Origin of the sequence: Moorena sp. SIO3A2 (assembly GCF_010672265.1) — a bacterium.
In the GTDB taxonomy this organism is placed as follows: Bacteria; Cyanobacteriota; Cyanobacteriia; order Cyanobacteriales; family Coleofasciculaceae; genus Moorena; species Moorena producens.
In genome coordinates this window covers 124,903-180,584 of record NZ_JAAHHC010000004.1, presented here as the reverse complement: position 1 = coordinate 180,584, position 55,682 = coordinate 124,903, and the positions used below count along the sequence as shown (strand labels likewise).

The window sequence follows — 55,682 nt, the reverse complement described above, 5'->3', positions numbered from 1 at the left end:
AACCTTCAACCTTCAACCTTCAACCTTCAACCTTCAACCTTCAACCTTCAACCTTCAACCTTCAACCTTCAACCTTCAACCTTCAACCTTCAACCTTCAACCTTCAACCTTCAACCTTCAACCTTCATAAAGCATTAGGATTGCTCCATTGAATTGCACCACTGCCACCACCGATTGAGTGGATAGTAGACGACTGGTGCCCAAAGACTACTGAGAATTGCAGAACAGATGGCAATACGCTGATGGTCTGTCCAGATTTGTGCTAATTGGCGAGAGCCTTGAAAACTATGCTGAATAGCGGTCACTGTTTCCCCAACAATCGCCATGCCAAACACAATTAAAGCTACTGAAATAAAATCTTCCTGAATATACCGCTGCTTTTGAATTAGAGCAGTCAAGATCCCAACGATGGCAAGGCTATAGACATGGGTAGGCTCAGGGAATGTCATACCATCTTGTACTAATCCCAATACCAACCCTGCGAATGCTCCTTGAAACGCTGTGCGTTTAATGCTCCAGGCAACAACCCAAATCAACAGCCAGTTGGGAGCGATTCCCAGTAATTCCATTCCCGGTAAACGTGTCAGTAATAAGATTGAGCAGAGGATAACTGAACTAACTGTCACTGCCCAATTGATTGTTCGACGAACCCAAATAGAAAACTCAGACGTGTTGGTCATTGGTGATTAGTCATTGTTGATTAGTCATGGGTCATGGGTCATGGGTCATTTGGATCAATAATCACCCACTCCAGATAACTCATCGGGGCTGTCAACTCAATAATCGCCTCTGGGGCTGGACTTTTGTCAAGAATAACAGACTCTACACGTCCTAGGGGTAAACCAGCTGGGAAAAGCTGGCTGACAGTGGAGGTAGCCACAGCATCACCAGGACGGACGTTTGGCACTTTATCAAAAAACTGCATTATTGCCCGATTAGTTCCTTGTCCACGCAAAAAACCCATGCTACGGCTACGGCTGATCACGGCACCTACCTTACTAGTGGGGTCACTGATCAGCAAGGCACGACTGGTGTGGGGTGTCACGGTAACGACTCTACCCACTACACCGCCAGGTGCCATAACAACGAAGCCCTTTTTGATCCCAGCTTCACTCCCTCTTCCCAGAATGATTTCTTGCCACCAGCTGTCAGCGCTACGTCCCACAACAGGCGCAACAATTCTTAGTTTCTTCGGGGTTTTTTTATAACCTAACAGCTCTTTTAGCTTCTGGTTTTGGGTTTTGAGTTCCTCTACCTGCTGTTGTAGTTCCAGTGTCCGCGCATTAGAGAGGCTTTCTTCTTTAGCAGGTAGCGATTGAAAAGGGCGGGTTATCAATTGATAGATTTCAAAAATTGTTGCACCCTGAGTTCTTCTAAGTAACCAAGCAGCAATTAGGGTAAGACTCCCCAGCATAATTGCTACTCCATGTCTCCCCCACCAGCGACGCAGCATGTACATAGCCTATCCATAAAATAGTCAGATTTTGGCTAATCAGTGAGTTTTTACACTAGCCACACTCAATCTACACTCTTAAGATATTGAATAAAAATACTCTTTAAGGTTGATGTTTAATAGCTGACAATTACATATTACGGGAACGTCCACTAAACACCCGCTCTAACTGTTTGTAGTTCTCTAAGACTCGACCAGTTCCCAAAACAACACAGCTGAGGGGATCAGCGGCCACATGGGTTACAATGCCGCTTTCATGACTAATCAGTGTATCTAATCCTTTCAATAAAGCACCACCACCCGCCAGCATAATACCTCTATCAATAATATCAGCTGCCAGCTCGGGGGGAGTCCGTTCTAGAGTGCGCTTAACAGCATCAACAATAACAGAAAGGGGTTCTGCCATACTTTCACGAATCTCTGGTCGTTTGATCGTAACAGTTCGTGGCAAGCCAGACAGCAAGTGTAATCCTCGCACTTCCATGGCAGCTTCATTATCGTCAGGTGTTGGATAGGCTGAGCCAATGCGGATTTTGATGTCTTCTGCTGTCCGTTCCCCAATTACTAGGTTATGGACTTTTTTCATATACTGAGTAATTGCTTCACTCAGTTCATCTCCCGCAACACGCACTGATTCGCTTAGAACTGTTCCCTGCAAACTTAGAACTGCTACCTCAGTGGTGCCTCCACCGATATCAATAATCATGTTACCTGTTGGTTCTGCTACAGGTAATCCAGCACCAATGGCTGCTGCTACTGGTTCATCAATTAACCTAACTTCTCTAGCACCAGCCTGTAATGCGGCTTCCATGACGGCTCGTCGTTCCACACCTGTGACACCGCTAGGGATACCAATCACAATCCGAGGTGAAACTAGGGCTTTGCCTTCGTTTACCCGCTGGATGAAGTGCTTCAGCATCAGTTCAGCGGTATCGAAATCAGCAATCACACCATCCCGTAAAGGACGTACGGCAACTACATTACCTGGGGTTCTGCCCAACATCTTTTTTGCCTCTTCGCCTACGGCTAGGGGAACCTTTTCGTCTTGATCAATGGCAACCACAGAAGGCTCTTGAAGAACAATGCCTTTACCAGATACATAGACTAAGGTGTTAGCTGTACCCAGGTCTATACCCATGTCCCGTGACAGGGAAAAGTGATTCAAAATACTCACTAGTTTCTACGCCTCACAAAATGCTGTGTACAACCGAAATTGCACCGGAACTGTAACTGAGGTGGATTCTATTATGTTTTTTCCAGTTAGTCTAGTACGCTAGTACACTAGGTCATTATGATTCTCCGGATACTATTTGGAAGAAATTTCTGCGAATACACCCAGCTGCAAATACATAACGGTTTCATCGGCTCAAGTTAAGCTCCAGTTAACTAGAATATTGTTGATGACTGACTTGCTTCGGTGACTTAAAATAAGTCTTAAAATAAGTTAGTAATTGTTATACACCAGCTGAATCTGTTATTGTAGAGCCATAATCAGTACAAAAGTACCAATATAACTATGAGTCTCAATGTTGTCCATTTAGTCGGTCGTGCAGGTACAGACCCAGATGTTAAGTATTTTGAGTCTGGGGGTGTATTGTGTAAACTGGCCTTGGCAGTGAGACGACGGACACGCAATAGTGATCAGCCTGACTGGTTCAACTTAGAGATTTGGGGGAAGACGGCGGAAGTAGCTGCTAATTATGTGCGTAAAGGTAGCTTAATTGGTGTAAAAGGGTCTTTGAAAATTGACACTTGGAGCGATCGCACCACCGGAGCTGATCGCTCACAACCTGTGATCCGAGTAGAGCGCCTTGATTTACTTGGCTCTAAGCGTGATACTGATCCGAGCGCTGTAAGTAGCTATGATAACACCGAATTTTGAATAGTTTTGATTTATACTCAAACCTCATAACTAGTCTAGCTATTAGCTTTCGAGGAAACTAATAGCTAGACTAGTATAGGTCTGGATTTCTACCCTAAGTTCCCTGAGTAAAAACTAAAATACTTAGGGCTAAGAAACTTAGCTCTAAAACATTTAGGTCTACTGCTTACCTAATGCTATGAACTAGATCTATTGCTTTTCAGCCAATTCCTGTGTTTAGGTGATTACTTACCAGTTGCCGAGCACTAGTTGCCGAACACTAGTCAAACATCCTTCAGACGATGATTGTCTGATCCTACAGGTTCACCAAGAAGCCGTCTTACCTCAGTTTATGACCTGGCTAACCAGGTGGGCACTGTCGAATATCGCTTGAAGTTTCTGGGTATTTTCCCAGTCTACTGCCGCAAATCCGATTAGTTCCCTTATATATATGAGCATAGATCAAAAAACACTATTGGCAGTCACCAACTTCCCAGTAAAACCTGCTGACTCTATTGTAGTAGCTGCTCAAAATATCTGCAACATCTAGGTGTTTGACCACATAAATGCCTAGCAGGAGAAAATAGTGTAATAAGACTTTACTGATTTTGTTGACATTGGAACTATTGCGTGACTACAATCATTTCCTTAAATACTAACCATTTCCAAACCTTAGACTTGTCTCCAGCTCAGACAGTGGTTGAAGGGTGGCTGCAAGACGGTGCGATCGCAAACCATGAGCAGCAGCTAGGCTTTAACATTGATTTTGATTGCGATCCTGAGGATCCTCGAGAATTCTCAGAGATCCCAGAGGTGCGGTTATGGTTTGTGCGCTTGGATGCTACCTATCCCTGGTTACCTTTTCTACTAGATTGGAAATCTGGGGAATTCGTCCGCTATACTGCTATGCTAGTGCCCCACCAATTTAATCGTACAGAAGGCATCCAGTACAACTCTGAAGCCTTAGAAATTTTCGTGATGCAGAAGATCTTTGTACTTAGTCAATGGTTAAAGCAGTGGGGTATACAAAGCCAATCCCGCCTCAAGTCGATGGCTCAGTTACTTGGCTATGAACTAGATGATACTTTGTTTGATCTGATCGAAATCTCAGGGGGTGATATCAAGTCCGGTTGAATACCCATCATAAAGAAGATTGATGGGGAGATGGGGAGATGGAGCCGGGGCTGATAAGTACAAGAAACGCTATAGTTGGAGAAGAGATACGATGAATGGGCAGTTTATGCCTGTGCAAAGTATAAGTCCACATCGGGTTGATTATCATCTCAATCAACCCCTATAGCTTCAGCTTTCCATCCTCCCTCAACAGAGTTTGGGGATAACAGAAAAGCGCCTTTATTACTTTCTCAACAAATACTGGGAGCCTATTAGCTACCCCAAATTTGCTCTAATACAGTTTCCGGTTTGATATCGGCAATCCGACCGGTAGCTGATTGAATACCGTATACCCCCTCCTTGGCAGGTAGTAGTTTTTTGGCCTGTGTCGGACCAAACAAGGCAATGGTAGGAGTACCAACAGCTACAGCTAGATGCATCGGTGCACTATCGGTACACAGCATCAAATTAGCACCAGCAATCATGGCTGCCAATTTTCCAATATCTTCTGGAGCAGTAACAATGATGTCACGATGGTACTCGATCATAGCCTGGCACCATTCTGCATCCTCTGGCCCTTTTAGCAAGACAATGGGCAGATCTGGTTGTTTTTGGCGAATGTCCTCAACAATCTTCTGCCATTGCTCAACTGGGTAGATTTTATCAATTCCTTGGGACAGAGCGAGTTGACTAGAACCGCCATGAATAAGAATGTAGCCAATTTCTGGAATCTCTAGCTGTTGCTGTTGAGCTTCTGCCCATTCAATATCTGATTTGGGAACTCTAACCGCGAGTTCTTGACAAGGAACGTTAATACCGAAACCTAGTAGTAAGTCGTGGTACATATGGGCAGCATACTGCTCAGTTTTTAGGGGCACAGGGTTGGTAAAAAACAAATCCCTTGAACCAGCTTGGTAACCAATTCGACGCACAATACCAGTCATCCAGAGCAACAGCCCAACTGACCACCGACGTCCCAGGGTCATCGCAGCATCGTACTCGCGATCGCGGATCACTCCCAACAAGTTACCAAAATCTGCGAGACCATTGCGGTCTTTAAAATCAAAGGTTAGAACTTCATCGACTGACTGACAAACCCGATAAGCCCCCTTGGCTCGCGGTTCCACAATAACGTCAATCTCAGCTTTGGGATAATACTGTTTTAGTTGTGAGAGGGTGGGAAAGAACAGGATTTGGTCGCCAATTCCACCAGGAACAAGGGCTAGTATTCTCATCTCAAATTACTTGAGCTTACGGATCAGTTTAATTTTAACTTGACGCTTGAACGACTAATTCTGAATTATATCCAGGGCATATTATCCTAAGCTCAGCCATGAAGCAGCAGCTAAGAGGTAGAATATCGTGCATTTATTAATTCCAGCAGCCGGAATGGGACGACGGATGGGGAGCGATCGCAATAAGCTTCTTTTAATACTTCTAGGTAAACCAATACTGGCTTGGACACTGCTAGCAGCAGAGAAAGCCAGTAGTATTAGCTGGATTGGGATCATGGGACAACCCTATGACTGGCCAGAGTTTAAAGCAATTCTAGCTGAACTTGCCCTATCTAAACCTGTGGAGTTGATTGAGGGGGGTGAAACGCGGCAAGAATCTGTCTATAATGGCTTGCAGGCTTTACCAGCAGAAGCCAAAAGGGTGTTGATTCACGATGGTGCTAGATGCTTAGCTAGCCCTGAGTTACTGGCACGGTGTGCCCAAGTCTTAATGGGTTGTCCCGGTCTAATTGCCGCTGTGCCAGTCAAGGATACGATTAAAGTGGTGGATGAAGCCAATCTTGTTCAAGATACACCGGATCGGAAGGGATTGTGGGCAGCACAGACACCCCAGGGATTTGAGGTGAAGTTGTTGAAACAGTGCCATGACCAAGGACGTGAGGCTGGCTGGGAAGTTACGGATGATGCCGCTTTGTTTGAACGGTGCAGCTTGCCAGTAAAGATTGTGGAAGGGGAGGAGACGAATTTGAAGGTAACTACCCCAGTTGATTTAGCGATCGCAGAATTTATCTTGCGCCAACGTTTTGAACTCAGTGGAACCGAATCTAGTTAATTAATTAACCATGATTAATCATAGTTTATGTTGCCCAAGGGAATGGAAAATTTCCACATACCAATAATGAAATTACTATGGAGATCCAACAACGCCACCCTTGGCCAGTCAATAGTGAAGAAGCCAAAGCAATTCAACAACAACTACAACCTGAGGTAATTTGTGAAGATCAGTTGGGGGAAGTCCAGTATGTTGCGGGTGTGGATGTAGGTTTTGAGGAAGATGGTGCTATATCACGGTCAGCAGTAGCAGTTTTAAGCTTTCCTGACTTGCAGCTGAGGGAAAATGCGATCGCACGCAGACCCACTACCTTTCCCTATGTACCAGGCTTCCTATCATTTCGAGAAGTCCCTGTAGTACTGGATGCTTTGGAAAAAATTAGCATTATCCCTGACTTAATTTTGTGTGATGGTCAGGGCATTGCCCATCCTCGTCGCTTTGGTCTTGCCTGCCATCTGGGGGTACTGACAGATATTCCTACCATTGGTGTGGCTAAGTCGCGATTCATTGGTGATCATGAACAGTTGCCCGAAAACAAAGGTAATTGGCAACCGCTGAGGGATGATGGAGAAATCATTGGAGCCGTTGTGCGTACTCGGACTGGAGTTAAGCCAGTCTATGTTTCCATTGGTCATCGCATCAGCTTACCCACAGCAATTGATTATGTGTTGCGCTGCACATCTAGGTATCGATTACCAGAAACAACTCGCTGGGCTGATCAACTAGCATCAAAGTGAAGTTAGAATTTAGAATTTAGAATTTAGAATTTAGAAGTTAGAATTTAGAATTTAGAATTTAGAATTTAGAATTTAGAATTTAGAATTTAGAATTTAGAATTTAGAATTTCCCATCCTACATTCTGCCTTCTGCCTTCTGCCTTCTGCCTTCTGCCTTCTGCCTTCTGCCTTCTGCCTTCTGCCTTCTGCCTTCTTCATTCTGCCTTCTGCCTTCTGCCTTCTTCATTCTGCCTTCTTCATTCTACATTCTACATTCTACATTCTTCATTCTACATTCTACATTCTTCATTCTTCATTCTTCATTCTTCATTCTTCATTCTTCATTCTTCATTCTGCCTTCTACATTCTTCATTCTTCATTCTTCATTCTTCATTCTTCATTCTTCATTCTACATTCTACATTCTACATTCTACATTCTTAATTCTTAATTCTTAATTCTTCATTCTTAATTCTTCATTCTTTTGGTAATATCTCTTCTTCTAATCGATTAACCCGTTCCTTGAGTTCTATTACTAAGGTAGCAAGACGCTTAAACATTGGGTGATCAGCGTCTACGCTGCTATAGCTATCAGTTGGTGATGGTCCCTGGTGTTGAGTGGGTCGATTACTATCAGGAACTGACTGGCTGACCTGACGTAACTTAGTCTCTAACTGATTGAGTTTAAATCTCAAGTTAATTATCTCAGATTCAAGAGAAGAAATCCGCGATTCTACAACAGTCATAGAAGCTGTGGCTGGTGGAATAAACTGTGAGATAAAAATTCCTAAGATTAAGCCAAAAGCGAGTATTACGATTGTTCGTTTCAAAGTAGTACAACCCCATTAGTTATCTTACTACCCATTATGAGATACTCTTAAACCGTCATTAATCGGGATCATCCAGTATGAAACGGTCAAGGTGCAATTTATTGTTGTCCGAGTGAGGAGTGGTCATGCAGTAATTGGAGTTGAACTTTCCACCCATCTGTCTGGACGTTCCTGGCATCTCGACCAGGAGTTGCTTGAAAGCCTGAGCAAAGCTCATGTTTACAATCAATCCAACCAAGCTCAACTGCATCAAGCAGACTCAGTCCCATCCCTTTCAAGAAACGCGCGGTACGACGCAACAATACTGCCATTACCTCGGTCTTATTCATGTACCGAGTTAGTTCCTTGTCCGTACCCCGAGCAAGGATGTTTTTGGCAGCATTGTGGTCAGCCTGTAACACGACCCCATTAAATCTGGTAAAGTTGTCCCCGCTCCTTTTCCCCAACAGGGTTCCAGTCACGGAGTCAACTTGCGACGTGTAACTAGGCTGGACTTCTGTCACAATCGACCCAGTCCAATCAGCCCATTTTTGTAATGAGTCCCGCATTTGACCCTTCATCCAGCTATTAAGCTTGCGAGACATGGCTTTGGACTGACGTTTTCCTTTAATCGGTTGTGTTAAATCTTCTGCAAAAATTTTAAGTGACTTCCCATTAAAAAGAGACTTAGATGCGGCTCCTATGATAGCCGTTAATTCTGACTGATTTTGTCTGTAACGCTTGTTCTCTGTTTTTCTGCTTAAGTTATTTTTAAGAATACGATCCGACTTAGCTGGGTCTATTTTTTCTAGTTTTCTATGAAGTGCCCAAAGCTTTCCTCTTTTGCGGTTTTTGGCACATATACGAACGGACTTTTTGGTGGTAACTTTGCCTAACCCTTTCCCATGCGCTTGACCCTCTGAATCATAGAAAGCCTCCGTGTATCCCTTGTCTACTCCTACAGGGCGACGTTCACCGGGAATTTCTACATTTCCATGGTCTACAAGAAAATGAATCTCAAACCTTTGCAGAACTTGGTTATGTATCAACCGAATTTGTCCTTTTATTTTTCGGTTAGATCTGACGATTATCCTGTTTCTCTTTCCTCTCCTTAATCCAGCTAATTCTAGTTGGTATGTATTGCGAGAGAGTCGTTTGCATTTATAACCCACTTGTTGATAAACTATCTGGTTCTTAACCCAGGAATGTCCCCGCTGGAATTCTTTCCTAACTAGTCTATGCAGCAGTGGGTTTTCCAAAAAAGCTAAGGTTTTAAGCTGTTTGCAAAGTTTTTTCCTGGTCTTTTGGTTTTCTTTCCCCGGAAACCTTCTATAAATTTTCTTTATTACCGCATCGATACAGGCTGCCTGCTGGGCTGTAATGGCTTTTGCTACATCATTGATAGTCCAGTCCATTATTTTGGCAGGCAACCCCAGAGTATCTGGAGTCCTGAAGCTTTTTACTTCCGGGATAGCCTTTTTCCAGTCCAGTCCCCAATGCTTGATGCTCCCCAGCTTGTTGTAAGACTCAGCTCTAACGATGCCTAGTTTTTTCATTGTAGACAGCAACTCAGTCTCAATCGACTCAGTCATCCCCACTACGGGGACAATTTGAGTCGATAGCTTTTTGGTTACGCCTACTTTTTTTGACATCGTCAACTGGTGTGTCTTCTTTCTTGATTTAGATAGATTTCTAGCGCTAGCAAAACGTCAATGTCGGTTTGGTACGGTTAAAAACCGTTTTATACCTATTTATTGGGGTTTAGTTGCGTGACTCGTTCCTTTGGACTTTCATTGTAACCATTCAACTATCAGCAGTAAGCTGAAGGGCTACAGGCATAGTATGAATGGCTGATAGCTGATAGCGCTAGACTGAATAGTTACATTGATAGTGACATTAAGATAGCCAAGATGTATCAAAAAGAGCGAGTCACTCATGGGGTGCATCTCATATTTGTAAAAGGGGAATGGGGAATGGGGAATGGGGAATGGGGAATGGGGAATGGGGAATGGGGAATGGGTAATAGGTAATGGGTAATAGGTAATAGGGGAAGCATGTCACTTAAGCCTAATATTTTTACCATTACTATAGCCCCCTGATGGGTAATTGCTTGCTGATCTGGTAAATAGTTCATCTGTTCTGCAACTAAGACCGGATTTTTGTTGTTTTGTCAAGTAGTTCATTTGTTAGGCTTCTTTGACCTGCTCCCTTTATAGTCGGGTGCATCTCATATTTGTAAAAAAGGAAGTGTGGGGCCCGGGCCCGGGGAGTGTGGGAATTTTCTCCCGAATTTTTGCCTAATTGCAAAACTGAGATGCACCCCACTCATGAAACCGCTCTTTTTGATAAGGGGATAAATAGTTAAGGACAAAGTAGAATTATAAATTTGTCTTAGGGATATTTTAACCCAAAGACATAGCTCCTTAGACATAGTTTCTCTCCTCCCTGATGGCTCAGGCTTTAGGCTGTTTCCAACCAGTCATAAATTTTATCTAATTGCTCCAGAGTTACCAAACCATACTGCCAAAGAATCATTGGCAAAAGTCCTGGATCTTGTTCCCGGTGTCGTTGTGCGATCGCAATTGAATCTCTAGAAATTGCTAACTCTTCTTGGAGAAAATGCAAGAATTTTGTATAGGTTTTTGGTGCCATAATTAGTTGTATTTCACCTCCTTTAATAGGCTCTATTTGGGAATTAGTAATCTGAATGTGTAAACCATCAGTAGCCACTATCTCATCTGTCCACTAGGAAATTACGAGTGTCGGTTATACCTGACATAGAAACAGTAGGAAATTTTCAGGTTTTAAGGATAATTAATCCCATAGGAAAGTAGTTGACTTTCCCAATCATCACCCGACTAGGATTTAGGATGACAGGAATAGCACTCTAGTATCCCTGTATAAATTTTCAGGGTTAGGAGGCTGATTACCTGTGTCCTAAATCACTGCCAACCTGAGATTCTCGTCAACCTAGAACAGCAATCTTATGTGTCTTGATGCAGTCGCTCATGGGGGAAACCACGGCAGTCGCTCATGGGGGAGACCACGGCAGTCGCTCATGGGGGAAACCACGGCAGTCGCTCATGGGGGAAACCACGGCAGTCGCTCATGGGGGAAACCCCCAAGACCGCGCTGCCTCCCCAAGACCGCGCTGCATCGCTTTCTTCCCAGTATCGAGATCAAATACCCCACTCGCATCACCCCTAGACCTTGCCAACACAGTGAGTTGGCAAGACCCTCCTAGCTCATATGGTTAAGTCAAGCAAAATTCGACAGTTTTAAACACACACTACATCAGACCCTTGATTGACAATGGTCTGTCAAGTTAAAAACTTTGGCTGGCGTACGCTATAACTGACTACTCTCTCACACCCTCAACTTAGCGATTCACCGCTAAGAGTCAGTAGCGTCACCCCTACCCTTGTTTTCCCAACCTTGATTAATTATGTCAAGGGCAGCCATTAGTAATCAAGGGTATAGTCATTTGCGAGCTTTTTACATCTGTCTTAGGAAAGATTACCCTAATTTGGATGGACTACCAACAGATTTCCCTTGAATTTTCCAATAATTTTTCCATACACTGATGAAAGGGAGCAGGGAGCAGGGAGCAGGGAGCGGGGAGCAGAAATATGCAGAAATATGCAGAAATATGTCTTAAGCGTTACTTCGACTGCTATATAGGAACGATAGCATCAAGCTTCATGCTTGATATAGCGCTACGGGCAATGGCATTGGCAAGAGCCAAGAGGCAAAAGTAAACTTAGTCATAGCTTACTTCTGACTTCTGACTTCTGACTTCTAACTTGCGCGTAGCGCTATATTAGTTAGGTGCGGTACTACTCCCATCCAGAAACTTGACAGTTACCTGGTCACCTACTTTCAGACCCAGTTCAGCCGCACGTCCGCCACGGAGTTCAATCACTTGGTCAATAATTTCCTTTCCTGGACCATAGGTAGGACATTTATCGGTTTGGCAGGGGGGGACAGATTTTGCGATCGCTTTTACTTCCCCATTTCTTAGAAACACCATATCCAGATAGATTTTAACATTCTTCATCCAAAAGCTGACACGCCGTGGTGGGTCGAAGCCAAATAACATCCCCCGATCCGGTGCTAGAGATAGGCGATACATCAAACCCATTGCCTGTTGCTCAGGGGTCTGTGCCACTTCCAGCCCAATCCGCTCACCTGCGATGTCAGCCTCAGCAGAAATTGGTAACATTTGACCTAATTTGCTTGGTGATTGTGAAACTGATGGGGCTGTTGCTGGTGGTTGACCAGATTTCACAGAGGTACTATTTATAGTGTCTTCTGGAACTGACCCTGCTGAACAGCCCATCAGTAAAATACTTAGTGCTATTGCACATAGAGTGATTTGAAACTTCATACCCACAACCCTAAGCCTCCCGCAACACATAACCAACACCACGCACCGTCTGGATTAATCGCCTTTCACCTTCATCTTCAATCTTGATACGTAAATAGCGAATATAGACTTCAATCACATTGGACTCTCCCATAAAGTCATAACCCCAAACATTTTCCAAAATTTGTTCGCGAGTTAATACTTCTCTGGGATGGCTGATCAAATACTTGAGCAGTTCAAACTCTTTCATGGTCAAATCAATCACCCGTCCGTTGCGCATTGCTCTACGCTGGCTTAGGTCTAAGGTTAGTTCTCCAAACCTGAGCTGCTCAGAGCCTCCTGTTTTTGGCTCTAGATAAAGGCGCACCATTTTCACAAATGGCTCGCTACGATAGGGTTTCAGAAAATAATCATCAGCTCCTGCTTCTATACAAGCCACTCGATCCTCTACTCGGTCATGGGCCATCAGCATGATTACAGGTACGCGAGAGCCTTCACGTCTGAGCTGATCGCATAATCTCAGCCCTGATTCTCCTGAAAGTGCTCTATCCACAACCACCATTGCTGGCTGGAGTTCACTGGCTTGATGGCAAGCAACGGAGGCATCAAGGGCAATGACTGTATGATAACCTGCTTCTTTCAAGTCCTGACTCAGCCGTTCCGCCAATATTTGATCGTTTTCTACAACTAAGACACAGGGATTCCTTTCCAGGGTCAGATTTGGCATAGATAATGCTTGTCAGCACAAGCTGGATATAACTATGGTGAATACCAACCCTGTTTTAGCATGCTCTAATTAAATACTGCTGAGTGTTGAGTGAGTAATGGGTAATAGGTAATGGGTAATGGGTAATGGGTAATGGGTAATGGGTAATAGGTAATGGGTAAGCTATCAGCTATCAGCTATCAGCTATCAGCTTATGCGCTACGCGCACGCTACGCGAACAGCTATCAGCGGTTTGCAATTGGGTGAGGTAAAGAGTCCTGGGTTTTAGGGAACAGGGAACAGAAAACAGGCAAGAGGCAAGAGGAACCCACCCCTAACCCCTCCCAGGAGGGGAAGGCAAGAGGAAAAAAAGCCTATTTACAACTATGAGATGCACCCTCTGTTCCCCGATTCCCGATTCCCGATTCCCGATTCCCGATTCCCGATTCCCTTTTTCCATATATCTCAAAACAAAAAAAATAGCCGTAGAAATATTATCCACGGCTATTTAAATGACTTATGTCACTGAGTTCCCAAACCGAACCTGATGTGATCCTATTGCGACCAGACCGCAGCCTTGGCCAGGGGGGGGTTTCCCCCCCATAAATTTAAAGTGTTATGGCAACAGCCAATACTTCATCATGGTTGTCATCACTTCTCCAGGAGTTTCAGTAGGTTCCAAAGGGCTCCAGTCGGCAATCTCCCCATAGCCAAGGGAATAAAACCTTTGCATACTATGGATTACGGCTTGACGAGGACCTTTTAGAGTGTGCTCAACAGGTTGTTTTTTGAGATTTTGCTTGAAGTTTTTTGACATAAGTCGAAACTTGGAATCATTGTGGTTGTATATGATAATTGTAATGATTATAATTTTATTTGTCAAGGTTTTTTAAACTTTTTTTTGGGAAGTTTTAGAGAGAATAAAAAAAAGCGATCGCGTCAGCTATCAGCTATCAGCTTAAGCGCTACGCGCACGCTACGCGAACAGCTATCAGCTATCAGCTATCAGCTAATACGTCGAAGCCTGTGCCACCGATTCCCGATTCCCGATTCCCGATTCCCGATTCCCGATTCCCGATTCCCGATTCCCGATTCCCGATTCCCGATTACCTTGTTTTAAGCTGACCGCTGACTGCTTACACTTTGATTAATTTCAATTTCCTCAATCGGAGCCACAAATTCTGTGATAGTTTTGCTAAAGTTGACTTGACCAATAACTTGCCATTTTAGTTTAAGTTTAGGGGTATTATTAAGATAATCATAGCTACCTTCAAGGATAGTAATTTGGCTAATAGTGTGAGTTGTAGCTGTTTGTTGGGCTTGATAATTGTTAGCCGTTGATAAATTATAAGTTTCGATGATTTCTTTGTAGTTAGTTAAAATTACCCCTGTCGTCAGGGAAGCCAATTTTTCTAGGTTGATTAGGTCAGGGTCACAGATATCGATAAAAAACTCTTGTTTAAATTCCCTGGATGTAGTAATTATTGTGGGCTTTTGTTGCTCCGGATGTAACTTTTGTGGATGGGTTGCTCTAAATGTTGAGGCAATTTCCCATTTACCAGGATAGATGCTGATGTGTGGTAGTTTTGTTGGTGATTCGGTAATGGGTTGAGCAACAATCTCTATTTGACCTTGGGAGATGTCGTCAGTTAGTTCTTTCTGAAGCTGCTGGCTGATTTGGGATAGTAAGTTTTGAATCATTTTTTTTAGGTAATAGATTATGGGTAATAGGTAATAGGTAATAGGGAATGGGTAATAGGTAATAGGTAATGGGTAATGAGTAATGGGTAATGGGTAATAGGTAGTGGGGAATGGGTAATAGGTAATGGGTAAGTAATAGGTAATAGGTAATGGGTTATAGGTTATGGGTAATGGGTAATAGGTAGTGGGTAATAGGTAGTGGGTAATAGGTAATAGTTTTTGAGGTCTGATTCTGTCTGATTTGACTAACAACCGCCTCTAGGGTATAATAATTAACTCCATTCCAAGTATACATCCATATACGGGCGGGTTCCCTGCTTGTGTCTGGTTTAACTAAATTCCCGATTCCCGATTCCCGATTCCCGATTCCCCATTCCCCATTACCCATTACCAATTACCAATTACCGATTCCCGATTCCCTATTACCTATTACCCATTACCCATTACCCATTACCCATTCCCTATTCCCTATTCCCTATTCCCCATTACCATTACTATAGGTATAGTTAAATAATGACATTAATGTGAAAACCGACACCATATTCTATCGCCTGTTCCAATCGTTTCCCAGCATCTTCTTTGAATTAATTAACCATTCCCCTACAGAAGCACAAGCTGATCAATTCGCCTCTGTGGAAGTTAAACAACTAGCTTTTAGAATTGATGGAGTATTCCTGCCGACAACTACCACAGCCCAATCACCGATTTATTTTGTAGAAGTCCAATTTTGTGGTGATTTACCCTAGGGCGTGTTTTTCAACTCGGAGATCCCCCTAAATCCCCCTTAAAAAAGGGGGACTTTGAGTATGGCTCCCCCCTTTTTTAAGGGGGGCTGGGGGGGATCATAATCTTGTGGAAAACTTTGAAAACACGCCCGAGCCGCAATGTGGATAAAGTAGCAACTCAACAATATCTTGAATTACTCGATTCCCCAAGGGTATCTCGGATTTATCTCGATGAATTAGCCGAGACCTCTGCACCATCGGTGGGTATCGCTACAGTACAGCTAATTGTAACCGAGCAAGATTCTGCGATCTCACTTGCTCAAGACTTGATTCAACGAACCACTGAGGAAATAGACAATGAAAGACAAAAGCGAGAACTTCTACAATTAATAGAGACCATACTGGTGTATAAGTTACCTAAACTCAGTCGTAGGGAGATAGAAGCGATGTTTAGCTTAAGTGATTTACGGCAAACCAAAGTTTATCAGGAGGCTTTAGCAGAAGGCATACAAGCAGGTAGGCTTGAAGGTATACAAGCAGGGAGACTTGAAGGTATACAAGCAGGGAGACTTGAAGGTATAATTCAAGGCAAATTAGAGTCCATACCTCGGTTGTTAGCTTTGGGGTTAACCGTAGAACAAGTTGCCCAAGCTTTAGAATTAGAGGTTGAACAAGTTACAAAGGTGCTCCAGCAGTCTTCTGATAGTTGAAATAAAAACCATCCCATAGTTAGGTAATGGGAACTAGGTGGGTTTACGCGGGTGACCCATTACCCATTACCATTACTATAGCTATAGTTAAGTAATGACATAAATGTGAAAACCGATACCATCTTCTATCGCCTGTTTCAATCGTTTCCCAGCATCTTCTTTGAATTAATTAACCATTCCCCTACAGAAGCACAAGCTGATCAATTCGCCTCTGTGGAAGTTAAACAACTAGCTTTTAGAATTGATGGAGTTTTTCTGCCCACCACCACTACAGCCCAATCACCGATTTATTTTGTAGAAGTCCAATTTCAGAGGGACTATCAATTTTACTCCCGCTTCTTTAGCGAAATTTTTCTGTACTTAAACAAAAACCAAATCAGCAATGATTGGCGTGGTGTGGTGATTTACCCGAGCCGCAATGTGGATAAAGGAGCAACTCAACAATATCTTGAATTACTGGATTCTCCAAGGGTATCTCGGATTTATCTCGATGAATTAGCCGAGACCCCTGCACCATCAGTAGGTATAGCTACAGTACAGCTAATTGTCACCGAGGAAGATTCTGCGATCTCACTTGCTCAAGACTTGATTCAACGAACCACTGAGGAGATAGACAATGAAAGACAAAAGCGAGAACTTCTACAATTAATAGAGACCATACTGGTGTATAAGTTACCTAAACTCAGTCGCACGGAGATCGAAGCGATGTTTAGCTTAAGTGATTTACGGCAAACCAAAGTTTATCAGGAGGCTTTAGCAGAAGGCATACAAGCAGGTAGGCTTGAAGGTATACAAGCAGGGAGACTTGAAGGTATACAAGCAGGGAGACTTGAAGGTATAATTCAAGGCAAATTAGAGTCCATACCTCGGTTGTTAGCTTTGGGGTTAACCGTAGAACAAGTTGCCCAAGCTTTAGAATTAGAGGTTGAACAAGTTACAAAGGTGATCCAGCAGTCTTCTGATAGTTGAAATAAAAACCATCCCATAGTTAGGTAATGGGAACTAGGTGGGTTTACGCGGGTGACCCATTACCCATTACCATTACTATAGGTATAGTTAAGTAATGACCTTAATGTGAAAACCGATACCATATTCTATCGCCTGTTTCAATCGTTTCCCAGCATCTTATTTGAATTAATTAACCATTCCCCTACAGAAGCACAAGCTGATCAATTCGCCTCTGTGGAAGTTAAACAACTAGCTTTTAGAATTGATGGAGTATTCCTGCCGACAAATACCACAGCCCAATCACCGATTTATTTTGTAGAAGTCCAATTTCAGAGAGACTCTCAATTTTACTCCCGCTTCTTTAGCGAAATTTTTCTTTACTTAAACAAAAACGAAATCAGCAATGATTGGCGTGGTGTGGTGATTTACCCGAGCCGCAATGTGGATAAAGGAGCAACTCAACAATATCTTGAATTACTCGATTCTCCAAGGGTATCTCGGATTTATCTCGATGAATTAGCCGAGACCCCTGCACCATCGGTGGGTATAGCTACAGTACAGCTAATTGTAACCGAGGAAGATTCTGCCATCGCACTTGCTCAAGACTTGATTCAACGAACCACTGAGGAGATAGACAATGAAAGACAAAAGCGAGAACTTCTACAATTAATAGAGACCATACTGGTGTATAAGTTACCACTACTCAGTCGTAGGGAGATAGAAGGGATGTTTAGCTTAAGTGATTTACGGCAAACCAAAGTTTATCAGGAGGCTTTAGCCGAAGGTAGGCTTGAAGGTGAAATTCAAGGCAAATTAAAGTCTATACCTCGGTTGTTAGCTTTGGGGTTAACCGTAGAACAAGTTGCCCAAGCTTTAGAATTAGAGGTTGAACAAGTTACAAAGGTGCTCCAGCAGTCAACGGATCCCTGATACAACAAGCATCCCATAGAAAAATACCATTCCCTAGGCTAGGTGGGCAAATAATCAGAGTTTGGCAATTTCCTCAGCAATCATGTCCATTTGCCCACCCTACAAGATATCGATTCCCGATTCCCGATTCCCGATTCCCGATTCCCGATTCCCGATTCCCCATTACTTTAAGATTTTTTAAAATTGTCAGTTTTTCCTGGGCATACCGTGCTATTATTAGATTGTCGAGTAAATCATAGAGTCCTGAAATGATTCTATCTCCTAGGATAAACTTATGGTCTCTTGGCAACCGGTTTAAAATGGGAACATACCACTTGATCAGGTCGTAGGTTCTTTGGATAATTGGTAAATCACTCATTTCCATAAAAAAATCCGCCGCAGGCGGAAAAGGGTAAGATAAAATAAATAAAAGGGTAGAGGGCAAAAGGGCGAAAGGACAAAGAAGAGTCCACGCCTAGGAACAAACTACCCGGAAACCGAAGTAGTCGGACCTGAGGTCCGGCGAGGAGTCGTTGCGATTGGCACAGCGGCCGGACCTCGAAGCGTAGGACCAAGAGCCACCGCGCAGCAGCCGATTATCATTATTATTATCAGTCCAGGCACTACCGTCTATTGGGGCATCATCATAGTTGACATGCCAGGTATCTTCACACCATTCCCATACATTACCCATCATATCATACAATTTCCAGTTATTCGGGATTTTTTGTCCTACTGGATGAGTTTGGCTATCAGAATTACCAAAGTACCAAGCATACTGTCCCAGTTGTGACTCATCGTCGCCATAGTAATATCTAGTTGTCGTAGCTGCTCGACAGGCATATTCCCATTCCGCCTCACTGGGCAAACGGAATTTTCGATTTTGGAGTTGACTCTTAAATTTTACATTGAGTCGCGCACAAAATTCTCGACAATCATGCCATGATACCTGCTCAACGGGTAGTTTATTATCGCCTTCAAAGTGAGATGGCGTGGAGTTAAGGCTGGTGTCAACTTGCTGGTAACCAGCAACGTCTTGCCACTGCTGCTGAGTTACTGGAAATTTTCCCATCCAGAACGCTGGTACATTTACCTGATGCTGGGGTCCTTCGTCAACCTCCCTACCAGACTCATTGTCGGGCGAACCCATCAAGAAGCTACCTGCTGGGATGGGTAGCATTTCTAAGAGACCCCCTTCACCTAAATCAAAGATGTCTTTAATTATATGCAACTCTATTAAGGTGCTTTTGATGTAGGTGATGATGGCTTGCTCCGTGGGGACTACTACCAGGGAGGAGTCTCTAGATGGGCTGATGGTTTCACTAAATTGCACTACTTCTACCTCGTTCCCCAGTTTCAGACTCTCAGTGACTTGCAACTTTTTGGTTGTCAACGACTCTTGTAACCCTTGCACTTGGTTGTCTACATAGGTTTTCACTGCCAGTTCTGTGGGGACAGCTTGATTCGAGTTGTCTGCCAAGGTAATATCGCTGGAAAATTCATTAACCGCTTCTCCTAATTGTAGTTTCAGGTCTCCCTTCACTTCCAGTTTAGCGGTGGGAGTCTCTGTCCCAATTCCTAGGTTGCCCTTAACTTTGAGGGCTTCTTCAATGGTTAGAGGTCCGTGGAAGCTTGTTGCTTTTTGTTTTATGTCTTGAAGAGTCTTACCCAAACGGTCAATTTCATCCATGGCGGCATTCCAATCTGCCGAAAGGATTAAATCTCCAGGATTTTTGTCTTTTGGTTCAAAACCGTTGGTCATTGTTTTCTAAGTTTTATTAGAGTTATCACTAAAATAAAATTTCCCACACAAGCGTTAACTTAAAATTATTGCTCTTGGTAATTACTGGAAATATCACTCGATTATACATAATTGCGGTTTCTTTGTCTTCGCTATTAAACAAACCCGCTTCAGTTAACCCAACTTCCTGATCGCCAGGTTCCCCAAAATCTAGGTCTACAGACAACATAATTTTACACTTTTTACTTTCACCGTCCCCAGTCTCTATTAAATCTTTACCGATGTCAAAGGTTTTAAGTTCTTTCCGAAACACTTCATTTCCCAATTTGGTATCCTGAGCTGGAGCAACCGGGGTGCTGCTAGTACCTAGTGCGATGTAGCGGATCGGATCAATTTTTTGATTAGTAAATAACTTAGCCACTAATTCCCGCCCTGTATAAACAATCGAGTTATCAGCTTTAACTTCATCCACCAGCTGAGCTTGAGAATTATACTTTTGGATAGTTAACCTACCTTTCATGTCGAGGCTTTCGGCAATTTTCATATTAAGAATTTAGAATTTAGAATTTAGAATTTAGAATTTAGAATTTAGAAGGAAGAATGGGGAATGGGGAATGGGGAATGGGGAATGGGGAATGGGGAATGGGGAATGGGGAATGGGGAATTTAGAAGGAAGAATGAAGAATGGGGAATGGGGAATTGGGAATGGGGAATTGGGAATGGGTGCATCTCATATTTGTAAAAAAGTTGCTAGTGGTGCTTCAGGGGGGGCCTCATTTTCCGCCTCGTAGCCAGGCTTTGGATAGCCCGCCCCGTAACGCACCACCGTGTCAAACAGCTTTTAGGAGATGCACCCTTGGGAATTGGGAATCGGAACCCACCCCTAACCCCTCCCAGGAGGGGAACGGGAATCGGGAATCGGGAATCGGGAATCGGGAATCGGGAAGTTAGTGCGTAGGGTGTGTTAGGGGCGGGCTTGCCCTCATCTTCAACACCGAGAGCCAGTTTTGTTACAGCCCGCACCGTAACGCACCACCAATGTCGAATCGGGAATTTAGGATTTAGAATTGGGAATCGGGAAGTTAGAAGTTAGAAGTTAGAAGTTAGAAGTTAGAAGTTAGATTAACCATTCTTAATTCTACATTCTTAATTCTTAATTCTACATTCTTAATTCTACATTCTACATTCTACATTCTACATTCTTAATTCTTAATTCTTAATTCTACATTCCCTACTCCCTACTCCCTACTCCCTCTCAAGCAAAACGATTCCCGCTATCAAAGCCAGTATAGTCAAATACTCCACAAGTAAGCAGATTATCCGACATTTCGTGGACTACTCCCTCTGGATAGGGAACCTGAACGCTACTAATAGTCAAGGTATCTTCGGCAAGATGTTCTTCCCTAAACGGAGAACGTTCAACAGTTAACTCTGCTACTATCTCGTGAGTTTCCTGAAAGCGCTTCTGATAGGTAATCATCCCGAGAACACCAGCAGCTTTAACGTTGTCAATAATTCCAGCAATTTGATGGCGAGGATGATCCCCTGCTTCGTGAAACTTATCAGTAAAGCCGGGAATATCCCAAGGGATTTTTACCTCAAACACCCCTGGGGTGAGTTTGTAGAATCTCATTTCCAGAGAGGCGACGGGTTGACTGAAGCCAAAGGTGGCTTGATCAAAGCGCTGTTGGTCAAATTGTGCCAGGGGATACCCCTCAGCTAACTCTGCTTCCAGCCGCCAGCGAGAGGTGTCGGTTGGTAGTAGGGGCGTTCCTTCTGTTGCATAAGGTTTACCGTTAACGTCAACGGTATTCTCTCGAAAGGACAATACATCGGATGCCCTCGCTTCTCCTTGGTAAGTAACCGATTCTTCAGTATCGCAGTTAACAATTCGCAAATTGTATAATACCACAGGCAGACTTGGCTGAACTGCCAGGAAAATTTCGATTTCCTCTGGCTGCGGGTTGGGGTTATAGACCTCAAATTCTTCCCGAAGTGTCAGCAAGTAGCGATGTTCTGGCTGATTAGGAGGATGTAACTGAGTCAGCCGAGGCATGAACTCTTGAATTTGAATGGTTTTCTTGGCGGCTTGAGCGGCGGGAGAATCTTCTAAAATTCCCAAGTTGGCAGCAACCAAATCAATAATCCCTGGCTTGGTAGCAGCTCCTTGACGGAGGATGTGAATCAAGCCTTTTAGTCGCTCTCGGTAAGGAGCATAACTCTTGGCAATCTCATTGGGATAGGCTGCTTCTAGCAATTGCCGATTTTGGATAATCAGATCAGTTCCTGCCGGAAGGGTTTGGGATTGGGGTTGATCAGGGTGTTGGTAAGTTTTTTGGTAGAGTAAGGGGTCTTGTAGAGAGTGATTCAAGCCCTTTATTAACCCCTGCTCTACCTCCGCCAGAGTGGGAATATGGCTAGGGCTGATATAGTCTGGATAGGCGGCTTCTAACAACAAGCGATTGAGACGTTGTCGGTCTTCCCCGATGGGCTGTTGTGCCAGCAATTGCTGAGCGGCTTTGCTAAGAGTCAGGGTTTGGAAGTATGGCTTATTTTTCCGGTAGAGGGAGGGATTAACCAGCTGTTGGTTGAGTGTTTGCACCAGTCCCTGCTGTAGGGGTTCAGGCAGCGGGGGGAAACCGTCATAGTGATTGAGCAGTTCCAGAGTTTCTGGGGGCAAGTGAATTTTGAGATAATGACTGAGTTGATCGGTAGCAACGGTAGCAACCAACAGCTGAATGGCTAGACCGGGCAGATCCCTGAAAGACTCTAGGTTAAATTGAGCCTGGGCAACCTGATAGCGCTCCAGAAGGCTCTTGGTATCGTGATCAAGTTGCGATCGCAAATACTGAGACAGTTCATCCCTGCCTTGATCAAGTTTCTTGGCCAAGTTACTGACATTTTTAATACTCCCTGGACTAAACTGGTGACTTACCTGTACCAGTTGAGAGGTGCCTCCTAACGCTTCTAGGTAGAGAGCAAAAAGTTGATCTAAATCTCCCTTTTGGGCAGCAATAAAGCCTTGAGACCCTTTATTGTCAGCGGTATCCACATGATGGGAACGCATCACAGCGAGCAAGTCGGTTTCCCCTTGCTCCAGCAAAAAGCCAAAGACATCAATAAATTGGTAGAGCAAACTCTCAACATTGGCTCCGTCATAGAAATGAGGAAACCGACTGGTGATGCTGGTGGTTTTGCCGCGTTTTTCCATTACCTATTACCTATTACGCTACTCAAAGTCCCCCTTGCTAAGGGGGATTTAGGGGGATCCCCACCTCATGGGATAGAAAATTGCTACATTACTTATCTTCAATCACAATTGACAAACTAGACGACTCTTGTAACTGAATCTCAGCCCGTTCTACAATCGCAATCGGAATATTGTCGTGATAGGAGCTACCCTTAGCTGTGAGTTCTAGCTGATCAATCCTGTAGTTAGAATCTCGGAGAAAGCTCCGGAGTGCTTCCATTAACTTCTCCTGAATAGCTTCTGAAACTTGGCCATTGCTGATGAAACTCTGAAGGGTTTCCTGGTCAAAATTGCCTGCCTTAGTCCTGATCTGTAGCAGCAAGAGAGTTTGCAATTGGTCATAATCCAGATTTTCTCCCACTGCTAGTTTGGGTAACTGCTGCAACAGAGAGGGAGTCAAAATACTCCGAACTGCTGCTTCCATAACGCTCTTAAGTTGTGCTGGGTCAACAGTTTCGGGAACTGCAACCGCCGGAGTTAGCCTTAAATTCAAAGTAGCGATCGCAACATCAACAACCTGGATATCACTATCAATGACAAACTGACTATCTAACTGAGTTTTTTCAAATTTTTTGACCTGAATTTGGGACTTATCTGGGTCAATTCTATCCTCATTATCTTCACCATTCAGAAACCGAAAATCCTCCAGTTTCCAATTAATATCTAGCACTGATTCTACGGTTTTTGCTTGCTTAACCAGCTGCTCAAGTTGAATATTTTCTTCTGGTTGGAGTTGCTCAAGATAAGCACTAACCTGCTCCCGAACCTGTTGGTAAATTTGCTGCTTCTCTTGTTGGGTAACTGTAACCGGTAAAATCAGCTTCAAGGCTCCGGTAATGGTGAGTAATCTCTCATAGAGAAATACCGAACTGAGCTGAGCCTGCTCCACAAACGTGACATTAACGGTTTCGCCATCAAAGGGAATCCCTGGTTGCCAGAAGGAGGGAATTAACTTGATTGCTTCGATGGTGGTGATTGTTTCAATTCTTGCCTTAATCTCACTCCTAACCACTGCCTGGGATGGTTTGAAGTCAGCAAAATAGTGTTGTAGGGCTTGTTCAATTGCCTGTTGTTTGGAATCATCTAGTGCTTTAGCCTTAATTTGTAAGGCTACAGGAAGGGGTTTGATTTCTGAGGCAACGCGAACCGAGTGGGGGGTGAACTTTTCTAATATATCCACCTCTAGCCGTTTCACTGGCGTTTCGGAGGATTGATAGTGCTGGCGAGCCAGTTCAATGCCTTTTGAATTACGGATACTGGTGGTGAGGGTAAAATCAACTAAATCATTGACACCGTTGCAGCCTAGTATCTTACTCGTGAGTTGAGAGATGAGCAAGGGTTGACCCATTTTCTGGTCTTTGAGATGGGAGATAATTGTCTGCTGCACCTTTTCTTCCAACTGTAGCCGTTCCTCTGGAGACAGTTTCAGTCCCGGTTGGAGTTCAATTTGGAATACCCCATCAACGTTCACTGCTGTCGCCGCTTTAAGTAATGGGTAGATTCCCGCTGCCTTAACTCGGTCAATTTCTTGTTTGAGCTGACTAACTTTCTCAAGATCTCTAAAATCAATGCCATCAACAAATATTTCAATGATTCCAAAGTCTTGCCGTGCAATAGCCTGCTCATTGCTAACCGTAAGAGTTACGCTATCAACCTCTAAATCTTGCCAAGTTGCACTAGCCTGAGCTTCCCCAGCTGCTCCAGAAATCCCAGCCTCTACCTCTACTTCCACCTCTTGATTTTCACCTGCTGAGAGGATTACCTCTTGAGTGGTGTGATAGTCTTTAGTTTGTGTGCCTAAGATTTCGAGTTTTATCGTTGTCCCTTTGGGAACCTTAAGGTCTTCACTAAGGGAGCCACTCTTAGTAACCTTAACCTTGCCCTTAGCAACGTGGAAGTTTTCTCTAACTTGCACTTCCCGCACCCCAGGTAAACTCAACAGAGCATTCCGGATGGACGTAGTATTACCACCACTGGTCGCCAGCAGGGTTTGCTTGGCTCTTTGGCGCAGTTGTTCGTCACTCTCCTGTAGTTTACCGGTAAATCGGAGGGTTTCTTGATTATTAACTGACTTGACACCTACTACCGGCTGAGGCATCACCACAATAGTTTCAGCTTCAGTTTCCTCTGTTTTACCCCGTCGTAGAGCCTGGACTCTCACCTGGGCAGTGGTTTGGTCTTTGGAAATCTTGCCTTCTTCAATGGTTTCGTAGGCTTTTTTGGGAGACTCCTGGGTATCTTCCGTGGTAACTAGTGTACCTTTGGGAATAAAAATATCTTCATCAATGCCGATATCTCGCGTAAAGGTAACTTTTCCGGTAGCATAATCCGGTTCTCCCCGCTTAATGCCTAAAATAGCAACTACTTTGTCAAGGTCAATGCCTTCGGCAGTATCCACAAAGCCAGACAGATATACCCGTTGCATCTGCTCGTAGAGGAGGGCGAGTTCCCAAGCAAAGGACTCGTATAGAGTGCGCACCACACTGCCTTCTTGAAAATCCGTTAGGGTGTCAGGAGTGCGACTCTGCATGGCCTCGAACAGTTGAGCAAAGCCTTTTTTCTCAAAAACCATCTCATTAAGCTCCAGCTAGTGAAGTTAAATTTTGCGTGTAATTTCTAGCTAATGAACTCATTACCCATTACCCATCACCCATTATTACCCATTACCCATTACCCATTACCCATCACCCATTACCCATTACCCATTACCCATTACCTATTACCTATTACCTATTACCTATTACCTATTACCTATTACCCATTACCCATTACCTATTACCCATTACCTATTACCTATTACCTATTACCTATTACCCATTACCCTCCAGGTAGGGAAAAGCTCAGGGTCAAGGGTGTTTCCTGGCCTACAGCTTTAAGGACTACAGTTGCTACGAGTGTATAACGTTGCTGACGAGAGGGAGGCTCAAAATCTATGGCCTTGATTTCTTCTATCCGAGGTTCTTGAGCTAGACACTCACGGATATACAAATTAGCAAGGGAGCGAAGACGATTATTATTTTGTTGACCCACTAACAGGTGGAGCCGTGACCCATAATTAGGATGTCCCAAAGCGGCAAGCTCCCCTTTACGGGTGTAAAGGCGATTGAGAATTGCCTGAGCCAAATTATCTAAACCTGTCGCTGTTGCCAAGTCACGATTGACACTTTTAAGGTCTACTAATTGTCGCTCAGAAATAAATTGTCCAGTGTGGCGGCGAGTGAATAATAAATCTTTTTCCATTAGGTGATGGGGAATGGGGAATGGGGAATCGGGAATCGGGAATCGGGAATGGGGAATGGGGAATGGGGAATGGGTAATGGGTGATGGGTAATAGGTGATAGGTAATGGGTAATGGGTAATGGGTAATGGGTAATGGGTAATAGGTAATAGGTAATAGGTAATAGGTAATGGCTGATGGCTGATCGCTGATGGCTGATCGCTGATGGCTGATCGCTGATGGCTGATCGCTGATGGCTGATCGCTGATCGCTGATGGCTGATGGCTGATCGCTGATCGCTGATCGCTGATCGCTGATCGCTGATGGCTGATGGCTGATGGGGAATTTTGCGATCGCACTAAACTGATTTGAAAAACAAGCTTGTAGCTTGTAGGGTGGGCAAAAACATTTTGGTTCACATGAGTCTTCTAGATAAGATAACTTTGCCCACCCTACTTTAATTGGTATTTTTTTAACTGCATTCCAAGTCTACATCCATGTAGGGGCATTGCTGAGGGGCGGAATGAATATGAGTGGGGTGGGCATCCTGCCTGCCGGGAATTGAAACGGGCAAGATGCCCATTCCACCAAGATGCCCATTCCACCAAGATGCCCATTCCACCAAGATGCCCATTCCACCAAGATGCCCATTCCACCAAGATGCCCATTCCACCAAGATGCCCATTCCACCATTTAAGTTTGCACTATCAGGTAACGGTCTGTGTCTTCTCAGCTTAATCAAACCAATTTTAGGAACTTGAACAAACAACCATTTTCCGTTAACAGTACAGAACTTTAACCAAGAATTATCAGCATTTGGAAAGTTTAACGTCCGATATCTGGCAACATTCTTAAATCGAGGCTTGCCACTGCGTTTACCATTTTTGTCCCCTGCTATAAACCTGTTAAAAGCGTTTTTTACTCTTGTACAGACATCTTGCAAAACAGTTGAATACACCTCAGTAAAGTCTATCAACTCTCCAGACCATCCAATCTTAACCAAGTCTTTCTTGATAACTGGAAGTTGCTTTTTCTGGCTGTAGAAATTGGGCTGATCTTTAAGCTCCGGAAGGTAAAAGATTAATGGACAGGCATTGACCGGACATCTATTTTTATCCCACCAATCAAAACGCTCACCCAACATCCGGTTATACCAATATCGACCAACAACTCGCAGCCACTCGTTCAGTGTGAGTGTTTGTTGAGTCTCTGGATATAGTCGATATTGATACGTGTATTTCATTGGTGTTAACTTTTAAGCTACACTGATTATAGTAGACAACAGCAGGATTTTTATGAATAATGACTTTTTATCTAAGGGTCGGTCTGTCTGTGACCTTAAAGCTCATCTCGTCAAGACGACCAAGTATCGTCGCCAAGTCTTTACTGGTGAGATGATTAGCCGTTTACATGAAATTTTTGAAAACTTACTTGAACAACAAGAATGATCGCTTGTTAGCCTTGATGGGGAAAAAGACCATGTTCACCTGCTGTTCCAGTATCACCCTGACATTCACCTGAGTAAACTGGTTAACTCATTGAAGAGTGTCTCAAGCCGAAAAATAAGAGTAGAATTTAGTGAACAACTAGCCAGAATCTACTACAAAAAACCTGCACAAGTGGAATAGTTCTTACTTTATTGCTAGTTGTGGTGGCGTTACTATTTCTACTCTTAAAAAGTACATTGAAAACCAAGACACTCCTGAGATGAGCAACAAAGACCCTGCACAAAATTCATCCCGGAGATGAAACCTTAGAATAGTGGAGCCTTACTACAAAAAGATTTAACCCTTAACTCACAGACTGCCAACTATAAAGGCTCCACTATTCTTGCGGTAACTTCTGACCACGCTCACGCTACGCTTTGAGACGTGGGATGAATTTTGTCAGAAGCTAAAAAAGGAGCTTGATGAGCAACGCCTACACTAACAATAGCAACTCTCAACTGCAACATATCTTAACATAAACCTATTGTTTTTTACATTTATATACGAAAAATTCATACATCAATTAGGATGAAGGATTTAGTCAATATTGCTTGAACCCCTTGAAAAATATAGGATTGATTCGTTTTATTCCTGAATTTTGTTTTTTTGTTCAATAAGAAAAAATATGAGAAAATTAACAAAGTGTTCAGGTAGATAGAAAAAATCCGCTCATCCTAGACCTGGCTAGTCGTGGGATCAGCGGGTCATTTTATTCAAGTAGATTAAAAATTTCCGCTCATCCTAGACCTGGCTAGTCGTGGGATGAGCGGTTCATTGTCAGATAAGTGTTAAATAACTAGTAAGTACACAAGTACAACAATTACACACAACTGTGAATGCCGATAGAGGGAAGAGTTGCCAAAATGAACTCACCCCCCACCAAGAATAGCATTACACAGTAGCATTACATAGTAGCATTACACAGTCATGATGTCTTTTTCTTTAGCCGCGAACACTTCATCAACTTTTTTTGTGTATTTATTCGTCAACTTCTGAATCTCGTCCTGCAAATCCCGTGACTCATCCTCAGAGATTTCCTTATTTTTGTCCTGTTTTCGGACAGAGTCAACGGCATCACGACGGATATTGCGAATCGAGACTCGACCTTCCTCCGCAAACTTACTTGCCATTTTGACAAATTCTTTACGGCGCTCACTAGTGAGTGGAGGAATATTTAACCGCACAACTTCACCATTGTTGTTTGGAGGCAAATCCAGATCCGAAAGAGTAATTGCTTTCTCGATCTGGCTCAGCATACTTTTGTCGTAAGGTTGGATGGTGATTGTACTAGCGTCTGGCGTGTTGATATTAGCCAAAGATTTCAGGGGGGTTGGGGTACCATAGTACTCAACCATCACCCGATCCAATAGACTAGTACTGGCACGACCAGTCCTAATGGTATTGAACGCTCGTTGAGTTGCCTCAACAGCTTTCTGCATACTGGTTTCGACATCAGCTAATTTCACAGGAACCTCCCACAATTGTTCCAACAGTTTCTCCCATAACAGCGCGGTGAATATTACCCCGCACCCTTAGATCAAATACCATAATTGGGAGGTCATTCTCTTTACATAATGCGATCGCAGTACTATCCATCACCCGCAAATCCTGACTTAGGACATGGCTGTAGGTCAGGCTCTGATACCGTCGGGCCTTAGGATTCAGCTTAGGATCACAATCATAAATACCATCGACTTTAGTTGCCTTAAATATTACCTCAGCATCGATTTCTGCCGCTCGTAAAGCAGCGGTGGTGTCAGTGGTAAAAAAGGGATTACCACTACCTGCACCAAAAATAACCACTCGTCCCTTTTCCAGGTGGCGAATGGCACGACGCCTGATATACGGTTCTGCCACTTCCTGCATTTCGATTGCAGTTTGCACCCGTGTCGGGATATCGTTTCGTTCTAGAGCATCTTGCAAAGTCAAGGCATTCATCACTGTGGCAATCATACCGATATAGTCAGCAGTTGCCCGATCCATCCCCCCTGCTGCAGCTTTAAGTCCGCGAAAGATATTGCCACCACCAACAACGATTGCCATTTGAACACCTTCATTCAAAACGGCAGCGACTTCAGCTGCGATTTCCTGAACCACTTCCGGTGAGATGCCGTAGCCCAAATTGCCCATCAAGGCTTCACCGCTCAATTTTAGTAAAACCCTTCGGTATTTTATCCCCATGCCACGACTCTTTGTTATGAAATTGTTATCCACATCAAGATAACAGTCAAATTTGCCATTCGTCATGGGTCATAGCTGATCGCTGATCGCTGATCGCTGATTTTTAATCCCAGCTTAAGGATTATTAGAGGTCTAACCGCTGGAAACCCCGTCTCTTTAAAGCGGGTATCAAAGTGAACAGCGCGCTTTTAGCCGTGAAAAGATTTCCTAGAAGATTCCGGAATCATCGTCAAAACCAATGTATAATAAATTATAGAGTACAGGCGGCAAAACCGTTGGCTCAACCGGGGTAGAGACCCGCAATTGATTGACCATAAAGTAGTAATGCTCGGAGGGTAGGGAATCTCCTCCTTAAAAACCCAATCATCAATTAACAGTTGGTGTGTGAACCCAGAAAAATCACTATGCACGAGAAAACGGTACGGTGGGGTTAGAAGTTACCGTAATCAGAGGGTCGCCTTTATAGTTAGTCGGCTATGAGTAAAAAGTTTTAACCTTTGTGATTAAGGCGACCCTCTGATAAGGTTTCGTTTCCGGCACACCGGAACCAAGTGAAAAGGAAGAGAAACGGACTTTTTAAGGCACTTCCTATTAAGTAGCTAAACGCTTAAGGAGAATCGCCCTCTGGGTCTGTCGTGAATTGACTAGGAACTTGGTTTTGACGGGTTTTTGGTTAAGTATTGTCCTATTTTTGGCGGCGTCATAGATAGGAACACGGCGGTTTAAGGCGGCTCGTTGATCTAGGAATCCCCGCGCCTTTAGATCGGGGAGTGTCAACGCCACTGAATAGGACTACCAGTTACTTTAGTTGATTGTGTTGAAATCTCTTGCCCTGCTAAAAGAGACGCGATCGCACTGTGTAAGTAATGGGCTTGTACTGCGTCACCATCTTGGGGATTATCATCAATTGACCCATTATAGCATACAATTCCCTTATGGTCAATTAAAAATGCCTCAGTGGTTTTCTGGGCACCAAAGCTGTGAGCTACATCTTGAGTTGGATCCCAAAGGTAAGGAAAATTCAATTGCTGATCTTGGCAGAACTGCTTCATCTCCTCAAAACTCTCTGCGGGGTACTGATAAACATCATTGGCATTAATGCCCACTAGGGTAAAACCTTGATGTTCAAACTCGTCTTGAATGTGTTTGAGTCTTGGGATGTAGGAATTGACATAGGGGCAGTTGTTGCCTAAGAAAATAACTCCCACTCCTGAAAAACGTTCTAAGTAACGGCAGAGATGGTGAACCTGCTCATCAGTTCCCGGCAATTCAAAATCCGGAGCATAACTGCCAATGGTGATGATGATTTTTTCTATAGTCATGGGTGATGGGTGATGGGTGATGGATCATGGGTCAACCCCCTTTACAATGCAAGCTTTGGTTAAGGGGAGATGATGCGATCGCTAATTAGCTCATAGACGAATTTAGCATCAAGGGTAAATTTCCCGACCCAATTCTTAATCGAGCCTATTCCACCTGCTCAGAATCTAAAAGAGCTTCTGGAGCATTTTGCCAACCTTCACCATAGGTTGTCGCGGCTCAATAGGCAATCCGTAAAATCACCACTCCTGCAGCTGACTATTTACTAGAAAACTAAACACTGAAAGCCCGGCATCTTTAGATTAGATCGGGGATGAAAGTGACCAGCGAGTTTAGTCGCCGTAAAAAAACTTCTATCAAGAGGTTGTCGCTACATTAGCGCCATAGTATAATTGAAGTATAGGGTACAGGCTGAAAAACCGCAGGCTGAGCCGGGAGAGAGACCCGTAACTTACCGACCTGAAAGTAGTAATGCCCGGAGGGTAGGGAAAATCCTCCTTTCTTGATGCAGTCGCTCATGGGGGAAACCCCCAAGACCGCGCTGCATCGCTAAAAACCCAACCATTGGCCTATGGCCACGCTACGCGAACGACTACCAATCGGTGTGTGAACCCAGCAAGACAAAACTTGAGAAAACAACGGTACGGCGGGGCACGCCGAAACCAGGTGAAACAGGGAAGCAACGGACTTGATAAGGCACTTCTCAATAAGTAACTAAACGCCCAAGGAGATTAGCCCGCTGGGTCTTTTGTGAGCTAAACTCAAACCTTGGTTTTGACGGGGCTTTGGTTTAGATATTGCTTAGTTTTTGGCAGCTTCAAAGATTAAGACACAAAGGTTTAAGGCCGATCGTAGATCTGGGAATCCCCGTCTCTTTAGAGCGGGGAGTGTCAAAAAATGTAAAGGTAACGCTATGGCATAACTTGGGATTTTTTGATCATGTCCTCCTCTTTCACAGCCCCAATCAGGGATCAGATTGAAACAAAAACCTGGATTTGGCAGGGCTTTTCTATTGGGTATAAAGCTTACGGTCATTCTGGACCAGCTGTGGTTATGGTCCATGGCTTTGGGGCATCTTCCGGACATTGGCGCAAGACCTTGCCAGTGTTGGGGGAAACCTGCCGATGTTATGCCATTGATTTGATTGGCTTTGGGGCTTCAGCTAAACCGACTCCTGGTATAGAAATAGACTACACCTTTGAAACCTGGGGGCAACAAATTGCCGATTTCTGTCGGGAGGTGGTTGGTGGTCCGGCGTTTTTAGTCGGAAACTCTATTGGTTGTATTGCGCTGATGCAAACCGCTGTAGATAATCCAGAGCTAGCCAAAGGAGTCGCCCTGCTCAACTTTTCTCTACGACTACTCCATGAGCGTAAACGGGCTGAACTGCCTTGGTATCAGCGTCTTGGCGCACCACTACTTCAACGATTCTTAAAGATTAAGTGGGTTGGCCTCGCATTTAGACCCCTAAAAATAGGGATAAATCGGTATTTAATACCACAATTCGGACATTGACATTTTACTAGCGCTAGAGTATAATTGAAGTGTAGGATTCAGACCTAACTATGCCCAAGAAAGTAGACACAGCAAAAAAGAGATCAACTCAAATCGTTCCTGTCATAGGGATGAGTGAGTTGGTTCAGGCTGAGTTGCTGTCTACCATGAAAAAACTGGGCATCGTCAGGTCTGAATCCTACAACAAGCTAGGTAGTATTAGTCATTGGGGTCTTGATTGGAAAAAAGCCTATCCAGAGGTCAGAAGTTTTAGGACTCCTGATACCCTGGGACTGCCAGCGAAATTGATGGAATGGACGGTCAGTGATGTAGCAAAAGCTATCACAGCTCAGCAGGCAGCTTGCACTGATGCGGTAATTAAGAAGATTTACAAAAAATTTCCAGGGAGGGACGGCCAAAGGAGAAGAAAGGAACTTTGTAAACAGCTTAAGACTTTAGCTTTTATAGATGATCCATTGCTGCATAGACTTGTTAGGAAGGAATTTCAGCGAGGGCATTCCTGGGTCAAGAATCAGATAGTCTATCAACAAGTAGGATATAAGTGCAAAAGGCTCTCTCGTAATACTTACCAACTAGAGTTGGCTGGATTGAGGAGAGGAAAGAGAAACAAAATAACCGTTAGGTCTAATCGGAAAATAAAAGGCCAGATTAGACTGGTATACAAGCAACTCTTGGGAAAGTTTGAGATTCACTTTTTAGTAGACTATGGCACCGTAGAAATCCCTGCCAACCGTCGAGCTATTGGGGTAGACAAGGGGTACACAGAGGCTTTTTATGATTCAGATGGTCAGGCACACGGAAAAAACTTAGGAAAAGTAGCAACCAATAAATCGGATCGCATCTGTGCAAAAAACCGCAACAGAGGGAAGCTTTGGGCGCTTCATAGAAAACTAGAAAAAATCGACCCAGCCAAGTCGGCTCGAATACTCAAAAATAACCTAAGTAGAAAAACTGAAAATCGCCGATACAGAAAAAATCAATCAGAGATTACGGCCATAATAGGAGCCGCATCTAAGTCCCTTTTTAATGGGGAATCATTAAAAGTATTTGCCGAAAATTTAACACAGCCGATTAGAAATAAACGCCAGTCTAAGGCCATGTCCCGTAAACTTAATAGTTGGATGAAAGGAGTAATGCGGGAATCCTTGCAGAAATGGGCTAATTGGACTGGCTCGGTTGTAACAGAAGTCCAGCCTAGCTACACGTCGCAAGTTGACTCCGTAACTGGAACCCTATTAGGGAAAAGGAGCGGGGACAATTTTACCAGATTCAATGGGGTCGTGTTGCAGGCTGACCACAATGCTGCCAAAAATGTCCTTAGCAGAGGTACGGACAAGGATATCACCCGGTATATGAGTAAAACTGAGGTGCAGGCAGTATTGTTGCGCCGTACCGCGCGTTTCTTGGAAGGTATGGGACTGAGTCTGCTAGATGCAGTTGAGCTTGGATGGCTTGACTGCAAGCATAGTAAAACTCGGGCTTTCAAGCAACTCCTCAACGGGATTTGAGGAACGTCCAGAAAGATAAGTGGCAGGCTTGACTCCAATTGCTGAATGACCACTTCTCACTCGGACCACAATAGATTGAACCTTGACCGTTTTGTACCGGATTATCACGATTTATTACGGTTTAAGAGTATCCCAGTATTTTTTTAGTCAGCTGGCTAAGCCTAAAGTAGTGCGTAATATTCTGTTGCAAGCCTACTGTCGTCCAGAAGCCGTCACTGATGAACTGGTTGATCTAATCATGGCACCAGCAGCTGATCCCGGTGCAGCTGATGTTTTTATTGCCTTTACTAGCTATTCTCAAGGACCACTACCAGAAGACCTGATCCCAATTTTGCCTTGTCCTGCGATCATACTATGGGGCAGCAAAGACCCCTGGGAACCCATTGACTTGGGACGAGAATTAGCGAAATTCCCCACTGTAGAAAAGTTTATTCCTTTAGAAGGTTTGGGTCATTGTCCCCAAGATGAAGCACCAGAGATAGTCAACCCGATTTTGCTCAATTGGATTGGGGAAAATCCGGTTTAAGGTTAGCTGGTTGAAGGTTATTAAAGGGTTGAAAGTTAGCTGGTTGAAGGTTGAAGGTTAGCTGGTTGAAGGTTGAAGGTTAGCTAGTTGAAGGTTTAAGGTTTAGTAAGCATTCAGCTATCAGCTCTCAGCTATCAGCTCTCAGCTATCAGCTCTCAGCTCACAGCTATCAGCTATCAGCTCTCAGCTCTCAGCTATCAGCTATCAGCTCTCAGCTCTCAGCTTTTGAATAAAATAAGCTGACGGCTGACTGCTGACTGCTGACAGGTAGTAGGGTGGGCAAATACCAAGCCAATGACCATTTAATCTGGAATTCTGTCATTTGCCCACCCTACAATAACTATAGCTTTTGAATAAAATAAGCTGACGGCTGACCGCTGACGGCTGACCGCTGACGGCTGAATGCTTACAAGGTTTAATGTTGAAGGTTACCCAGTTGAAGGTTTAAGGTTTAATGTTGAAGGTTACCCAGTTGAAGGTTTAAGGTTTAATGTTGAAGGTTACCCAGTTGAAGGTTGAGTTAACAACAATCGCGATCGCAAATCCGCCAACACCCCCCCAACTAACCTAACATTCAACCTTGGCCTTTCGGCCACGCTACGCGAACAACCCTTTAACAACCTTCAACCCTTTAACAACCTTCAACCTTCAACTATCCTTAACTGGTACCAGCTCTAATTGATAGCGATAGAGAGCCACAGGTTTTTCCAATGCTTTAAAGTAATCGGGGTCTTGTGGTGAAAGGTAAACCGCTGTGACTTGGTCAGCTTTAATGATCGGAGTAGGTGATTTATGGAACTGATATGCTGTTGTGGTTTCTACTTCGTTGAAAAAAGGTCGGCGAGTACCGCGAAAGACTTGGTTGACAACTTCTGTAGCATTGAACTGATCCGGAGCTGGTATTTCAGAAGCACGTCCAGTAATCACCGAAACTAGTTGGCTCCCGGTGCGCAGAATGGTAATCTGACGATTAGGGGAATTGGGGTCTACTTTGACGGCTCTAATTATGCGATCGCCTAAGTAAGCCCTAGCAATATTCAACCCATTGAACGCTCGGTCAGCAACCACCTCTTCAGCAACCACCTCTGAGGTAGGTTTTAATACTGATCGATTTTTTCTAGAACGTCGAGTTCTAAACGGAATAAACCAATCCCCAAGCCCTGAGCTTGATTTCCCAACTTGTTGAAACCGCACCAGAAAACTAATTGGTTCTTTTAGATGACTGCGATTACCTTCAAATCCTGGTGTCACTATTTCTGGTGCTAGAGGTGCTATCTGCTCGATCAGGGTGCTGGTAACTTTCCAAGTTCCCTTCATCCAAGTGGGATATACCAAATCCCCGGTCGCCGCTGTGACTGGTGGTTTGCTTTTCCAATCGGGAAACTGACCTAAACGCTCAGCTAACTCTCCTGCCTGAGCCTCACCACCAGCCAGAAGCAAGGTTAAAACCAGACATAATCCCAGAATTCTTCTCAAACCAAAATTCCTCTCACCTTAGACTGGTCAGCTATCTTGCCCGTAAGGCAGGTCGCCCCATCTAATCAAGAATCAAAGCAAGAGGGGAGTGCTGACCATTACCATTTTAACTTTGGGTGTATGCGCTATCGGTGTTTCCACTGAGATATCCTTTTAGATATTCCTTAGCCTAATCTAGGGCTAAATGTCAAGTATAGTTCACTCTCGCGAGAACTGTCCAAAATTTGTAGAGTTCTTCCTAATCAATAGATTTTACTTACTTTTATTTCAATTCCTGGTAATTAAAAATTAGTCTAATCGGCTTACCATAAGATAGCTTTAAACTATGTGGCTATATCAAAAATATTTAGTGAAGTTAATATAAATTAACCGGAACAAAGTTAATCAGTAATGTTCATAATAAAAGAGTATATGTAATACTAGTGTATATACTGATATCTTCATAAAGGCTTCAAAATTTCAGTTAAGCTAACCAGCCTGATGTTTACCAAACCCTGACTCAGAGTACTATTCCCCTCAGTATTGTGATTCAGTGTGATTCAGTGTGATTCAGTGTGATTCAGTGTGATTCACTCCTAAGCAGCTGATACCCCAGGGTGCATCTGACCTCAGCTTAAAAACAGACGTATTAGGAAATTGCTAATCTCATCCTGTAGTTGACTAATGCATTTTTGAATTCAGGATAGCCAATTCAAAACGATATTACCCATGAGCCAAATCAAATTAGCTGTGAGTCAAATCAGCCAGTCCCTGGCAGCCGTATCTTTGTTGGTAGCCCATATTGGTGTGATGCCAACTCAAGCACAGATTAAAGCCGATGATAGCACTCCGACCCAAGTCACCTCCGATGGCAATCAATTTGACATTGATGGTGGAACCCCCTCTGGAGATAATATCTTTCACAGCTTTGAGGAGTTTGGTCTAGACCAAGACCAAATTGCTAACTTCCTATCTCAACCGGGTATAAAAAACATTCTGAGTCGGGTCACCGGTGGTAATGCTTCTGTGATCAACGGTCTAATAAAAATCACAGGGGAGGGCAACCCTAACCTGTTTTTAATGAACCCAGCCGGGATAATTTTTGGTGCTAATAGCCAGCTGGATGTCCCCGGTTCATTCACCGCAACTACGGCCACCAGCATTGGCTTTGGTGATGAGAATTGGTTTAATGCCTTTGGTGACAATGACTACTCTACCTTAGACGGTACACCCAGTGCCTTTGCGTTTGGAACATCCGAGACACCAGGACTAATTTTTAATGAGGGTATAGAAATCCTAGCAGGAAATAACCTGACTTTAATCGGTGGTACTGTCATTAATACCAATCAACTGGAGCTTCCAGAAGGAACAATTACTATAGCTGCTGTGCCTGGGGAAAGTTTGGTAAAAATTAGCCAGCAAGGACTGTTGCTGAATTTGGAAGTTGAAGCCCTAACCTCAGATCCTTCCACAGCAGAACAATCTTTTACACCGCTCTCTTTAGCGGAGCTATTAACCGGGGATGGTGTCAGTCATGCCACAGAATTTACGGATAATGGTGATGACACCGTGACCTTGACTGGTTCTGGCATCACTATAGCGCCTGGGGATGTAACTGCTAAGGACATAACAGCACAAAGGGCAATCCTGTCTGCCAACAATAACCTGACTGTTTCTGCCAACAATGACCTGACTCTGAGCGCAAGCCAGCTATCTAGCAAGAACACCACCCTGTCTGCCAACAATGACCTGACTCTGAGTGCAAGCCAGATATCTAGCGATAACATTACCCTGTCTGCCAACAACAACCTGAATTTGAGCGAAAGCCAGCTATCCAGCACTAAGGACTTAACCTTATTAGCAAAAGAGACGGTGCGGATCAGGGACACAACAGCTAATTCCTTCCAAGCGGTAGCAGGAGGAAACCTCAAGATTCAGGGGGATGGGGGCATTGATATCCTAGCACTGAAGAATCCCGACACCCGCTTCCAGAGTGGTGGCGACCTGAGCTTGGTCAGCGATGGCAAGATCTCTACAGATGCTCACTTTGCCAGTGGCGGTAATTTCTCAATTGAGAATTTAGCTGGTCAACCAAATAACTTTGTTAGCCTCCAAGACCCAATTATCACTGCTGACGGGGATGTTAGGTTTGGGGATTACACAGGGTCTTCTCTTAAAGTAGAGTCCACAGGAAATATTGAAGGTGGGAATATCAAAATCACTGCACCAGATACTAGGCTAGCCGATTTAGGCTCAGAGTTAACAGATACTCAGCGAGAAAATTTATTAGACTTAGTTTCCACTTCAAAGCGTAACGAATTAGATAGTGAAACTTTAAACAAATTAGAGAATCAAACCTTAAAAACTAGTCGTGCCGTGATTTTAAGGGCGGGTTTGAATAAAGATGAATTGAGCAATCAAGTTACGGTAAATTCTGGAGATGCTTCATCCGAAGGCAGTATCACCATTGGTAATCTCGACACCAGTAATCCTGGTAATGGTCGTGATAATAATGCTATTTTAAGTCAAGATAATAATGCTGGTCCTGTGGTATTATCTGCTCAAGGGGACATTATTTTTCGCAATAGTGATGGTTTAACTTTTACCCAAATAAGAACCACAGAAAACAATGGGAATAATTCTGGTAATGTATTTTTGGAAACTAAAGAGGGCAGTATTAGGATAGAGGGAGAAATACTTGATATAAACACTGAGGTGGCAGGGGCTGATAAGGCTGGTAAAGTAACGTTTCAGGTTCCAAATTTAGATAATATCGACTCTGATAAGTTGAAGCTCACGACAAGAGCTGGGTTTGGGGGTGATGCTGGTGATGTAAGTGGTGATGCTGGTGATGTAGAGTTTGTTAGTCAGGAAGAGTTCAGCCCAGAGCAGGAAAGAAAAATAAGAGATCAAATCAAAAAAAATAGGGATTTGAATCCTTCCGGTCAAGGGAATAAAGGTGAGTTGAATTTTATAGATCTCTCCAAGACTGACACGAACCCTGACACAGATACTAATTCTAACCCGAAGACTGAGCAAGATAGTAATACGGACAATCCACTCCTGATTATAAACCCTAAAGAGGACATAGAAATTAAAGACGACTTAGACATTAAAGACGACTTAGACATTAAAGACGACTTAGACATTAAAGACGACTTAGACATTAAAGACGACTTAGACATTAAAGACGACTTAGACATTAAAGACGACTTAGACATTAAAGACGACATAAACCCTGAAACTAACCCTGAGCCGATCAATGAAACATCCCCTGAAACAAGTGAGCCCAAGGATGGAAACAGTGGTAACCAGACTCCCGCTTCCACCTCTGGCAAGACTATAAGTGACACGCAAGAACCCTCTAGTTCAGACCCTGGTAGTTCAGACCCTGGTAGTTCAGAACCTGGAACCCCTACTGGGTCATCTCAATCAAATTCCCCAACTGAGGAGGTCTCACCTGAAAGTGACCCAGTTTATTTAATTGAAGAAGCCTTCACCAAAGAATATGAGTCACACTTTCAGCGACCGTTCAAGACCAAAATCAACAATCAGAATGATGTCCGCAATCGGACTCGGGAGCTTGAGAGGGAGACAGGGCTAAAGACTGCAGTGATTTACGTCAGTTTTGTCGAAAACTCAAATACATTACCAGGCACTCGATGTCAAACTCCCTCAATCCCTGTTCCCAAAATCGACCGACGGTTTGGTTACCGACTCTCTGAGGTGCCTCAAGCACCAGAGCGTTGCTTACCACAAGCAAACGACCAGCTGGAACTTTTGGTAATCACCGCTGAAGGTAATCCAATTGTCCGGCGAATCAATGGTGCCAGTCGTAATCAAGTCCTAGCTGTGACCAATAGATTTCAGGGATCGCTTAGCAATCCCCACAGCTTGGATGCCAAAGGCCACCTAAACCAAGCTGAGCAACTTTATCGATGGATCATAGCGCCCTTAGAGAAGGAATTAAAAGCCCGCAAGATTCAGAGCCTAATATTTGCTATGGATCAGGGTTTGCGCTCCCTACCTATAGCAGCTATCTACGATGGGCAACAATATCTGGTTGAGAAGTATGGTGTTAATTTGGTGCCTAGTCTGAGCTTAACCTATTCTCGTCACACAGATGTTAGACCATTCCGGGTGCTGGCAATGGGAGCATCGAAATTTCCTTATCAACAGCCTTTGCCTGGGGTAGAAGTGGAGTTAACCACCATCACTGAAACACTGTGGAAAGGTCGCTCTTTTCTCAACGAAGCCTTTACTCTGGAAAATTTAATGGCTCAACGACAACAGAGGCAATATGGCATCATTCACCTAGCCACCCATGCAGAGTTCAACTCGGGAACTCCTAACAATTCCTACATTCAGATGTGGAACCGCAAACTAAGGCTGTATGAAATGAAAAATCTACTTTATGAGCCATCGGTAGAGTTGTTGGTACTCAGCGCTTGCCGAACCGCTTTGGGCAATCGAGAAGCGGAGTTGGGTTTTGCTGGGTCAGCCTTTCAGGCAGGAGTTGACTCGACTTTGGCAACCCTTTGGTATGTCAGTGATCAAGGTGCTCTGGGGCTGACTACTGAGTTTTACCGTCAGTTGAGAAAGACATCGAGTAAAAGCGAAGCTTTACGACAGGCACAGTTAGCAATGATTCAAGGCAATGTGCGTATCGAGAATAATCAGTTATATGGCTCGGGCAAGAACATCTCGTTACCGCCAGAATTGTCAGGACCAGGAAAACAAAGCTTTTCTCATCCCTACTATTGGGCTGCTTTCACTCTGGTTGGGGATCCCTAGTTAATAGCAATTCTTCACTGTTCATAATTTTGATAAGCAGTAACAATCCTCTGAACGAGGGGATTACGGACAACATCCTTATTAGTTAGTTCGCAGAAAGCAATGCCTTCTACAGATTTTAATATTTTTAGGGTGATCGCTAATCCTGAGGGTTGGTTGCTAGATAAATCGGTCTGGGTGAGATCACCAGTCACTACCATCCGAGAACGTGAACCCAAACGAGTCAGAACCATCTTCATCTGGGCTGGTGTGGTATTCTGAGCTTCATCAATAATCACGAAGGCATTATTGAGGGTGCGACCTCGCATATAGGCTAGGGGAGCCACTTCAATAATGCCCCGTTCCATTAAATTGGCAGTCTTCTCTGTATCAATCAGTTCATGGAGAGCATCATAAAGGGGGCGCAAATAGGGATTAATTTTTTGCTGCAAGTCTCCCGGTAAAAAGCCAAGTTTTTCACCAGCTTCTACCGCTGGTCGTGTCAGAATCAGCCGTTCATATTGATTATTTAGTAACGCCTGAGCGGCGATTACCACAGCTAGGAAGGTTTTGCCAGTGCCTGCTGGTCCCACGCAGAAGGTGAGGTCATGGGTTAGTACAGCTTTGATATACTGCCGTTGCCGGAAGGTTTTAGCTCGGATTACCTCACCCCGGCGAGTATGAGCCAGCACATCTTGATGTAAATCTTGTAATTCATCCTGTCGCTTGGTATCTAAGGCATGAATTGCGGTTTGGATGTCTACTCCTGTAATCCTCTTACCTTCGAGCCAATAGATTTTAAGCGATCGCACTAGGGATGATACCCGCTCGACCTGTTTCTCGGTGCCAGAAATCAATAACTCTTGCCCTCGCAGCACCAGATGCGCACCGGTTTGCCGTGATAGGGTTTTCAGGTTTTCTTCCTGGTCTCCAACCAAGGCGATTGCACTTTCTGGGCTGGGTAGCTCAATTGTTTTGGATACTTCACTCAAGGTTTATCAACTACAGGCTTCAGTCTCAACTATCGAAGTTAACTGGTAACTTAAGTAACTTAATATACAACTCAATCTACCTCTCATTACCAATCTTCAAGGTTTCCTGCCATTGGTAATGAGAGGTACAGCAGCCGGATGTTCTTCACCCCCTTTTCTCCATGGTCCTCTCATTACCGAAACCTTCAAAACTAGAGCACTAGGAGGGAAATCTTGGAATTACTCTAGGTCTGGACACTCGGCGAGGTAAACTTCTTCTGACAATGGATCTACGACTAGGGCCATTGTCTCGACGAGGGCTACTACCTGAGCCTGAGCCTTCATAGATATCCAAATAAACAGTTTGACCAGCAGCTTGGGCTGCTGCTTTAATTACTGTCCGAATCGCTTGAATATTGCGACCACCACGACCGAAAACTCGCCCTTTATCTTCTCCATTAAAAGCTAGTCGAATCCACACACGCTCTTTCCCATTTGATTTCTCACAGTCTACGCTGAGGGAGTCTGGTGATTCCAAGAACGGCTCGATTAAAAATCTCACTAGTGCTGAATAATCTGGGTCATCATCTCGAACAGAAGCAGATAGGATTTCAGGTACTGATTTGTTCAAAAACATTGGCTTTTTGCAAAATATTACGCACGGTTTGTGTTGGCTGAGCTCCATTTTTGAGCCACTTCACTATTGCTGGTACATTCAGCCTCGTTTCATCATTTCTTGGATTATAGAATCCCAGTTCTTCTAGAGGACGTCCATCACGGCGGGCACTGCTGGGTATGGCCACTATGCGATAGCTGACTTCACGCTTTTTACCGAATCGTTTTAATCTGATTTTGATCATTGTACCTAATTAATTCACCTGTTTGATTTTAAGCGATCTTTGGGGGTTTGAAAGTGAACAGGTTGAATGTTGAAGATTTTAACTGAATCAGCAGGCAAGCCGCTACCGGTTTACAATCTTCTAAGCTACCCTACTCCGCACGCCTCAGGGAACGGGCTAACCTTCAGGCTAACCTTCTACTGGCTAACCTTCTACTGGCTAACCTTCTACTGGCTAAACTTTAGGCTAACCTTCTACCAGATAACCTACCCTACACCGAACGCCAAAGGCGAACAATAGGCTAACCTTCTACTGGCTAACCTTCTACTGGCTAAACTACCCTACACCGAACGCCAAAGGCGAACAACAGGCTAACCTTCAGGGTAACCTTCAACTTTCTAACCTTCAACCTTCTAACCTTGACCTTTCGGTCACGCTACGCGAACAACCTTCTAACCTTTTACTAGCTGACCTTCTACTATAATTCCCCAAATCCCTTCTTCTTCTTGGCTTTTTTCTTTTTCTTGCCAGAGCCACTACCACGCCAACCAGGTTGATTACGAGGATTTCCACCACCCATACCACCTAACATACCACCTAACCCCCCCATGGCTGGCATCTGACCTTGACCCATTTGCTGCATAAGCGATCGCATTCTGGTAAATTCACTCACCAGACCCCTGACGTCTTTTTCCGTATGACCAGAACCTTGGGCAATGCGGCGGCGGCGGCTCGGAGAGCTAGCTAATAAATCTGGGTTACGACGCTCCTCGGAGGTCATGGAACTAATCATAGCTTCGGACTGCTTGAGCTTGGTTTCCCCTTGTTGAAGTTGAGAAGAACTGAGTTTGCCCATGCCTGGAACCAGTTTCATCAACCCACCAAGGGAGCCCATGTTCTTTAACAGGCGCATCTGCTTCAAGAAATCGCTGAAGTCAAATTTTGCTTCCAGCATTTTCTGTTGCATCTGTTCAGCATCAGCGATGTCAATCTCTTCCTGGGCTTTCTCAACCAAGGTGAGTACATCCCCCATACCCAGAATCCGGGATGCCATCCGGTCAGGATAAAATGGTTGTAGTGCCTCGACCTTTTCCCCAACCCCGACAAATTTAATCGGCTGACCTGAAATTTGCCTGACTGAAAGGGCAGCACCACCACGACTATCCCCATCAAGTTTGGAGAGAATTGCCCCAGTAATGCCAATTTGCTCATGGAAGGTGCGGGTCAGGGTTGCTGCTTCCTGACCAGTCATGGCATCCACCACTAGTAGAGTATCGTGGGGTTGGACGGTTTCTTTGATGCGGGAGAGTTCTCCCATCATCTCTTGGTCAATTTGCAGTCGTCCCGCTGTATCGATAATTACCGTATCGATAGCCATTGCTTTTGCCCGTTCTACCCCTTGACGAGCAATTTCTACTGGGTCAGCTTCTGTACCTAACTCAAACACCGGTACATCAATTTGTTGACCGAGGGTGACTAATTGATCAATGGCTGCGGGTCGATACACGTCTGTAGCCACTAACAGACAGCTACGTTCTTGCTTACGCAGATGTAAAGCGAGTTTGGCACTAGCCGTAGTTTTACCAGTACCTTGTAGACCAGCCATTAGCACAACGGTTGGTGGGGTGTCTGCTTGGGCTAGGGGAACATTGGTTTCCCCCATCACTTGCACCAGTTCGTCGTAGACTATTTTTATGAACTGCTGGTCAGGGCGAACACCTGATGTGACTTCACTGCCTTGTGCTTTCGCTTCTACTTCAGCAACGAAATCTTTGACTACTTGTAGGTTGACGTCTGCCGATAAGAGGGCGCGACGCACTTCTTTTAGGGCGTCTTGGATGTTAGAACTAGAGATCTTGTCCTGACCCCGTAGTTTTTTCCAAGCATCTTCTAAGCGTTCGGCGAGAGCATCAAACATACGTCAATTGTCAATTGTGATGGTTTTGTTATTATGGTTACTTTACTAGGTCGCCAGAGTTTTGATAGTCTATACATCTTAGCTACACACCTTACTAGGATAGCGCTTTTGGGGATTTTAGTTCAATATTTCGGTAAGGTGAGTATTCAGCCCTAGGCTATTCGTAACATTTATTTAAGCGGTTAACTAATGGGGGGTTCGGGAGGCTATAAGTCCCGCGCTGTACCTGAAAGGTTAGCGTCGGGATACATGGACACCCCGGGTCGATTGAGGGGTTTCTCCTTTGGAGACGCGGGGCGCGTTCGATGCCCCGAAAATCGACATACTATCTATCGGTTCTAACAGAAGATGTAAATCTGTTAGAATACACGGATGTTGAACTTGACCTACAGCTACCGAATCTATCCAGGACTTGACCAGGAAGCTAAAATGCTTGGCTGGTTGGAGCAATGCCGTCGCGTATATAACTATGCTTTGGCAGAGCGTAAGGACTGGATCAATTCGCGTAAATGCTTGGTCAATGCTTGCAGCATCAGACTCGAATACATCATCCCTGCTGACACGCCATACCCTGACTACTACAAACAGCAGAACGCTCTTACCAAAGCCAAAAAGTTGATTCGACAACTGAAGGCAGTTCACTCCCAAGTTTGGCAAGATGCCTTGAAGCGACTGGATAAGTCGTTCAAGTTCATGCAACACAGAGGGTTTGGATTTCCTCGATTCAAAAAGTCGGGCCAGTATCGTTCGTTTGTGTTTCCGCAGTTCAAGTCGAATCCTGTCAACGGATTTGAGATCAAACTGCCGAAAATTGGAACCGTGCCGATCCACTTGCATCGACCTATTCCTGAAGGATTTGAGATCAAGCAAGTTCGGGTCGTGTTGAAATCGTCGGGCTGGTACGCTCAGCTGATTCTGCAAGCCGATGTTTCTGTTCCTGAACCAATGCCTGATGGTGATCCGATCGGAATTGATTTGGGACTCGAAAAGTTCTTGGCTGTATCGACAGGTGAACTGGTAGAACGCCCTCGCTTTTTCGTGGATTTGCAAAGCAAGCAACGATTGCTGCAACGCAAATTGAGAAACAAGAAAAAGGGTTAGTAAACAGCTAGATAAAATGTCGCAGAGTCTACCAAAAACTCTTATTATTTGTTACACTTAAATTAGGGTAACACCGACAGTGATTATTATGTAACTTAAATTAAAGCCGAAAACCAAGGCTTTAATAGTTGCGGTTAAATCCCGGTGTTAAACTTTTTTGACATTTTTATGGCGCTCGCGGGATATTCCCGAGAGCTTTGGGAGATACCCCCTGGATGCTATGGCATCTTGCATTGGCGAGCCTTGGTCTATCTTGGTAGACTTTGGTAGCTAAAAAGTATCGGAGCGCGTGAATCAACTTTATGTGCAACAGATGATGGCTGGTTTTTCTTTATGCCAGCTACCACCACCATTAAAACCGCCAGATGTATTGCGAGTAATTGTGCCAAGTGGAACCTTGCGTGAGGTTGATGCTTTCAATCGGGGGATTGAGATTTGGCGATCCCGTGGCTACCATGTCCAATTACCACAGAACTGGAACGCTAGGGAAGGTTACCTAGCTGGGACTGATAGTCAGCGACGCCAACAGTTGCTCGAAGCCTGTCTTGACCCCCAATGTCGGGGCATTCTCTGTGGTCGAGGAGGTTATGGTAGCGCTAGACTTCTGGAAGACTGGACATGGCCAGAACAATGGCCAGAACAGTTGAAGTGGTTGATTGGTTTTTCTGATATTACTGCTTTACTGTGGAGTCTTGGTCAGATAGGGGTTTCCGGTGTTCATGGTCCGTTATTGACTACTATTGCTGGTGAACCGGAATGGTCACTCAATCGGTTGTTTGATTGGGTGGAAGGACGACCCATAGCTCCCTTGAAAGGGGTTGGTTGGGGAGGTGGTAAAGTTTCTGGTGTGTTGCTACCGGCTAATCTTACGGTTGCTACTCATCTGCTCGGTACACCCCTACAACCTTCCTTATCAGGGGTGATTCTTGCTCTCGAAGATGTAACTGAGGCTCCCTACCGCATTGACCGGATGTTGACTCAGTGGCGCATGATTGGTGCAATGGCCGGGGTGAAAGGTATTGCGTTAGGGCGGTTTAGCCGTTGTGCTCCTCCCAAGGATGTTCCTAGCTGGACTGTGGAGGAAGTGTTGCGCGATCGCATTTGGGATCTCGGTATACCGGTTGTCTCTGACTTGCCTTTCGGTCACGATGGGGTTAACGCTGCCCTTCCTGTCGGACAGCTGGTTGAACTAGATGCTGAGGTCGGGACCTTGAGTTGGGTTGGAGGTTAGCAGGTTAGCAGGTTAGCAGGTTGAAAGTTGGCAGGTTAGCAGTTCATGTAGGGTGGGCAGTGCACCAGACAGATAATGAAGCTTGCAAAGCGCGTTGGTAGGCACTGCCCACCCTACTGCCCACCGTACGATTAATGACAATGGTGCAAGATCTCAGTTTAACGAAGGCACCGTCTTAGAATGTAACTTATTATTAACACTTTTTTAATCTTCTCAAATCAGGAGAGTAAAGGGAATACCACCATGATAAGCTGACAAATACACTTAAAAAAGTATAATAGGATAGATACCATATGGCTGGGTCAACCCAGGTTCCTTATTTGTTGAGGGCGGCTCGTGGTGAGGTGTTAGACCGTCCCCCTGTGTGGATGATGCGACAGGCAGGTCGTTATATGAAGGTTTATCGCGATTTGCGGGATAAGTATCCGAGTTTTCGCGAGCGCTCCGAAAATCCAGACATCGCGATTGAGATTTCTCTACAACCCTGGAAAGCGTTTCAACCAGATGGAGTGATTTTGTTCTCTGATATTCTAACTCCATTACCAGGGATTGGTATCGAGTTTGAGATTGTCGAAAGTAAAGGGCCAATCATTAACCAACCGATTCGTACCCAGGAACAAATTGACCAGCTACATCTGTTGGATTTAGATAGATTTGGGTTTATCCGGGAAATTTTGAAGGCGCTACGGCAAGAAGTGGGCAATGAGGCAGCAGTGCTGGGTTTTGTCGGTGCTCCCTGGACTTTGGGCGCTTATGCGATTGAGGGTAAAAGTTCTAAAAATTACTCCATCATTAAAGGGATGGCCTTCTCACAACCAGCTATGCTACACCAATTCTTGGGTAAGCTAGCGGATGCGATCGCTATCTATGTCCGTTATCAAATCAATAGCGGTGCTCAGGTAATACAAATGTTTGACTCTTGGGCAGGTGAACTGAGTCCCCAAGACTACGAAACCTTTGCCTTACCCTATCAGCAGCGAGTAGTACAGCAGGTTAAAGCCACTCACCCAGATACCCCCTTCATTCTCTATATCAGTGGTAGCGCTGGAGTGCTTGAACGCATGGGACAGTCGGGGGTTGATATGGTCAGCGTAGACTGGACCGTAGACATGGCAGAAGCTAGAACAAGATTGGGTGATAAGATGAAAGTCCAGGGCAATATCGACCCAGGAGTTCTGTTTGGGTCACAAGCTTTTATTCGCGATCGCATTGTCGATACTATTCGCAAAGCTGGCAACAAAGGTCATATCTTAAATCTCGGTCATGGTGTTTTACCCGGCACTCCAGAAGATAATGTTAGATTCTTCTTTGAAACTGCCAAAAAGGCAAATGAATTAATGGCTGTTCATGCATAATAGTCGATAACACAAGAGAGAGTAGAGAATCGATAACCAGATTCTGTGCCATTTTCTCCCTCTAGCAGTCATAGGTTCGGGGAGCGCTAGTCCTCCCTAGGGTATCCTTCGGTCAGAGTTGGACCGGGCTTTCAAGGTGCAGACGTTTACTTGTCCAGGTAGCCCCTCCACTAAATGGAATCCTCGCTTCAGTCTCATCCCCTTCAAGGGGATGAGATTAACAACCTTATAGAAATATCTTGAGAGTGCAGATACTTGATTAGACGACTAAGGATAGAATCCTTCAAGATGCATCACCACAACAATCAAGGAAGTGTTCTTCACTCGATCAAAACCTTCTTGTACCCCTAGAAGTAGTTGACCTAGTTGTTTGTTAGTGTTAGGTCAGGATCGGGAGTACATAATTGAATTGAAAATCCAAAATCCCATGACCTCCAAGCGGATTTTTATAACTGGTGCTAGTGGCTGCATTGGTCACTACATCACTGAAGCCTTAAGTCTCGAAACTGACCATGAGTTGTATTTGTTAGTCAGAAACCCTGACAAATTCAAGTTTGACGACTTGAAGTGTGGCGACAAGAGGCGTGCTGGCATTACCATCCTAGAAGGTGACCTGCAGCAGATTGAAGACTTTGGTGACTTGCTCAAGACAATGGATGCGGCAATTCTGGCAGCAACCGCTTGGGGAGGGCAACAGGAAACATTTGATATTAACGTTGTCAAAACTATCGAGTTAATGAACTTGCTTGACCCTACTGTTTGTGAGCAAGTGATTTATTTCTCTACTGCTAGCGTACTGGATAGGAATAACCAATTACTGACAGAGGCCGGTGAACTTGGAACAGAATATATCTATTCCAAATACACTTGTCTCAAGCGCTTATCCCAATTAGCGTCCGCTCCTAAGATTACTACCCTCTTTCCTACCTTGGTACTGGGGGGAGACGAAACTAAACCCTACTCCCATCTGTCATCGGGACTCCCAGATATTGTCAAATGGATTAACTTGATTCGTTGGTTTAGAGCTGATGGCAGTTTCCACTTCATCCACGCCCAAGATATTGCTCAGGTGGTGCGATACCTGATTGATCATCCTCCTTCTCAAGCATTGAGTGCAGAACCAGAGTGGATGTCTAGCGGTAGATTGGTTTTGGGTTGTCAGCCGTTGAGTGTTAACCAAGCCGTAGAAGAAGTTTGTAGGTATCTTGGTAAACAAATTTATTTTCGCCTACCATTGTTTATCTGGCTTGCCAATATCTTTATTGTGCTGTTCCGGATTCAGATGGATCCTTGGAGTCGGTTTTCCTTGAATTACCGACATTTTATTTATCACAACCCCGTTAATCCAACCACCTTTGGTTTACCGACTTACTGTCCTACACTTACTGACGTTCTCAAAGTTAGTGGCATTAGCAGAGATTAGATTTTTAAAATCGTGACACTTTAAACTAGAAACAGGACTCCTAGTTAAGTTGTCTTTAAGTTTTCCATTGCTGAAATATAAATTATGCTTAATTTTAACATAACACCATCAAATGATCCATAACTCGGCTCAAGTACCCTAGCTTAATTCGTTGATAGTCTTAGGATAAACGACGGGATTAACCGAGCTTGATCTAACCCACAAATTTCTCTGAATAAAATAATACTATAGCGTTTGGATCTAGGTTGTAAACACACGTATTGCAGAAAAAGGCAAAAGGCAAGAGGAATCCCCCCTAACCCCCCTTAGTAAGGGGGGCAGGCAAGAGGGGCAAGAGATCCGGAGTTTTATTTTCCAATAAAAAAAGACCTTCTAGGTTTACATCTCAAATACAAACGCGCTTATCATCTCCGGTTGACTAATTATTATAATCGGTAATTGCTCTGGGGGGGAGACAAGCGTCCCAAAATCATTACCAGCTCTAGGTTTAAGGTCGCTATGCTCCACAACTATACCTAGACAATCATGAGCATAGTTTTAATTACTGAGAACTAAATTACTGAAAAAGAAATCCCTGATTATTCCCTCCAAGTTGGATAAAAATCAGGTTAATAAATTGCGTAAACTAATTGGCTAAATCCAGACTATCTCAGGATTATAGCCGACATGTAATCTTTTAATTTAATTGGCAATTATTAGTTGATTTACGATTACATATTAATTATTATCCATTATGAAACACAAGCTATTCAAAGCTGTTTAAGCATCCAATCAAAGCTTTTGATAAATTATTTAACTGCCGTAAATTAAGTTCACAAAATCTTTAAATAATCTATACTTAGAATTACGCTGACTTTATAATTAATAGCGAATTTTAGATTATTCTTAATCTATAAATGGAAGTATTTAGCCGTCAGCTAACGCCCTACGCGCATGCTACGCTTACCAGCTATCAGCCATTGCCTGATCTGAATACTTACCTATAAATAGGGATTTTTTCCGGCTAAAGAATGATATGAAGTAAAAATTTTACCATTCTTTATAATCATTTTCCGGATTTTGTGTTGGCACCAATCAATATCTGTGCTTACTGTTGATTACAACAATTACAACACTAGTATCAGAACAATTATTGTGCCTTAAATTTCCCAAATTGAACCGCAAATTTAGGCAGTTAAAAAAAACTTCGCTGCTTGAAATTTATTCCACAACACCCAGAAAATTATGAAAATGAACAAAACCATTGCTAAAAAATTCTTACTGTTCGCTACAGTAACCGGTTCCGTTCTCGCTGCTGCACCAAGTTTGGCTGCTACTTTCGCTTTGTCTAAAGGATCCTTTGACTTCAGAAACTTTAGTACTGATCCTCTGGAAGTGGTTACCATGTCTGAAGCCGACACTTTTGTGATTTCAACTGGGGGTGAGGTGATTGTTGAGGCGAACGCGGAGTCAAATTTTAACCCTGATTCACCCGATCCACTACAACGAGCTCGTAATAAATCTTTGAGTACCGCTGAGGGTGAAGGAAGCAACTACCGTGGTATTGCGGAAAGTTTTGCTGGACTTATCGGTTACAACTTCTTTGTCGATGCAGGGGAAACCTTTTCTTTCGATTTCAATGGTTTTCTCGATCTAATCACCATGATCGACAATCCACCTGCTGAAAGTGCAAGTGCCGAGGGCACCGTAGTTTTCGAGTTATATGACACCAATGACTTGAGTACTCCCATCGACTTCTTCGCTCTCTCTGGTAATTTAGAGACTCTAGGATATGATGATTTCCTTGTGTCTGCTCACAGTGACAATGTGTTTGCTTATAACGACTTTACTAAGTTGTTTGGAGGAACAGAGGAATTTGCTCTGGCTGATGTTCAGGGTTATTATGAGCGCACTTTCGAAACAGCAACTTATTTGACCTTAGTCGAAGCTAAAACGAATAAGGTAACCGTTAAAGCTCCTGAATCGTCAAACTTGCTAGGCTTACTTTTCTTCGGTTTACTGAGCATTGGATACCGAGTAAAAACTAAAAGTTTTACCGATAAGTCAAAATTATTAAGGGATTAATCATACTAATAATCAAGTCCGGTTAATCACTTATCAACTCCTGGATTGTTGGTCATAAGCAATCGGTAATGAGTAATCGTTAACTACCCATTAATACTTACCAAATTACCAATTACTAATTCCCCGATCAGGAATATGATAATTAGTCAACCGGATTTGATATAATTAGTCATTAGTTGACAAAAATACCACTAGTGGGAGCATTTTGCTCCCTTATTTTTTTCCTGATTTTGCTCCCTTATTTTTTCCCGTAGAAGAAGCAAAGCTAGAGCTGGAACTTCTACTATAACTCCTGCCAGACTCTCTGGTCACAGTAACCTCTTGACTGGTGTTTACTTGATCACCAGATGCAAATGCCCTACTTTCGGCTTGGACTACTACCTTTCCATCTGGTGAAACTATCCATTTTCTGATTATCCCGGAGCGAATCATAATTTAATGTCTCCATGGCTTTGTTGATTGAGGTTTACCTACTTTAAAGGGTAAGCTATCAGCTGAGAGCTGAGAGCTGAGAGCTGAGAGCTGAGAGCTGAGAGCTGATAGCTGAGAGCTGAGAGCTGAGAGCTGACGACTGATAGCTGACGACTGATAGCTGACTTACCCATTACCCATTACCCTAAATCATTCCACTACTGACCCAACGCCTCCGCAGTTTGACTCTCAACCTTATCAACCATAGTGTCACTATGAAGCATATAGTTGAGTTCACGATTGAGCCAATCCTGAAACAGTCTATCCAATATCTCGTCGTACCTTTCCGGTGTTAATTCAGCAGGGATAAACCTTTCTACCATCAAGATATGATAACCCTGAGGAGTTTTGACCGGATTGACCACTTGTCCAATAGGTACACCAAAGACAATCGCTGCTATATCTGGACGTAAATTCCAACGGTAAAGCTTCCCTTCAAAACCGCACTTCTGTCGGCGTTGCTCATCAATGTCATAGATATGAGCGGCTTGATAAAAGCTAATTTCTTTTTCTTCAATTTGATAGAAGAGTTCTTTGGAAAGTTTCTCGTTAGCTACAATAATTTGATAGAGCAAGATTTGGTCAAAATCTAGTCGGTTTTGACCAAAAAACTTTTCCACGTCTTTATCAAATAGAGATTTGGATAACTTTTTAGCTAGCAATTGCTGGCGAATTCCGGCTTCCCAGTCATCGGAAGTAATCATATTATCGGCTAGCCAAGCTAGAGTGTCTGAAGCCTTCTCCAAGCGATTTTGGTGACGGAATTTATCTGCCTCTTCCTGAATTTCTTCGGCGGTGACGGTTAGGTTTCTTTCGACAGCAGCTCGATTAATGACTTTTTGATACAAAATTTTCTCAGAGACGTCTTTTAGCTGGATTTCTCGTTTCAGAAACTCAGTAATTTCCTGTGGTTCAAGGGATGCTCTAGAAAGAATAGTCATGGTTAGGTTTTATTTGCTCAGATTTTAGCTGATCGGGTAATCGGGCAATATATGGGGCAACGGATGAGTTAACAGATGTAAGGGATAGGGTGCTTCCGACTACTTATCAATTTTATGCTAATTTATGCTAAAATTGCATCAGATACTGTGATGAAATCAGCATCAGTTAGGGTGGTGGCACCCTGTCCATCGACGGTTTCTTTGACTACAGCTAGAATATCGTTATTGAATTTCACCAAAGTGGCATCACCAATGCCATTACCATTGCTATCAAATACCTCTAGTAGGATGTCCTCCCCAGATAGTCCCCCAGTCAAACCAATCTTGTCACCATCAGCAGCATTGAAATCGGTGATTAAATCAGCTAGAGAGGGGTCAGTTATCGGACTAGTTGTTTCCAATCCCAGCACAAATGTATCGCTACCGTTGCCCCCTGTGAGAGTATCCGTACCAAAGCCACCAATCAAGACATCATCCCCATCTCCGCCAGTTAGTTCATCATTGCCCTGAGTACCCCGCACTGTGCTATTGCCATTAATAGTAGTCATGCTCATCACATTGGAGCCTACACCTGCACTCACACCGCTGATTAAGCCATTGCTACTGCTTGAACTCAACCGATTACTCGATAAACTGCTATTTGTGCTATTTGTTTGTGAGTCGTTAGTTACTATCCTAATACCATCGTTACCATTGATAGTGAGGCTATTGTTTGTGATGATTCTGGAAGAATTGTTTGAAGAATTGTTTGTAGTCGCAGTTGAACTAGTAATTACACTAGGGTTCTCTGGGATACTGTCTGTGATGCTGTCTGTGATGCTGTCTGGGATGCTGTCTGGGATGCTGTCTGTGGTGCTCTGTGTGATAGGCTTTGTGAACCTCTCTTTGAGCCTCTCTGCAATTCGGCTCAAACGAGGAAATGTAAACGTTATTGTTCTGATTAAAGTTCTGTTTAAATCAAACATGGTTCTGAATCGGCTACAAGCCGTGTATTATTCTTAAGCTGCACCTGTTGAACCTGGTTTGTGGAGTGTTAAGTGTTGCGTGTGGAGTGTTGAGTGTTAACTGGTCTATAGACGAACGGACAGGTCTTATTCCTACGAACTGTCAACCGTTAACTGTCAGCAAAAATCGCTCAATTCAAAAACTATGTCAATTAAATGGTGATTAGCTTAAGCCTTTAACCTGTCTCTATAAGGCTGCTCCACTCATCGGATAATTGTCTGGTAATTGATTGGTAATTGATTGGTAATTGATTGGTAATTAAATATCCATGAGTTTAGGGAGTTTAGGCTCAACCTAAAAAAGGAATGAAAATCTTTTCCCCTTCATTCCTAATTCGATTCCCTCCTAATTATCAAGCTAGGGGCTAGGTGGTAGGCGATAAAAACTTTAGTTACCATCGCCCATCGCCTAGTCTCCCTTACCTATTACCGAAAATTACCGAAAACCCTTATTTATAGCCGGATTTACCAAAATCGGTATTATCTATATCTACCGAAAAACAAAGATATACTGTCAGACTTAGCCCGGAAAATTCCTTTCCTCTTCCTAGACTCAGCATCAGCACTCGCCTTGGCGATGCTCTTCTTAGAAAACCTGCTATTTATTACTCTTGAATCAGTATCAGTCACTGCTGAGGTTTGATCGCCATCAGCGAATGCATCAGCCTCTGCTAATGCCACGTCAGCTCTAGCAAGTGTTCTGGTATTTGCCTGAGCAACTGCACCGCCTATAATCCAGCTTTTATGAGCATATTCCCGAACAAAATCTAGGTTATTAATAATCATTAATCAACCTCTACCTGTATAGCTGTGCCTCTTAGATTGATGATAAGGATAGATAAGCCTCGCATTCTTTTATGAATAAGAAGGGGGTTCCTATCCCAAAATCCCTAATTTCAAACTACATTTTAAACTACCTGGGCATCTCTAGTTTTTGTTAACTGATAGTTTTTAGTAAACTAATGTTACGAAAACCCTTCCTTTCTGTTCCAGGTTCTCCGTTCCATTTTATTTGTATTTACCCAGTTAATTGGAATTGTTTCCAAATTTACTCTTTCTATTTGCCTTAATTAAGGGGGAAACATTGGTCACTAAATCTAGAGATGAATTTATCCTAGATAGAAATGCTTACCCCCAGCAATCTAATCAGGTACTACGATTAGTCCCTACTAAGATTAGTTTACAAAAGCTACAGAAAGAGAAATTGCCGAAGAGCCGAAGGAATTGGCTTGAGCGTCAGTAATGGTTTCAGCCAGACTATCCTTACCTTTGGCATCAGCAGTAGCTTCAGCAGTAGCCGCGTTGCCCT

Annotated in this window: 50 protein-coding genes, 1 other RNA gene and 6 pseudogenes; 24 read left to right on the top strand and 33 right to left on the bottom strand. The window is 43.8% G+C overall.

Annotated elements, in window-relative coordinates; translation table 11 throughout:
* Positions 1-134: 134 nt before the first annotated feature.
* The 3 genes from mreD to F6K64_RS06085 all read right to left on the bottom strand — a co-directional run bounded on the left by mreD (position 135) and on the right by F6K64_RS06085 (position 2,591).
* On the bottom strand, positions 135-680 hold the full coding sequence (mreD, locus tag F6K64_RS06095; protein WP_008186442.1) for a rod shape-determining protein MreD: 546 nt from the start codon (positions 678-680) through the stop codon (positions 135-137).
* A gap of 38 nt (positions 681-718) precedes the next feature.
* Positions 719-1,459: a rod shape-determining protein MreC gene (mreC, locus tag F6K64_RS06090; RefSeq protein ID WP_044493822.1), complete on the bottom strand. Its 741-nt coding sequence runs from the start codon at positions 1,457-1,459 to the stop codon at positions 719-721.
* 124 nt (positions 1,460-1,583) lie between these two features.
* On the bottom strand, positions 1,584-2,591 hold the full coding sequence (locus tag F6K64_RS06085; protein WP_008186438.1) for a rod shape-determining protein: 1,008 nt from the start codon (positions 2,589-2,591) through the stop codon (positions 1,584-1,586).
* Between the two features lie 378 nt (positions 2,592-2,969).
* On the opposite strand from F6K64_RS06085, the gene F6K64_RS06080 reads away from it, so the two are divergent.
* On the top strand, positions 2,970-3,335 hold the full coding sequence (locus tag F6K64_RS06080) for a single-stranded DNA-binding protein (protein ID WP_075900051.1): 366 nt from the start codon (positions 2,970-2,972) through the stop codon (positions 3,333-3,335).
* A 299-nt stretch (positions 3,336-3,634) separates the two neighbouring features.
* Here the strand turns inward: F6K64_RS06080 and ssrS are convergent.
* Positions 3,635-3,817, bottom strand: a non-coding RNA gene (gene ssrS / locus F6K64_RS06075) — 6S RNA.
* Between the two features lie 127 nt (positions 3,818-3,944).
* On the opposite strand from ssrS, the gene F6K64_RS06070 reads away from it, so the two are divergent.
* Complete coding sequence (locus F6K64_RS06070; RefSeq protein WP_287265091.1) at positions 3,945-4,448, top strand: CRR6 family NdhI maturation factor; 504 nt, start codon at positions 3,945-3,947, stop codon at positions 4,446-4,448.
* Between the two features lie 251 nt (positions 4,449-4,699).
* On the opposite strand, the gene F6K64_RS06065 is transcribed toward F6K64_RS06070, so the two are convergent.
* Entirely contained in the window at positions 4,700-5,662 is a 963-nt protein-coding gene (locus tag F6K64_RS06065; RefSeq protein ID WP_008186430.1) for a glycosyltransferase family 9 protein, read from the bottom strand.
* 127 nt (positions 5,663-5,789) lie between these two features.
* On the opposite strand from F6K64_RS06065, the gene ispD reads away from it, so the two are divergent.
* Positions 5,790-6,494 carry a 2-C-methyl-D-erythritol 4-phosphate cytidylyltransferase gene (gene ispD, locus F6K64_RS06060; RefSeq protein WP_008186429.1) on the top strand — a complete coding sequence of 235 codons (705 nt, stop codon included), beginning with the start codon at positions 5,790-5,792 and terminating at the stop codon, positions 6,492-6,494.
* Between the two features lie 77 nt (positions 6,495-6,571).
* On the top strand, positions 6,572-7,231 hold the full coding sequence (nfi, locus tag F6K64_RS06055; protein WP_287251390.1) for a deoxyribonuclease V: 660 nt from the start codon (positions 6,572-6,574) through the stop codon (positions 7,229-7,231).
* Between the two features lie 453 nt (positions 7,232-7,684).
* On the opposite strand, the gene F6K64_RS06050 is transcribed toward nfi, so the two are convergent.
* From F6K64_RS06050 to F6K64_RS06035, 4 genes are all read right to left on the bottom strand, one after another.
* Positions 7,685-8,038 carry a hypothetical protein gene (locus F6K64_RS06050; RefSeq protein ID WP_287265090.1) on the bottom strand — a complete coding sequence of 118 codons (354 nt, stop codon included), beginning with the start codon at positions 8,036-8,038 and terminating at the stop codon, positions 7,685-7,687.
* A 98-nt stretch (positions 8,039-8,136) separates the two neighbouring features.
* Positions 8,137-9,669: a zinc ribbon domain-containing protein gene (locus tag F6K64_RS06045; protein WP_008186422.1), complete on the bottom strand. Its 1,533-nt coding sequence runs from the start codon at positions 9,667-9,669 to the stop codon at positions 8,137-8,139.
* 281 nt (positions 9,670-9,950) lie between these two features.
* Entirely contained in the window at positions 9,951-10,151 is a 201-nt protein-coding gene (locus tag F6K64_RS06040) for a hypothetical protein (RefSeq protein ID WP_165691805.1), read from the bottom strand.
* Between the two features lie 326 nt (positions 10,152-10,477).
* Positions 10,478-10,669, bottom strand: a complete 192-nt coding sequence (locus tag F6K64_RS06035; RefSeq protein WP_044493838.1) for a DUF2949 domain-containing protein — start codon at positions 10,667-10,669, stop codon at positions 10,478-10,480.
* Positions 10,670-11,025: 356 nt separating this feature from the next.
* On the opposite strand from F6K64_RS06035, the gene F6K64_RS06030 reads away from it, so the two are divergent.
* Positions 11,026-11,274 carry a hypothetical protein gene (locus F6K64_RS06030; protein ID WP_287265089.1) on the top strand — a complete coding sequence of 83 codons (249 nt, stop codon included), beginning with the start codon at positions 11,026-11,028 and terminating at the stop codon, positions 11,272-11,274.
* 372 nt (positions 11,275-11,646) lie between these two features.
* The gene (locus F6K64_RS06025) at positions 11,647-11,775 is read left to right on the top strand and encodes a hypothetical protein (protein ID WP_287265088.1); all 129 of its coding nucleotides are present in this window, start codon (positions 11,647-11,649) and stop codon (positions 11,773-11,775) included.
* Between the two features lie 62 nt (positions 11,776-11,837).
* Here F6K64_RS06025 and F6K64_RS06020 read toward each other — a convergent pair whose 3' ends face one another.
* Together F6K64_RS06020 and nblR are read right to left on the bottom strand one after the other, a co-directional pair.
* Positions 11,838-12,404 (bottom strand): DUF192 domain-containing protein, encoded by a 567-nt coding sequence (locus F6K64_RS06020; RefSeq protein ID WP_287265087.1) that lies wholly within the window; start codon positions 12,402-12,404, stop codon positions 11,838-11,840.
* A gap of 10 nt (positions 12,405-12,414) precedes the next feature.
* Positions 12,415-13,110 carry a response regulator transcription factor NblR gene (gene nblR, locus F6K64_RS06015; protein WP_083305212.1) on the bottom strand — a complete coding sequence of 232 codons (696 nt, stop codon included), beginning with the start codon at positions 13,108-13,110 and terminating at the stop codon, positions 12,415-12,417.
* Positions 13,111-13,475: 365 nt separating this feature from the next.
* On the opposite strand from nblR, the gene F6K64_RS06010 reads away from it, so the two are divergent.
* A complete protein-coding gene (locus F6K64_RS06010; RefSeq protein ID WP_287263212.1) occupies positions 13,476-13,601 on the top strand; it encodes a hypothetical protein in 126 nt (41 codons plus the stop codon).
* A 104-nt stretch (positions 13,602-13,705) separates the two neighbouring features.
* Here F6K64_RS06010 and F6K64_RS06005 read toward each other — a convergent pair whose 3' ends face one another.
* Positions 13,706-13,906, bottom strand: coding sequence for a hypothetical protein (locus tag F6K64_RS06005; protein WP_071104640.1), 201 nt, complete (start codon positions 13,904-13,906; stop codon positions 13,706-13,708).
* 84 nt (positions 13,907-13,990) lie between these two features.
* On the opposite strand from F6K64_RS06005, the gene F6K64_RS06000 reads away from it, so the two are divergent.
* Entirely contained in the window at positions 13,991-14,209 is a 219-nt protein-coding gene (locus tag F6K64_RS06000; RefSeq protein ID WP_287265085.1) for a hypothetical protein, read from the top strand.
* On the opposite strand, the gene F6K64_RS05995 is transcribed toward F6K64_RS06000, so the two are convergent.
* Positions 14,206-15,042, bottom strand: coding sequence for a hypothetical protein (locus F6K64_RS05995; protein WP_287265083.1), 837 nt, complete (start codon positions 15,040-15,042; stop codon positions 14,206-14,208). The genes F6K64_RS06000 and F6K64_RS05995 overlap by 4 nt on opposite strands.
* Before the next feature lie 68 nt (positions 15,043-15,110).
* Here F6K64_RS05995 and F6K64_RS05990 point away from each other — a divergent pair, with 68 nt between their 5' ends.
* The 4 genes and pseudogenes from F6K64_RS05990 to F6K64_RS05970 all read left to right on the top strand — a co-directional run bounded on the left by F6K64_RS05990 (position 15,111) and on the right by F6K64_RS05970 (position 18,103).
* Positions 15,111-15,290 carry a hypothetical protein gene (locus tag F6K64_RS05990; protein WP_287265081.1) on the top strand — a complete coding sequence of 60 codons (180 nt, stop codon included), beginning with the start codon at positions 15,111-15,113 and terminating at the stop codon, positions 15,288-15,290.
* Positions 15,291-15,314: 24 nt separating this feature from the next.
* A pseudogene (locus tag F6K64_RS38745) lies at positions 15,315-16,225 on the top strand (Rpn family recombination-promoting nuclease/putative transposase).
* Positions 16,226-16,330: 105 nt separating this feature from the next.
* On the top strand, positions 16,331-17,194 hold the full coding sequence (locus tag F6K64_RS05975; protein WP_287265079.1) for an Rpn family recombination-promoting nuclease/putative transposase: 864 nt from the start codon (positions 16,331-16,333) through the stop codon (positions 17,192-17,194).
* Positions 17,195-17,299: 105 nt separating this feature from the next.
* Entirely contained in the window at positions 17,300-18,103 is an 804-nt protein-coding gene (locus tag F6K64_RS05970; RefSeq protein WP_287265078.1) for an Rpn family recombination-promoting nuclease/putative transposase, read from the top strand.
* A 73-nt stretch (positions 18,104-18,176) separates the two neighbouring features.
* Here the strand turns inward: F6K64_RS05970 and F6K64_RS38740 are convergent, their stop codons facing one another.
* The 3 genes from F6K64_RS38740 to F6K64_RS05960 all read right to left on the bottom strand — a co-directional run bounded on the left by F6K64_RS38740 (position 18,177) and on the right by F6K64_RS05960 (position 20,367).
* Complete coding sequence (locus tag F6K64_RS38740; protein WP_502708030.1) at positions 18,177-18,461, bottom strand: hypothetical protein; 285 nt, start codon at positions 18,459-18,461, stop codon at positions 18,177-18,179.
* 96 nt (positions 18,462-18,557) lie between these two features.
* The gene (locus F6K64_RS05965; RefSeq protein ID WP_287265077.1) at positions 18,558-19,844 is read right to left on the bottom strand and encodes a formylglycine-generating enzyme family protein; all 1,287 of its coding nucleotides are present in this window, start codon (positions 19,842-19,844) and stop codon (positions 18,558-18,560) included.
* Between the two features lie 28 nt (positions 19,845-19,872).
* Positions 19,873-20,367: a hypothetical protein gene (locus F6K64_RS05960; RefSeq protein WP_287265075.1), complete on the bottom strand. Its 495-nt coding sequence runs from the start codon at positions 20,365-20,367 to the stop codon at positions 19,873-19,875.
* Positions 20,368-20,430: 63 nt separating this feature from the next.
* Here F6K64_RS05960 and F6K64_RS05955 point away from each other — a divergent pair, with 63 nt between their 5' ends.
* Positions 20,431-20,565, top strand: coding sequence for a hypothetical protein (locus F6K64_RS05955; RefSeq protein WP_287265073.1), 135 nt, complete (start codon positions 20,431-20,433; stop codon positions 20,563-20,565).
* An 8-nt stretch (positions 20,566-20,573) separates the two neighbouring features.
* On the opposite strand, the gene F6K64_RS05950 is transcribed toward F6K64_RS05955, so the two are convergent.
* The 5 genes and pseudogenes from F6K64_RS05950 to F6K64_RS05930 form a co-directional block, all read right to left on the bottom strand.
* Positions 20,574-20,846, bottom strand: coding sequence for a hypothetical protein (locus tag F6K64_RS05950; RefSeq protein WP_131827461.1), 273 nt, complete (start codon positions 20,844-20,846; stop codon positions 20,574-20,576).
* Positions 20,847-21,078: 232 nt separating this feature from the next.
* On the bottom strand, positions 21,079-23,034 hold the full coding sequence (locus tag F6K64_RS05945) for a hypothetical protein (RefSeq protein WP_287265072.1): 1,956 nt from the start codon (positions 23,032-23,034) through the stop codon (positions 21,079-21,081).
* Positions 23,035-23,122: 88 nt separating this feature from the next.
* The gene (locus F6K64_RS05940; RefSeq protein WP_287265071.1) at positions 23,123-25,645 is read right to left on the bottom strand and encodes a baseplate J/gp47 family protein; all 2,523 of its coding nucleotides are present in this window, start codon (positions 25,643-25,645) and stop codon (positions 23,123-23,125) included.
* Between the two features lie 245 nt (positions 25,646-25,890).
* The gene (locus F6K64_RS05935) at positions 25,891-26,709 is read right to left on the bottom strand and encodes a GPW/gp25 family protein (RefSeq protein WP_287265069.1); all 819 of its coding nucleotides are present in this window, start codon (positions 26,707-26,709) and stop codon (positions 25,891-25,893) included.
* 275 nt (positions 26,710-26,984) lie between these two features.
* Positions 26,985-27,533, bottom strand: a pseudogene (locus F6K64_RS05930) (RNA-guided endonuclease InsQ/TnpB family protein); the annotation flags it as partial.
* Positions 27,534-27,585: 52 nt separating this feature from the next.
* Here F6K64_RS05930 and tnpA point away from each other — a divergent pair.
* Positions 27,586-28,039 (top strand): annotated as a pseudogene (tnpA, locus tag F6K64_RS05925) (IS200/IS605 family transposase).
* 655 nt (positions 28,040-28,694) lie between these two features.
* Here tnpA and frr read toward each other — a convergent pair.
* The 3 genes from frr to F6K64_RS05910 form a co-directional block, all read right to left on the bottom strand.
* A complete protein-coding gene (gene frr, locus F6K64_RS05920; protein ID WP_008178977.1) occupies positions 28,695-29,243 on the bottom strand; it encodes a ribosome recycling factor in 549 nt (182 codons plus the stop codon).
* Entirely contained in the window at positions 29,230-29,958 is a 729-nt protein-coding gene (gene pyrH / locus F6K64_RS05915) for a UMP kinase (protein ID WP_044492210.1), read from the bottom strand. The genes frr and pyrH overlap by 14 nt, the downstream gene beginning before the upstream one ends.
* Positions 29,959-30,731: 773 nt before the next feature.
* Complete coding sequence (locus F6K64_RS05910; protein WP_287265065.1) at positions 30,732-31,280, bottom strand: thioredoxin family protein; 549 nt, start codon at positions 31,278-31,280, stop codon at positions 30,732-30,734.
* A 937-nt stretch (positions 31,281-32,217) separates the two neighbouring features.
* On the opposite strand from F6K64_RS05910, the pseudogene F6K64_RS05905 reads away from it, so the two are divergent.
* The 3 genes and pseudogenes from F6K64_RS05905 to F6K64_RS05895 form a co-directional block, all read left to right on the top strand.
* Positions 32,218-32,739: pseudogene (locus tag F6K64_RS05905) on the top strand (alpha/beta fold hydrolase); the annotation flags it as partial.
* A gap of 104 nt (positions 32,740-32,843) precedes the next feature.
* Complete coding sequence (locus F6K64_RS05900; RefSeq protein ID WP_287252477.1) at positions 32,844-34,301, top strand: zinc ribbon domain-containing protein; 1,458 nt, start codon at positions 32,844-32,846, stop codon at positions 34,299-34,301.
* Positions 34,302-34,428: 127 nt separating this feature from the next.
* Positions 34,429-34,827: pseudogene (locus F6K64_RS05895) on the top strand (alpha/beta hydrolase); the annotation flags it as partial.
* Positions 34,828-35,475: 648 nt separating this feature from the next.
* Here the strand turns inward: F6K64_RS05895 and F6K64_RS05890 are convergent.
* A complete protein-coding gene (locus F6K64_RS05890; RefSeq protein ID WP_044492147.1) occupies positions 35,476-36,303 on the bottom strand; it encodes a DUF6816 family protein in 828 nt (275 codons plus the stop codon).
* Positions 36,304-37,011: 708 nt separating this feature from the next.
* Here F6K64_RS05890 and F6K64_RS05885 point away from each other — a divergent pair.
* Positions 37,012-41,076 (top strand): CHAT domain-containing protein, encoded by a 4,065-nt coding sequence (locus F6K64_RS05885; RefSeq protein WP_287265063.1) that lies wholly within the window; start codon positions 37,012-37,014, stop codon positions 41,074-41,076.
* A 14-nt stretch (positions 41,077-41,090) separates the two neighbouring features.
* Here F6K64_RS05885 and F6K64_RS05880 read toward each other — a convergent pair whose 3' ends face one another.
* The 4 genes from F6K64_RS05880 to ffh form a co-directional block, all read right to left on the bottom strand.
* Positions 41,091-42,047, bottom strand: coding sequence for a PhoH family protein (locus F6K64_RS05880; protein ID WP_008178949.1), 957 nt, complete (start codon positions 42,045-42,047; stop codon positions 41,091-41,093).
* Positions 42,048-42,246: 199 nt separating this feature from the next.
* On the bottom strand, positions 42,247-42,663 hold the full coding sequence (locus F6K64_RS05875) for a KH domain-containing protein (protein WP_008178947.1): 417 nt from the start codon (positions 42,661-42,663) through the stop codon (positions 42,247-42,249).
* Positions 42,638-42,886: a 30S ribosomal protein S16 gene (rpsP, locus tag F6K64_RS05870; RefSeq protein ID WP_287252380.1), complete on the bottom strand. Its 249-nt coding sequence runs from the start codon at positions 42,884-42,886 to the stop codon at positions 42,638-42,640. Before rpsP ends, F6K64_RS05875 begins: the two co-directional genes overlap by 26 nt.
* A 457-nt stretch (positions 42,887-43,343) precedes the next feature.
* Positions 43,344-44,783: a signal recognition particle protein gene (ffh, locus tag F6K64_RS05865; protein WP_008178942.1), complete on the bottom strand. Its 1,440-nt coding sequence runs from the start codon at positions 44,781-44,783 to the stop codon at positions 43,344-43,346.
* 372 nt (positions 44,784-45,155) lie between these two features.
* Between ffh and F6K64_RS05860 the strand changes: the two are divergent.
* From F6K64_RS05860 to F6K64_RS05840, 5 genes and pseudogenes are all read left to right on the top strand, one after another.
* A pseudogene (locus tag F6K64_RS05860) lies at positions 45,156-45,881 on the top strand (RNA-guided endonuclease InsQ/TnpB family protein); the annotation flags it as partial.
* A gap of 316 nt (positions 45,882-46,197) precedes the next feature.
* Positions 46,198-47,115, top strand: a complete 918-nt coding sequence (locus F6K64_RS05855; protein ID WP_044492207.1) for a S66 peptidase family protein — start codon at positions 46,198-46,200, stop codon at positions 47,113-47,115.
* 293 nt (positions 47,116-47,408) lie between these two features.
* On the top strand, positions 47,409-48,470 hold the full coding sequence (hemE, locus tag F6K64_RS05850) for a uroporphyrinogen decarboxylase (RefSeq protein ID WP_008178937.1): 1,062 nt from the start codon (positions 47,409-47,411) through the stop codon (positions 48,468-48,470).
* Between the two features lie 427 nt (positions 48,471-48,897).
* Entirely contained in the window at positions 48,898-49,893 is a 996-nt protein-coding gene (locus tag F6K64_RS05845; protein WP_044492206.1) for an NAD-dependent epimerase/dehydratase family protein, read from the top strand.
* A 1,224-nt stretch (positions 49,894-51,117) separates the two neighbouring features.
* The gene (locus F6K64_RS05840) at positions 51,118-51,957 is read left to right on the top strand and encodes a hypothetical protein (RefSeq protein ID WP_008178932.1); all 840 of its coding nucleotides are present in this window, start codon (positions 51,118-51,120) and stop codon (positions 51,955-51,957) included.
* A 213-nt stretch (positions 51,958-52,170) separates the two neighbouring features.
* On the opposite strand, the gene F6K64_RS05835 is transcribed toward F6K64_RS05840, so the two are convergent.
* The 3 genes from F6K64_RS05835 to F6K64_RS05825 all read right to left on the bottom strand — a co-directional run bounded on the left by F6K64_RS05835 (position 52,171) and on the right by F6K64_RS05825 (position 53,917).
* The gene (locus F6K64_RS05835) at positions 52,171-52,389 is read right to left on the bottom strand and encodes a hypothetical protein (RefSeq protein WP_287265061.1); all 219 of its coding nucleotides are present in this window, start codon (positions 52,387-52,389) and stop codon (positions 52,171-52,173) included.
* A gap of 197 nt (positions 52,390-52,586) precedes the next feature.
* Positions 52,587-53,369 carry a peptidylprolyl isomerase gene (locus F6K64_RS05830; protein WP_008178926.1) on the bottom strand — a complete coding sequence of 261 codons (783 nt, stop codon included), beginning with the start codon at positions 53,367-53,369 and terminating at the stop codon, positions 52,587-52,589.
* Positions 53,370-53,491: 122 nt separating this feature from the next.
* Entirely contained in the window at positions 53,492-53,917 is a 426-nt protein-coding gene (locus F6K64_RS05825; RefSeq protein ID WP_071102129.1) for a calcium-binding protein, read from the bottom strand.
* Between F6K64_RS05825 and F6K64_RS05820 the strand changes: the two genes are divergently transcribed.
* Complete coding sequence (locus F6K64_RS05820; protein ID WP_071102130.1) at positions 53,916-54,371, top strand: hypothetical protein; 456 nt, start codon at positions 53,916-53,918, stop codon at positions 54,369-54,371. The two genes, F6K64_RS05825 and F6K64_RS05820, sit on opposite strands and share 2 nt — an antisense overlap.
* Positions 54,372-54,853: 482 nt before the next feature.
* On the opposite strand, the gene F6K64_RS05815 is transcribed toward F6K64_RS05820, so the two are convergent.
* Positions 54,854-55,159 (bottom strand): hypothetical protein, encoded by a 306-nt coding sequence (locus F6K64_RS05815; protein WP_287265059.1) that lies wholly within the window; start codon positions 55,157-55,159, stop codon positions 54,854-54,856.
* Positions 55,160-55,682 lie beyond the last annotated feature (523 nt).

Excerpts from the sequence above, each read along its gene's own strand:
- F6K64_RS05835 (WP_287265061.1), bottom strand. The coding sequence starts at position 52,389 with ATGATTCGCTCCGGGATAATCAGAAAATGGATAGTTTCACCAGATGGA.
- mreC (WP_044493822.1), bottom strand. The coding sequence starts at position 1,459 with ATGTACATGCTGCGTCGCTGGTGGGGGAGACATGGAGTAGCAATTATG.
- F6K64_RS05845 (WP_044492206.1), top strand. The coding sequence starts at position 48,898 with ATGACCTCCAAGCGGATTTTTATAACTGGTGCTAGTGGCTGCATTGGT.
- F6K64_RS05875 (WP_008178947.1), bottom strand. The coding sequence starts at position 42,663 with ATGTTTTTGAACAAATCAGTACCTGAAATCCTATCTGCTTCTGTTCGA.
- F6K64_RS06020 (WP_287265087.1), bottom strand. The coding sequence starts at position 12,404 with ATGAAGTTTCAAATCACTCTATGTGCAATAGCACTAAGTATTTTACTG.
- pyrH (WP_044492210.1), bottom strand. The coding sequence starts at position 29,958 with ATGGGGATAAAATACCGAAGGGTTTTACTAAAATTGAGCGGTGAAGCC.
- nblR (WP_083305212.1), bottom strand. The coding sequence starts at position 13,110 with ATGCCAAATCTGACCCTGGAAAGGAATCCCTGTGTCTTAGTTGTAGAA.
- F6K64_RS06010 (WP_287263212.1), top strand. The coding sequence starts at position 13,476 with ATGAGATGCACCCTCTGTTCCCCGATTCCCGATTCCCGATTCCCGATT.
- F6K64_RS05825 (WP_071102129.1), bottom strand. The coding sequence starts at position 53,917 with ATGACTACTATTAATGGCAATAGCACAGTGCGGGGTACTCAGGGCAAT.
- F6K64_RS05940 (WP_287265071.1), bottom strand. The coding sequence starts at position 25,645 with ATGGTTTTTGAGAAAAAAGGCTTTGCTCAACTGTTCGAGGCCATGCAG.
- F6K64_RS06045 (WP_008186422.1), bottom strand. The coding sequence starts at position 9,669 with ATGTCAAAAAAAGTAGGCGTAACCAAAAAGCTATCGACTCAAATTGTC.
- F6K64_RS05965 (WP_287265077.1), bottom strand. The coding sequence starts at position 19,844 with ATGACCAACGGTTTTGAACCAAAAGACAAAAATCCTGGAGATTTAATC.
- F6K64_RS05820 (WP_071102130.1), top strand. The coding sequence starts at position 53,916 with ATGCTCATCACATTGGAGCCTACACCTGCACTCACACCGCTGATTAAG.
- F6K64_RS05885 (WP_287265063.1), top strand. The coding sequence starts at position 37,012 with ATGAGCCAAATCAAATTAGCTGTGAGTCAAATCAGCCAGTCCCTGGCA.
- F6K64_RS05960 (WP_287265075.1), bottom strand. The coding sequence starts at position 20,367 with ATGAAAATTGCCGAAAGCCTCGACATGAAAGGTAGGTTAACTATCCAA.
- F6K64_RS05955 (WP_287265073.1), top strand. The coding sequence starts at position 20,431 with ATGGGGAATGGGGAATGGGGAATGGGGAATGGGGAATGGGGAATGGGG.
- F6K64_RS06040 (WP_165691805.1), bottom strand. The coding sequence starts at position 10,151 with ATGAACTATTTACCAGATCAGCAAGCAATTACCCATCAGGGGGCTATA.
- F6K64_RS05855 (WP_044492207.1), top strand. The coding sequence starts at position 46,198 with ATGATGGCTGGTTTTTCTTTATGCCAGCTACCACCACCATTAAAACCG.
- F6K64_RS05910 (WP_287265065.1), bottom strand. The coding sequence starts at position 31,280 with ATGACTATAGAAAAAATCATCATCACCATTGGCAGTTATGCTCCGGAT.
- F6K64_RS05900 (WP_287252477.1), top strand. The coding sequence starts at position 32,844 with ATGCCCAAGAAAGTAGACACAGCAAAAAAGAGATCAACTCAAATCGTT.
- hemE (WP_008178937.1), top strand. The coding sequence starts at position 47,409 with ATGGCTGGGTCAACCCAGGTTCCTTATTTGTTGAGGGCGGCTCGTGGT.
- F6K64_RS05815 (WP_287265059.1), bottom strand. The coding sequence starts at position 55,159 with ATGATTATTAATAACCTAGATTTTGTTCGGGAATATGCTCATAAAAGC.
- F6K64_RS06025 (WP_287265088.1), top strand. The coding sequence starts at position 11,647 with ATGCAGAAATATGCAGAAATATGTCTTAAGCGTTACTTCGACTGCTAT.
- ffh (WP_008178942.1), bottom strand. The coding sequence starts at position 44,783 with ATGTTTGATGCTCTCGCCGAACGCTTAGAAGATGCTTGGAAAAAACTA.
- F6K64_RS05945 (WP_287265072.1), bottom strand. The coding sequence starts at position 23,034 with ATGGAAAAACGCGGCAAAACCACCAGCATCACCAGTCGGTTTCCTCAT.
- nfi (WP_287251390.1), top strand. The coding sequence starts at position 6,572 with ATGGAGATCCAACAACGCCACCCTTGGCCAGTCAATAGTGAAGAAGCC.
- F6K64_RS05840 (WP_008178932.1), top strand. The coding sequence starts at position 51,118 with ATGAAAATGAACAAAACCATTGCTAAAAAATTCTTACTGTTCGCTACA.
- F6K64_RS06030 (WP_287265089.1), top strand. The coding sequence starts at position 11,026 with ATGGGGGAAACCACGGCAGTCGCTCATGGGGGAGACCACGGCAGTCGC.
- F6K64_RS06080 (WP_075900051.1), top strand. The coding sequence starts at position 2,970 with ATGAGTCTCAATGTTGTCCATTTAGTCGGTCGTGCAGGTACAGACCCA.
- mreD (WP_008186442.1), bottom strand. The coding sequence starts at position 680 with ATGACCAACACGTCTGAGTTTTCTATTTGGGTTCGTCGAACAATCAAT.
- F6K64_RS06065 (WP_008186430.1), bottom strand. The coding sequence starts at position 5,662 with ATGAGAATACTAGCCCTTGTTCCTGGTGGAATTGGCGACCAAATCCTG.
- F6K64_RS06005 (WP_071104640.1), bottom strand. The coding sequence starts at position 13,906 with ATGTCAAAAAACTTCAAGCAAAATCTCAAAAAACAACCTGTTGAGCAC.
- F6K64_RS06035 (WP_044493838.1), bottom strand. The coding sequence starts at position 10,669 with ATGGCACCAAAAACCTATACAAAATTCTTGCATTTTCTCCAAGAAGAG.
- F6K64_RS38740 (WP_502708030.1), bottom strand. The coding sequence starts at position 18,461 with ATGAGTGATTTACCAATTATCCAAAGAACCTACGACCTGATCAAGTGG.
- F6K64_RS05830 (WP_008178926.1), bottom strand. The coding sequence starts at position 53,369 with ATGACTATTCTTTCTAGAGCATCCCTTGAACCACAGGAAATTACTGAG.
- rpsP (WP_287252380.1), bottom strand. The coding sequence starts at position 42,886 with ATGATCAAAATCAGATTAAAACGATTCGGTAAAAAGCGTGAAGTCAGC.
- F6K64_RS06085 (WP_008186438.1), bottom strand. The coding sequence starts at position 2,591 with ATGGGTATAGACCTGGGTACAGCTAACACCTTAGTCTATGTATCTGGT.